Here is a 47269-nt window from a genome sequence, read left to right as displayed (position 1 = left end):
AGGGTGGGTGGCGAAGAGCCGGGTCGCAGGCGAGCCGGAATGATTTGCTCCAGTTTACGACAAGCGGCGGCGGCTGGCTGTAAGGGTTGGCCCCCGGTTGTGCTCTGCCGGCATGTCAATGCGCATGGCACTTGAGTCCATGCCTGTGCCGGGGGTAATCTCGCGGCTGGTTTCAATCAGGCGGGAAGACGGGCAGCATGCGCGGGATCAGCTTAATGGGTGGGGCTTTATTGTGTCTGGCGTGCAGCCTGGTGCTGGCAGCACCGCAACCCATTCGCATTGGTGTGCCTGGAGCCTTTACCGGTGGTTCTGCGCCAATGGGCCTGAGCATGCGCAATGGCATCCGGCTGGCGGCGGCGGAACTCAACCGCAGCGGCGGGCTACTGGGCCGGCCCATCGAGCTGGTGGAGCGTGACGATGCGGGCCTGCCGGCGCGTGGCCTGAAAGTGGCGCAGCAACTGCTGACCCAGGACCGGGTGGTGGCGGTGGTAGGGTTCGTCAACACCGGGGTGGCATTGGCTGCCAGCAAGAATTATCAGGATGCGCGGGTTCCGGTTATGCTGGCGGTGGCAACGGCGGCTATCCTGACCCGCCAGTTTCCGCTACATGGCAATAGTGACAATTTCATTTTCCGGGTGGCGGCTGCCGATGACTTGCAAGCACCACTGATCGTGCGCGAGGCGGTACAGCGTTCTGGCTATCGCAAGCTGGCCATTTTTGCCGACAATACCAATTACGGCTATCAGGGGCTGATGGAGCTGGAGCGCGCATTGGGGCAGAACGGCCTCAAGCCCAGCTATGTGGCGCGCTTCAATCTGCAGGAGCGGGACATGGCCAATTTCCTGCTGCAGGCACGCAATGCCGGCAGCCAGGCCATTCTGACTTATGCCATTGGCCCGGAGCTGGCCGAGCTGGCCAATACCATGGCGCGCATGGACTGGAAAGTGCCCATCATCGGCAGCTGGACGCTGTCGATGTCCAATTTCATCGACAATGCCGGCCCCAACGGCGAGGGCGCGCGCATGGTGCAAAGCTATATCCCGGACGAGGATGACACTCCGCGCCGGCGCGATTTTCTCGATGGCTACCAGTGGCTGTTTCACACTCGGCGCATCCCATCACCCCCTTCGGCAGCACAAGGCTATGACGGCATGAAACTGATGGCGGAAGCCATCCGCCAGGCTGGCTCGCTGGATGGGGCGGCTATTGTACGGGCGCTGGAAAACCTCAAGCAGCCGGTGGCCGGGGTAATCACCACGTACAAGCAGCCTTTCAGCCAGACCGATCATGAAGCCCTGGAACTGAGCGTGCCGGTGATCGGCAAGGTGGAGCGTGGCCGGGTGGTGTATGCCTACCCGGCCGACAAGCCACGGCGCTAGCGCCGGTTTGCGATCTGCGCTACTCGGGTGATGCTGCGCCGTGCTGTTCAGTACGCCATGCCGCCCGGCCTGCCCCTGCGTTCGCTAGATTGTGAACAGGCTCTTGAACATGGTACTTGGTGCTCAGGTGTTGACGCCGCGTTCGCTGGCGATTTGCTGGATGGCTGTCACTACGGAATCTGCCCCGCTACGGATCTGGGTGATGATGTCGCCGACCTTGCCGACATTGTCTACGCTGGAGCGTGCCTTGACGCCAATCACGCTCATGCTGTCCACCGCAGCCCCGGTGCTGGTCTGGATGGATGACACCATCTGCGAAATTTCTGCGGTGGACGCACTGGTGCGTTCCGCCAGCTTGCGCACTTCATCGGCCACCACGGCAAAGCCACGGCCCATTTCGCCCGCACGAGCAGCTTCGATGGCGGCGTTCAGGGCCAGCAGATTGGTCTGATCGGCGATGTCCTTGATGGTTTGCACAATACTGCCGATGCGCTCGGAGTTTGTGCCCAGCTGCTGGACGTTATCGCCGGCCTTGCCAATATCCACGGCCATATCCTCGATTTCGTGCACAGCTTGCTGCACGCTGCTGACCCCCTCGTCAGCCCAGTGGCGGGTCTGTTGCGAGGTGTTGAACGCGAAGACAGCGCTATCTCGCTCCTGCTGCTGCCGTTTCATTGCCTCAGTGACATCGGTGGCGAACTTGATGATAGAGATGACCTTGCCTTCGTTGTCGAACACCGGATTGTAAGTGGCCTCCAGCCAGCGTTCGCTACCATCGCGGGCGATACGGACGATGCGGCCGGCAAAGAACTGTCCGCCACGCAGATTGTTCCACAAGCGCTGGTAGCTTTCGCTTTGCACCAGTTCGTTTGAACACAGTTGACGGTGATTGCGTCCGATCAGCTCTTCCTTGCCATAGCCCATGGTGCTGAGGAAATTGGCGTTGGCGCTGATAATGGTGCCATCGGGCTGGAATTCGATGACCGCCATCGAGCGGTCGATGGCATTGAGTGCCGCCTGGTTTTTCTGTGCGGCGACCACCTTGTCGGTCACGTCGCTGGCGAATTTGATGAAGCCGATCAGCTTGCCGGCGCTATCGCGTATCGGGTTGTAACTGGCTTCCAGCCACACCGGCGTGCCATCCTTCTTCAGCCGCTTGATCTGGCCGGTGAAAGCCTGCCCGCGCTGCAGGCTGTCCCAAAAGCTGCTGTACTCGCGGGAGCCAGCATAGGCCGCATCGCAAAAGCTGCGGTGATGCAGGCCCTGTAGTTCTGCCGCGCTGGCATAGCCCATGGTGCGGGCAAAATTTTCATTGGCATGGACTACCTTGCAGTCCAGATCGAAGCGAATGATGGCGGTGGAGGCGCTGACCGCATCCAGCAAGCCTTGCAGCTCCTGATTGATTGTGGCCTGAGCTTCCAGCTGTGCATGCAGCTTGCGGTTGAACATGGTCTTCTCCGTCAGATAATCCTGCTGGCAGCCGGTTGACGCCGCAAATGGCGTCTCTTGTGTCTGTGGCTGAGGTTTCGTGGAAATACTTAAATTTGTTAAGGAAATATCTTCCATGATCCAAGAAAATTCAACCATAAGTGGTTTGGTGTTTTCAGCGCAGGGCGGGTGCTGCGGCATGCCAGCCACACTGTCAGGTGGTATCAGCGACGTGGTGGCAAGGGGATGAACTCGGTTTCACCGGGAACGGCGGCAAAGCGACCCTGTTGCCAGTCGTCCCTTGCCTGGCGGATGCGCTCCATGCGGCTGGAAACGAAATTCCAATCCAGGATGCGGTGGGCGTCTGACGTGGGGCCGGCCAGCAAGGCCAGTCGGCTGGCTTGTTCGGCGCGGATGAGGACCTCCCGTGACTCTTCCGCCAGCAGTCCCAGTTCTCCGGCTTGCAGCGACTCGCCGCCCAGGCTGATGCGGCCACTGGCCAGATAGATGCCACGTTCGGCAAAACCGGCGGGAATGGCCAGCTCTGCTCCGGCGGCCATCTCGATCACCGCATACAGGGCCTCGCCGGGGAAGGCGACCGGTGAGCTGTATCCCCAGGCCTGGCCCAATACCAGTTGTACCTGGCTGCCATCCTGTTGCCAGAGTGGCAGCTCAGTGCTGGCATAGTGCATGAACGCGGGCTCGCACTCTTCCAGAGCCAGCGGCAGCGCCAGCCAGAGTTGCAGCCCTTCCACCGCCTGGCCGCTGCTGCGGATGTCGTCCGGAATCCGTTCCGAGTGCACGATGCCGCGCCCGGCCACCATCAGGTTGGCTGCGCCAGGCTCGATGCGCTGCACGCTACCCAGGCTGTCACGGTGCAGCATGGCACCGCTGAACAAATAGGTGAGGGTGGCCAGACCGATATGCGGGTGTGGCCGCACGTCATTGCCGCGCTCGGTCAGGTTGAAATGGGCGGGCCCCATGTGGTCGAGAAAAATGAAGGGTCCGATGTGGCGGGCCTGCCCACTGGGTAGCAGGCGGCGTACCGGAAAGCCGATATCACTGGTTTTGGCGCTGATGTGCGCGCTCCATGTAGTCATCTGTCTACCCTCTGTAATTCATCAAAAAACGGGCCAGCTGGCTGGCCCGTGGCAGAGCCTGCAGCACCGCATACTCGGGTGAGCAGGCCCTGTTTGCTGCCTTAAAAGCGACCATTGCGGAAGTCGTCGGCAGCGGCTTCCAGTTCCGCACGGGTATTCATCACGAAAGGTCCCCACTGCGCAATCGGCTCGTTCAGCGGCTTGCCGGCCAGCAGCAGGAAGCGGGCTGGCTGTAAGCTGCTAACCCGGATGCCGCTGGCGGCGCCGTCATTGGCCAGAATGGCCATCTGGCGCTGGCCTACCACTTGTTCATGGCTGCCAGCCTGCACCTCACCCTGATAAACATAGAGGAAGGCATTGTGTCCTGCCGGGATGGCAAAAAATTCACTCTGCCCACCTGCCAGATGCACGTCCAGGTACAGCGGTTCGGTATCCAGGCGCTGGATGGCAGCCGGCTGGCTGTCCACGCAACCGGCAATCAGCCGCAGATGGCTACCAGCAGCGGTGTCGCGCTCGGGAATCTCGGCACTGGGGATGTCGCGATACCAGGGGTCTACCATCTTGTTTTTTGCTGGCAGGTTCACCCACAGCTGAAAACCGTGCATCAGGCCGTCTTGCTGTTCGGGGATTTCCGAGTGCACCAGGCCACGTCCGGCGGTCATCCACTGCACGCCGCCCGGCCCCAGCAGGCCTTCCTGGCCGGTGCTGTCGCGGTGGCGCATGCGGCCATCCAGCATATAGGTGACGGTTTCAAAGCCACGGTGCGGGTGGTCCGGGAAGCCGGCGATATAGTCGTCCGGATTGTCCGAGCGGAATTCGTCCAGCATCAGGAAGGGGTCGAGCCGGCGTTGCAGATCGTGGGTCAGTACCCGCAGCAGGCGGACACCGGCACCATCTGATACTTCCATGCCGTTGACCAGGCCTTCCACTTCACGGCTGATGGCTTGCTTGCTCATTGCGATTCTCCTTGCTCGTGGGCGGACAGAATGTCTGGCCCTGCTTGATGTCTGGCATTATTGCAGTGGAAATTATGATAAAAAAGCGCAAAAATCAGTAGATATTTATCGGAAAATCAAATCAATGAAACAGGCAAAAACCACCTGGGAGCAGTGGCAGGTGTTGCAGAGCATTGTCAGCGAAGGCGGTTTCGCCCAGGCAGCCGCACAGCTGCATCGTAGCCAGTCTTCGGTCAGCTATATGGTGGCACGGTTACAGGAGCAACTGGGCGTAGAGCTGCTCAGCCCGCAGGGGCGGCGCATGCAGCTGACTCCGGCCGGCGAGGTGCTGCTGCGCGATGCGCAAAATGTATTGGCTGCTGCCTTGCGGCTGGAGGACAAAGCACGTGCCTTGCAGCAGGGCTGGGAGGCCGAGGTGCGGCTGGCGGTGGACAGCCTGTTTCCCACCCCCGCATTGCTGCCGGCGCTGGGGCAGTTTGCCACGCATTGCGCCAATACCCGCTTGCAAATGCATGAGGTGGTGATGTCGGGGGCTGATGATGCCCTGCATGGTGGGCAGGTGGAGCTGGCGGTGGCGGGGCGGGTGCCGCAGGGTTTTCTGGGTGACTGGCTGCTGGATGCCGAGTTCGTTGCCTGTGCAGCGCCACATCATCCCTTGCATGCGCTTGGCCGGCAGCTGGGCATGGAAGATCTGCAACAGCAGGTGCAGGTGGTGTTGCGTGATTCTGGCCAGCGTCAGCCGCGCGATGAAGGCTGGCTGGGTGCCTGGCAGCGCTGGACGGTATCACAGCCGGAAACGGCCATTGCAGCAGTGGAGCAGGGCTTTGCCTTTGGCTGGCTGGCCTGGCACCGCATTGCCGACAGCGTGGCGGCGGGCCGGCTCAAGCCCTTGCCGCTGGCGCATGGGGCTTTGCGCAAGGCTGGCTTGTACCTTGTGCTGGCGGACCCGCCGGCGGCCGGGCCAGCCACTTTGCAGTTGGCAAGCTGTCTGCGTGCCGAGGCCGAGCGCTGGCGCGCGCAGTACCAGGCTTATCCCGGAGCGGACGGTACAAAGTAAAACGACCAGCGTGGCTGGTCGTTATCGATATTGCCGCGCGGCCGGTTCAGTGGCCTTGCTGGCCTTGCAGATAATGCTCCAGTGCATGACCTGCCGACAGGATGTGGAAGCGGATGAATTCAGCAGCTTCTTCGGCGGCGCCTTGCTTGCACAACTCCAGCAGCCGGGTGTGCTCCTCGTGGGCGCGCTCCATGGTGCGGGTAAACAGGATCTGCATGCGGGTGTAGCGATCGGTCTTGTTGTGCAGCTGTTCGATCAGGGCCAGGGTATTGGGGCGTTTGGCTGCACGATATAGCGCCAGGTGAAAGCGCGAGTTGAGTTCGCCCCAGTGGCGGACATCGTTTTTTTGCAGGGCCACTTCGAATTCGTGCAGGGTCTGCTCGGCCAGTGTGATGTCGGCCGAGGTCTGACAGGGAATAGAGGCTTTCAGCACCGAGCTTTCCAGCATGGCGCGGATTTCCAGCAGCTCCAGCACGTCGTCCAGCGATAGCTTGGAGACGATGGCACCCTTGTGGTCGATGATCTGGATCAGCCCTTCGGCCTCCAGCTGGCGCAGTGCTTCACGCACCGGCACCCGGCTGACGCCGTATTCATTGGATAGCGCTTCCTGGCGCAATTGTTGGCCGTCGACGAATTCTCCCGAGAGAAGGCGCTGGCGAAGCGATTCGGTTACGGCACTGGTCAGCGTCTGGCGCTTGATCGGCTGCAGGGTAGTCATGGTTTTTAGTGTCTGTCAGTCAATCGGATAAATGCAAATGTATTCGATTATACGGAGCTTGTACTGTCAGACAAGAGGACATTGCGTAGGTTTGTGTCGCAAATGTGCAAGAATTTGCCAAAGACAAAAGAAAAACCCGGCCGGGGCCGGGTTTTTCTTTTCAGACTGGGGTGGATGATGGGGCTCGAACCCACGACAACAGGAATCACAATCCTGGACTCTACCAACTGAGCTACATCCACCGCTGAAGCGGTGCGACACATCAGCACGAGGCTGACTGTCTGAATAAGGTGGGGTGGATGATGGGGCTCGAACCCACGACAACAGGAATCACAATCCTGGACTCTACCAACTGAGCTACATCCACCACAGGGTACTGCATTCTACAACAACTTTAACTTCGGCTACTGGTGCGCCCGACAGGAATCGAACCTGTAACCCCCGGCTTAGAAGGCCGGTGCTCTATCCGGTTGAGCTACGGGCACTCACATATCGGGCTTTGTCTGGTCGGGGCGGCGGGATTCGAACTCGCGACCCCCTGATCCCAAATCAGGTGCGCTACCAGGCTGCGCTACGCCCCGACGACAGAGAACGCAAATATACGGATTGGACTGAAAGCTGTCAACACCGTGTTGCAATTTTTTTTGCAGGGCGGCTGGCTGGCCTTGGCCGGGGGCGCTAGCCGGCTGTCACGGGCTGGCTAGTAACTACATGATATATAGATGCTTATTTTGTGAATTTTGCTTTACGTGAAATTATTCCTAATGTATTTTTGTGGTTTCGTAAAAACCCAAAAAATGAGAAAATTGCCGCCTCTTTTCAAGTTCCATACGGAATCAGGCATGGCAGCGCAACTCATTGATGGTAAGGCAGTAGCAGAACAACTCATCGCCAAGGTTGGCGAAGGGGTGCAGGCTCGTGTGGCAGCAGGCAAGCGGGCACCGGCCCTGGCGGTGATTCTGGTGGGCAGCGATCCTGCTTCCAGCGTGTATGTAGGCAGCAAGAAGCGCTCCTGTGAAAAGGCCGGCATCCGTTCGGTGGCTTATGATCTGCCGGCTGAAACCAGCCAGCAGGAGCTGCTGGACATTATCGATACCCTGAATGCCGATGCCACGGTGGACGGCATTCTGGTGCAGCTGCCGCTGCCCAAGCAGATCGACCCGCAAGCGGTGATCGAGCGTATCGATCCGAAAAAGGATGTCGACGGCTTCCATCCCTATAATATGGGCCGCCTGGCCATCAAGATGCCGCTGCTGCGTCCCTGCACGCCGCGTGGCGTGATGACGCTGCTGGAAGAATATGGCATCGACCCCAAGGGCAAGAAGGCCGTTATCGTAGGCGCATCCAATATCGTGGGCCGCCCGCAGGCGCTGGAAATGCTGATGGCTCGCGCCACGGTAACGGTCTGCCACAGCGCTACCCAGGATCTGGCGCGCGAAGTGGGCGAGGCGGACATCGTGGTGGCTGCCGTGGGCATGCCTGGCTTTATCAAGGGTGAATGGATCAAGCCGGGTGCGGTGGTGATCGATGTGGGTATCAATCGCCTGGACACCGGCAAGCTGGTGGGCGATGTGGAATTCGCCGCTGCGGCCGAACGCGCCAGCTTCATCACCCCGGTACCGGGTGGTGTGGGCCCGATGACCGTGGCAACGCTGTTGCAGAATACGCTGGATTCGGCCAATCTGAACGCCTGATCCCGTTTACCGGCAAGCAGCGCCACAGGCAGCAGGGGCAGTTTCCCTGCGGCGTGTGGCGTTTGTCATTTTGTGCGCAGCGTGGACCAACCGTATTTGCAAGTGGTGGCCAGTTGGCCGCCGTTGATTATGTAAAGAAAAGAGACTGGACAATGAGCAATACCCGACAATCGGCCACGCTGCTGATCAGCGCACCGGACAAGAAGGGCCTGGTAGCGGCCCTGGCCAATTTCCTGATGACTTACAACGCCAACATCATGCATGCCGACCAGCATCAGGATGCGAGCGAAAACCTGTTCCTGATGCGTATCCAGTGGGAACTGGATGGTTTTACCTTGCCGATGGAGGCTTTTGCCGCAGCGTTTCAGCCAATTGCCGCCGAGCACAACATGACCTGGAAGGTGTCGTTGTCCAGTCGCAAGCCGCGCATGGCCATTTTTGTGTCCAAGTACGAGCATTGTCTGGTCGACCTGCTGCACCGCTGGCGCATTGGCGAGCTGAATTGCGATATCCCGCTGGTGATCGCCAATCACGAAGATTGCCGCCGCCTGGTGGAATTCAACGGCATTCCCTTCCACGTTGTCCCGGTAACGCGTGACAACAAGGCTGAGGCCGAGGCCGAGCAGTTCCGCCTGCTGGAAGAGGCGGGTGTCGATTTCATCGTGCTGGCGCGCTATATGCAGGTGTTGTCCGGTGAGTTCGTCAAACGCTATCCGGACCGTGTGATCAACATCCACCACAGCTTTTTGCCGGCATTCGATGGCGCCAAGCCCTATCACCGCGCCTTTGCGCGTGGCGTGAAGCTGATTGGTGCCACCAGTCACTATGTCACCGAGGATCTGGACGAAGGTCCGATCATCGAGCAGGAAGTCACGCGCATCTCGCACCGTGACGATGTGGAAGACCTGATCCAGAAAGGCCGCGATCTGGAAAAAGTGGTGTTGTCACGCGCCGTGCGCTGGCATGTGGACGATCGCATTCTGTCCTACTCAAACAAAACCGTCGTTTTCGACTGAGCCGGCATCATGCATCGTCTGATTGATGATTTCATCGGCCTGTTGCGCTTCCGTGTCGGCCCGCCGGAGCAATACCAGTATCCGCGCTGGTTGCCGGCATTGCTGTTGACTGTACTGGGTTTGGTGGCCAGCGGCGGTACTGGCGAGCTGGGCAATAATATTGCCGGGCGCATGGGCTTCATGCTGCTGTTTACCTGGCTGGAAACGTTGCTGTTCACCCAGTTCATGACGATCTGGCTGCGGCTGGCCAAATGGCAGCCAACGGCTTCGCTGTTCGGGCTGATCGTACTGTGTAACAGCCTGCAGTTTTTCGAGCCGCTCACCAGCTGGCTGCCGGATGATGCTGCGCTGGGGGCTGATCTGGCGCTGTCGCTGCTGACTATTGCCCTGCTGGTCAACAGCCTGGCGGTGGTGTCGGGGGTCCGGCGGGTACGGGTGCTGCTGGGGGTGATGCTGTTTGCACCGGTGGCCATGCTGACGCTGGCCATGTGTTTGCAGCTGTCCAGTTCGCTGGGCTGGGTGAGCATTCCGCAAGACATGCTGAGCTCGGTGAGCGAGGCGACCGCACCGGCCGCTGATGCACCGGCCGAGGGCGGCAAGAGCGATCTGTAAACCCCGGCATTGCCGGATGCGTATCGACAACAAGGGCAGCCCACGGGCTGCCCTTGTTGCGTGGCAAGGCTAGTCGGCCAGCGGCGGGAAGCACTGACGATACAGACCGTGCCGGGCGGCTTGTTCGTGGTTATATGCCACCTGGAAGGCGACTTCATCCTGAAATGGCGGGGCAATGATCTGCATGCCGGTGGGCACGCCATTTGCCGCCAGCCCGGTCGGCACTGACAGTGCCGGGTAGCGGCTGAGCAGATTGAACGGCGGGGTGGCCGCCCAGCCCAGATAGCTGTCCAGCGCCACCCCGTCCACCAGAATGCTGTTTTGCACCGTGGGGTCCAGATCGGCCTCCAATTCGGTGGTGAAACTGGTCGGGCACAGGAAAGCCTGATAGCCCGGTCCCCATACCTTTTGCTGCATGTCCTGATGCAGCCGGCCGGCCAGTTCCGCCGCACGGGAGACCGAGGCGGGCTTGCCACGGAAGTCGCGCCACAGTTGTTGTATATAGCTGCTTAGTTGTGGATAGGCCGTGTCTGGCAGTTCTTGTAAGTACTCGCTGAAAAACAAGCCGAAGATGCCTTCCAGCAAGACCTGCGAAATTTCCAGCATGTCCCAGCAGATGTCTACCTGCTCCACCACTGCACCGCGCCGGCGCAAGCCCGCGACGGCCTGCTCCAGATTGTGCCGCACCTGCGGACACACTGCCGGGCTGCCCAGCGTGGGATGCCAGGCGATTTTCCAGCCGCTGAGGTCGGCATACTGGCTGGGCAAGGGCTGGTAGGGCAGGCTGGCATAGCTGTCCGGGTGTGGGCCGGACAGAATGTTCTGCATCAGTACCAGATCATCGAAGTGGCGTGCCAGCGGCCCTTCGGCGGCGAAGGCAAACAGCTCCTCGCCAGCGGCGCTGGGCAGCCGGCCAAACGGTGGCTTGTAGCCATACAGTCCCTGAAAGGCGGCGGGTAGGCGGGTGGAGCCGGCCATATCGCTGCCGGTGGCCAGCGGGGCCAGGCCCGCGGCCAGCACGGCGGCGCTGCCACCGCTGGAGCCTGAGCAGGTGTAGCGCGGATTCCACGGATTGCGTGTTACTCCCCAGCGCCGGCTCCAGGTCTGGCCCAGGCAGCAGAATTCCGGATTGGTGGTCTGCAGATGCAGAATCGCTCCTGCTTGTAGCAGCTTGTCGATGATGGGGTGGTTGTGGTCGGGGATGTAGTTCTCGATGGCCAGCGAACCCACGGTGTTTTGCCAGCCGGCGACATCGGTTTCTTCTTTTACCGCCACCGGTATGCCCTCCAGCGGCCGTGCAGTGCCCAGGCGGTAACGCTCGGCTGCCTGCTCGGCCTGGCGCATGGCGCTGTCGTGCAGGATGCGGGTGGTGGCGTTGATGGTGTGCTGTTGCCGCGCAGCCCGTTCCAGCAGGGCCTGCATCAGGGTGACCGGCGACAGGCTGCCGTTGCGGAACTGGCGCAGGGCATCGCTGGCCGACAGGTAGTAGAGATCTTGTTTCATGTAGATGGCTCTCGGTGTTAGAAGCTGTAGACAGCCTGGGCACTCAGCACATCGTTGTGCTTGCCGGTGCCGCCGCTGTTGTTATCAAAGGTGGCTTGGCTGGCGATGTCGTGACGGTATTCCAGCTTCAGCTGCAGTTGTTCGCTGGGATAGAACAGCAAGGCGGCGGTAATGTCCTGCCGTTTCGCTCCGCTACAGCCGGCCACACCATTGGCAGCGACACAGGCCGGGTCGCTGCCAAAGCCGTTGGCACCATCATTGCCGCTACTGCCCAGCGCCAGATTGGGGGTGCCGCCGCCGTTTTTGCTGTTGTCCAGGTAGTCGTAGCGCAGTGTCCAGCCCATCTTGCCCAGCCAGGCAGAATCGAAACGGTGATGCCGCAGCAAGGACAGGCCCCACCATTGGGCTCGGCCGCCATTGAGCGCGCTGCCGCCGGCACTGCCGTAATCGAGCTGGGCATTGATGGTGTCGTTGAGATTGCTGCTACTGATATCCAGCTCGGTGTAGAACACGGGCTGAAAGGCTGTCGCCGTGCCGCTGTAATCGGCGGCAGTGCCGCGGCCGATCAGACCGGACCAGCCGATGTCGATGTTATTGGTGTACTGGTAATCCATGCGCCAGCTGAACGATGGTGTGCTATTGCGGCGCTGCCCGACCTGGGCGGTCTCGGTGCGGCCGGCCTCATTGCCCAACATGCCCTTCCATAGCCACTGGCCGGATACCCACTGCGCCCCGCCGCCGACAAAGAAGGCCGGTTCGCTGAAGTCGTATAGCAGGTTGTGGCTGATGGTCAGCGTTTGCGGACTGGTGGCGTATTCATAGCCGGCAAAGGAGGGAATCTGCCCGGCAAATACCTGCCAGTGCTGGTCGAGCGGAATCACCAGCTGGGCGCTGTTGATGATGCTGTCGTTGGCGCTGCTGGCATTCCACGAGGTGGTGACGCCGCTACCGCGATTGGGCTGGATGGTGATTTCGGCATAGGGGGCCATCGGGCCGCTGCCAAAACCTTTCTTGATATCCAGATAGACATCACCCAGGTTGGCAGTGTCATAGGCGTAATGCGCGTCGTGGTTGACGAAGCTGAAGCCGCTGCGGTGTTGCTGGCGATTGAAGACGTAGAGCGGGTCCAGATAGCCGCTGATCGACAGATTGGCCAGCGGGCCGTTGTCGGCGGCATCGCTCAGCTTGTCCAGTTTCATTTCCATATTGTTCAGCTGCTGGCGTGTTTCGCTGGCCATGTCGTCAGCCACTGCCGCAGGCCGGGGTGCCGGGGGCTGCTGCAGTTGTTGTTGTAGTTGCTGTAATTGCTGCTGCATGCTGGCAATGCTGGCTTTCAGCGTGTCCAGTTCATCTGCCTGTGCCAGTAAGGGCAGGCTGCTCAGCAAGCTGGCTCCCAGCCAGCAGGTGGTGATGGTGCGCATGGTATGGTCCCCGATTTCTGCTTAACGGCCGGTCTTGAAGTTGGCCCACAGTCGATTGAGCTGTCGCATCAACTCCGGTGGCAGGCCTTGTACGGCAGTCAGCCGCTGCAGTGTGGCGCTGTCCGGATTGACCGCCGGGTCGTCACGAATCTCCGCCTTGACCAGTGCATTGGCCGGCTTGTTGGCGCTCAGGTAAAAAGTGCTGTTGCTGATGTCGGCGTGGACTTCGGGCTTTTCGATGTAATTCAGCCACTTGTAGGCGGCGTTCAGGTTGGGTGCATCCTTGGGGACGGTCATGACATCGAACCAGATTGCCGAGCCCTCTTTGGGGATGATGTAGTCGATCTGGAAAGGTTTTTTGCTGCTGCGGGCTTGCAGCCTGGCTTGCTGTACGTCGCCGGACCAGCCGACGGCGATACACAGGTCGCCCAGTGCCAGATCACTGACATAGCTGTTGCTGTTGAACTGGGAAATGTAGGGGCGAATACCCTTGAGCAGTTCGAAGGCTTCTTGCAGATCTTTGCTGTTGGCCTTGTTGATATCCTTGTGCAGATAGCGCAGGGCGATGGCGGCGATGTCGGCCGGGGAGTCGAGCATGCCCACGCCGCAGTTTTGCAGCCGTGACAGATATTGCGGATTCAACAGTACGGCCCAGCTGTCCAGCGGTGCGCCCGGCCCCAGCAACTGGCGTGCCTTGCTGTTGATAGCCAGGCCGGTCGTGCCCCAGGTCCACGGAATGGCATACTGGTTGCCCGGGTCGACGCTTTCCAGCTTCTGCATCAGCTGCGGGTCGAGGTTTTTCCAGTTGGGCAAGCGGCTCTTGTCCAGCTTCTGATACAGCCCGGCCTGCAGCTGGTTGCGCAGGAAGCCGGAGGAGGGTACGACGACATCGTAGGCGGAGTGCCCCACCAGCATTTTCGCTTGCAGGGTTTCCTCGCTATCGAAGGGGTCGTAGCGTACTTTGATGCCGGTTTCCCGTTCAAAACCGCTGACGGTATTTTTGCCGGCATAATCCGCCCAGTTGAAGAAATTGAGCGTCTCGGTTGCCCAGGTGCTGCCGGCACTCAGGGTGCAGGCAGCGATGAGTAGTGCGCGTGGCAAGATGGGGTGCGACATGTTGGCTCCATGACAGCTTGATGACGGGCTTACTGTCGCAGAGCGGGCGAGGGCTGGCTGTCCCCACTTGGGGGGACAACAACAACAACAGCGCAGAGGGAGGCAGAATGAGCGGGGAGATGCACATACCGCTGGAGACAGCGGCGGAGCTGGTGGCCAGCTTGGGCGGGGCAGATTTTCCACACAAGCTATGGCAATGGCTGCATGCGCAGATCCCCCTGTGTCATCTGAGCGCGGCCCGCTTCAATCAGCCGGCGGCGGATGCGGTGGTGCAGTCGGTGGACTGGTTGTTTTCCCGCAGCGCGGATGGGGTGCAGGACAGTGAGCCGGCCTTGCTGAGCTATCTGGAAAAGCACTGGCGGCAGGACCCGCTGCTGTCCCACATTACGCCTTTGCAGGACCCGCAGCTGGTGTTGATCCGGCATGAGGACATCGCGGCCCAGGATTATGTCGATGATGTGTTTCGCCGCCATCAGATCAGTGCCGAGTGCAATCTGCTGGGGCGGGCGGCCGATGGCGTGTATGCCCTGGCGCTATACCGGCAGCGTGATCAGCCGCCGTTTGCGCTGGAGGAGCTGGCCTTGTTGCGGCGACTGGTGGCCTTGCTATTACCCTTGCTGGTGCAGCATGCGCGCCTGACGGTGTCGCTGCGCCGCTCTCAGCTGCCATCCTTGCCCCATCTGTTTGACAAGCGGCTGGCCACCACCGGCATTCGCCTGTCTCCGCGTGAGCAGGCAATGTGTCATTGCCTGCTGCAGGGCATGTCGGCACAGGGTGCAGCAGTGCAACTGGGGGTCAAGGAATCCAGCTGCAAAACCTATATTGATCGCGCTTTTCTCAAGTTGGGGGTGAAAAGCAAGGCTCAGCTGTATGGCTGGTGTCTGGCCTGTGTCTAGGGTCAGGGTTCTTCTGCGGCCGGGGTGGCCAGCAGGGCCGCCAGTGTGCGGTCGATAGCCTGCGCTTGCAGCGGGCTGTGCAGTTGGCCGTGATAATGGCCATCCACAAACAGCAATAAAGTGGGCAGGTGGAAGATGTCGTACTGGTGCGCCAGCGCCATGCATTGCTGCACATCGACATAGGCCAGTTGTTGCAGCGCAGCCGGCTGCCACTGGCTCAATGCCTGCCGCCAGCTGCGACAGGCGGCGCAGCCTGGCTGGCCGAACAGTACCAGCGTGTTGCCGGGCAGTGCCGGCAGGCGGTGATGAAAGTCGAATTCGTCCAGCGTCAGCCAGAGCGGAACGCTGGCAGGCATGGTGGTGTTCAGTCTACTTTGGCGATATAGCGTGCCAGCCCCAGAATGGCACGCAGAGCCTGACCCTTGGCGGTTTCCTCGCCACGCAGTCGTGCGTAGCGCCGCAGGATGGCACGGCCTTCGACAAACAGGTCAACATCGGTATCTGGAGAAGATACCAGGGCAATGCGTTCGATTTCCCCTTGCGGCTTGGGCTGACCCTGGGCAATGCACAGGTAAACCTTGTGGGCGTTATGCGGGGTGATGTGGTCAAACAGGTAGAGCATGGAGTTGATGCGCAGGCCGGTTTCCTCGCGGATTTCGCGAATCAGGGCCTGGGAGCGCAGCTCGCCCCGGCTGGCTTTGCCACCTGGCAGGTTGTAGCGACCGCCGCGTGCCGCCGTGACCAGAACGCCATCAGGCAGCTCAATGATGGCGGTAGCGCGTCTTGCCAGATCAGCCGGCAGCCGTTGATCCGGTTTTTTGTCGTCCAAAGTTCTCATTCGTCTCTATTAACAGATACGGGCCGCAAATGGCGGCCCTTTTCTACAATCTATTCTAATTGAAGGAACTGGCAGGAACAAACAGTCAATGCTTCTTTATGTCAGATGGCAGTCAAATAGTCGATATTCATACCAAAGTCTACATTTTCTTTAATTTATTGCGGCAATAGTTTAAATCAAAAAATTCATCAGCCAGTAATGGTCTATCCATTTCGGCAATGATTTTTGCATAAATAGATGGTTATTAAGGTTAGAAGCTGCTGAATGGGAAGGCATTTGCTGCAAACATGGATCACCGGAAAAGCAGAGTCGCAAGTGGCTGTGTGATGTGGACGGGCGGCTGATAAAAATATGGCTGAGCTGTCAGTGCTGTGCATTCATGGCCAGCATTGTGCGATCCAGTCCGGGGTGCTATCGCCAGTCAGTAACGGGCTGCGGTAAGCCGGCGACAGGCGGGCGGCCAGTGCATAGAGATGGCGACTGGTGGCCGGCTGCCAGCTACCGGCGAAACCGGGCAGGCCGGCTTCGCGTCGTACATAGTCGAAGTGGACGCGTGAGTTGCCGAACTCCTGATGTTGCAGTGTGCCCTCGGCATAAGGGCGCAGCCAGTCCAGCGCCTGCTGCAGGCTGCCGCCCTGACGGCCTTTGCGCTCCAGCCATGACTCACCGGCCTGACGGGCGGCAATGGCGGCGCGTACCAGAGGTTCCAGGTCGTAGGTGACATAGTGTAGGGCGTCCCTTTCCTGGAAGTCCCAGGTTTCGCCCTGGGCGCTGATATTGTTGGCGATGTGCTGCAGATAGAGTTCTCCGGCGGTCTTCAGCATGGCCTCATCCTGCAGGGCCACGGCGCTGAGGGTGATCAGCTTGATGCGGTGGCTGTTCCAGTTATCGATGAAAGTGCCGCTGAGCGGTGTTTTGGCCTGGCGGATGCGCTGGATATAGCCCTGGGCCATGCTGCGCAGAAAAGTGGCGGTTTGCTGCTGGGTGGCAGCGGGCAGGCTGCGTGCAGTGATGGCGTAGCTGTCGATCAGCGCGTCGAGGTCGGTTTCGTCGATGGGGTTAAACGAGACCTGGTAGCTTTCCGTCCAGGCATCCAGGTAGCGGGCCAGTGCTTGCAGCAAGCGCGGGTCGGCGCTGGCAGACCAGGCGAGAGCGAAGTCACGCATGCGTAGCCAGTCACGTTTGGCCTTGACGCTCTGGTCGAAGATGCCCTGGTGCGGCAGGCTGCCTTCGGTGTGGATGTGGGCCAGCGGTGACGGTGGGATATCCAGCTGACGGATGGCCCGCTGTTGCAGCGAATTGACAACGGGGAGCCCGGGCGAGAGGCGACACCAGCTGCCCATGTCACGGGCGTGCAGGGTGATGCTCCAGCTCAGGGCCAGTACAAGCAGGAGTAACAGTCTGGCTGGCAGGCGCGGCAGCGTGGTCAACATGGTGCAGATGTCCGGCACGCCAGCAAGAGCAGGCTGGTCAGCGTGGAGGGTGAGCGGAAATGAAGCAGCTTATCTGTTGAGTCTACTTCAAATCAAACCCGTTTGCTGACTTGCTGTTTGCTTGCTAATACCGGACAAAATACGGCTGTTAGTGTGCGTTGTCGGCTTCGTCCTGTGCCAATTCCGCCTCCATGGTGGCGCGGATGGTGGCAAAGAACTGGTGGATTTCCTGCACGGCCGGCGAAATGGCGGCCAGCCATTGTTCGCGCTGGCTGCTGTCTGTGCTGTCGATATAAGGACGCATTTCCGGGTCGGGATGGCGTTCGAAAGCCAGTGCCATGATGGCCGTCAGGGCACCGGCATGCTCGGCATCGTCAAACAGCAGGTTCCAGTCGTCCTGTTGCAGCTGCATGCCCTCGACAAAGCCTTCGGCCCAGTCATTGCCATGCACCACGCCTTGGGCATCGGCATCCAGCCAGGGCTGGAACTCGGCAGCCTGTTGCAGGGTGTGGGCGATGTCCAGCCAGTGGCCCATCAGCAGCGCCACGAATTTTTCCAGATCCTTTTCGCTGCGGAAGGCCTGTTCGTCATCAAAGGCCTCGCCCAGAATCAAGGGCAGGCATTCGGTGGGCTTGATGGCTTCCGGGCCGCACAGCAGGGCGGTGAAGAAGCCATCCAGTTTTTCCAGGTTCATGCACTGCAGGCGCTGGAAGCGTTGCAGGGTAGCGGACAGGCGCTGGTAATCGTTATCCGTCAGCGGTGCGTGTTTCATCGGCGGCATCTTTCAGTGGCAATGGCGCATTATCGCCGATAGGCCATGCGGCTGACCAATCTCAATTCTTTGCGGCTCATTCCTTCCAGCGCATGGGCGGCAAGGCGGCGAAGGCTTCGCGCAAGGCCTGGCCCCAGCCAGTGTGCAATTGCTGGAAGTAGGGGTCCTGCTCGGTGATGCGCTGGTGGATGCCGGGGCCGAAGTCATCCTTGTCGTACACCAGCATGTCGATGGGCAGGCCGACCGACAGATTGCTCTTCATGGTGGAGTCAAAGCTGATCAAGGCACATTTGGCGGCGTCTTCCACCGGGGTGTGGTAGTTGACCACGCGGTCGATGATGGGCTTGCCGTATTTGGCTTCGCCGATCTGGAAGTAGGGCGTGTCCTGGGTGGCTTCGATGAAATTGCCCTGCGGGTAGATATTGAACAGGCGCGGTGCCTCGCCGCGAATCTGTCCGCCCAAGAGGAAGGAACAGCCCACTTCGATCTTGGACTGGCTCAGCGCCGGGCCGTCGCGCTCGGCGATTTCACGCAAGGTGTCGCCCACCAGGCAGGCGGCATCGTACATGGAGGGGACGTTGAGGATGTTCTGCTCGTCCCGCCCGGCACTGGCGCGCTGGCGTAGCAGGCTGACCACGCTTTGGGTGGTGGCCAGGTTGCCGGCGGACAGCAGCACCAAGAGCCGCTCGTCCGGCTGCTGGAAAAACTGCATTTTGCGAAAGGTGGATACATGGTCCACCCCGGCGTTGGTGCGGGAGTCCGAGGCAAACAGCATGCCGGATGCCAGATTCATGGCGACGCAGTAAGTCATGATGCGGCTACTTGTGTGGTGGAGTTAAACGCAATCTAGCTGGCTTGTTACTGTCCGTCCAGCCAGACGCGCGCCTGCGCTGTCATGCTTTCGGTACCGCCGCCAAAGCGTACGCCGCGCACCGGGCAGGCATCCAGGTAGTCCATGCCGATGGCCAGCTTGAGGTGATGCTCGTTGGCCGCCACCGCATTGGCCACATCAAAACTGTGCCAGGCACCATCCACCCAGGCTTCGGCCCAGGCATGGCTGGAGACATGGTCGGCGGCGTGGGCCGGCGAGTAGACATAGCCACTGACATAGCGTGCCGGGATGCCCAGCTGGCGGGCGCAGCTGAGAAAGACGTGGGTATGGTCCTGGCAGACGCCAGCGCCCTTGGCAAAGGCATCGGCCGCCGGGGTGTGGCTCTGGGTTTCGCCGGGCAGGAAGGGCATGTGTTCGCGTATGCCTTCTACCAGGCTTTGCAGCTGGCCCAGGCTGGGGGTGGGCTGGCGATAGCCCGCAGCAAACTGGCGCAGCGCTTCGTCCGGAGTGGTCAGCTCGGTCTGGCGCAGGAAAAACAGCGGCGGCAGGGTGTCGCATACGGGCGCGGTATCTTCGGTTTCCACCGTGCCGCTGACCTTGATGCGGATTTCCTGATGCGGATAGTCCAGCGTCAGCACGTGCAGGATATTGCCGTAGCTGTCGGTACTGCGATGGGCTGACTCCGGCAATTCCAGCTGCCAGTCCAGAATGCGCAGGCCATTGCCCCCCTGGGGGGTCAGGCGCAGATACTGGGTGCTGTGACGCACCGGGCTGTCGTAGCGGTACAGCGTTTCATGACTGATGGCGAGTCTCATGACCATATCCTTTGGCGTTGCCTGTATCAGGCGGTTTCCAGGTAGCTGTGGTGAATCAGCTTGCCCAGCAGATTGATGTCGTCGATCAGGCTGTCCAGGGTTTGCTCCAGTCCATCGGCAAAGATGTCCTCGATGCTGCTGTAGGTGAGCCGGGCCTGGATTTCGCTGGCGCGGCGGCGTGCGGCACGGCCGGCCTGGCCTTCGATGCGCGCCAGCACCTTGTTGATTTCACCAAAGCAGGCACGCAGGCTGCGCGGCATGTCGTTGCGCAGGATCAGCAGCTCGGCCACCCGTTGCGGGGTGATGCTGTCGCGGTAGATGTCGCGGTAGGCTTCAAAGCCGGACACCGAACGCAGCAGCGCGGCCCATTGGTAGTAGTCGAGGATGTTTTCGGCTTCCGGCTCGTTGTCGCTGATCTGCTTGGTTTTCACGTTGAGGATGCGTGCGGTGTTGTCGGCACGCTCCAGAAACGTCCCCAGTCGGGAGAAATGGAAGGTGTCGTTGCGCAGCATGGTGCCGTAGCCGGCACCGCGAAACAGGTGCGAGCGCTCGCGTACCCATTCCAGAAAGGTCGAGGCGCTGCGGGTATCCAGCCCGCGCCGTTGCCACTCGCGCATTTCCAGCCAGGTGCCGTTAACCTGTTCCCACATTTCCGAGGTGATCTTCACCCGCACCACGTGGGCGTTTTCGCGGGCGCTGCGCATGCAGTTGTAGATGCTGCCGGGGTTGTCGCCATCCAGCGCCAGATAGTGCAGCACCGCCTGCGGAGTGGGCGTGTGGTGGCGCTGCAGAAAGTCGGCCGTGCTGCCGGTGACATCCAGCGGCACCAGCAGATCGTCCTGCGACGAGGCGTGCAGCAAGGACATTTGCAGGCTGACATCCAGCAAGCGCGCGGTGTTTTCGGCGCGTTCCATATTGCGTGCCATCCAGTACAGGCACCCTGCCATTCGGCTCAGCATGTGATGTCCTCCTTCAGAATCCAAGTGTCCTTGGTACCGCCGCCTTGTGATGAGTTGACCACCAGCGAGCCTTCGCGCAGGGCAACGCGGGTGAGGCCGCCAGCCACCAGCTGCACTTTCTTGCCGGACAGCACGAAGGGGCGCAGGTCGATATGGCGCGGCGCAATGCCGGCCTCGACAAAAGTGGGGCAGGTGGACAGTGACAGTGTGGGCTGGGCGATGAAATTAGCCGGGTCTTCCAGAATGCGCAGACGGTAGGCGGCGATTTCCTCAGTTGTTGCTGCCGGTCCCACCAGCATGCCGTAGCCGCCGGCACCGTGGACTTCCTTTACCACCAGCTCGGGCAGATGGTCGAGCACGTAGGCCAGATCCTCCGCTTTGCGCAGCTGCCAGGTGGGTACATTGTGCAGGATGGGTTCTTCGCCCAGATAGAAGCGGATCATGTCCGGCACATAGGGGTAGATGGACTTGTCATCCGCCACGCCAGTACCCACCGCATTGCACACGCTGACGCGGCCTTCGCGGTAGACCGACATCAGCCCCGGTACGCCCAGCATGGAGCCGGCATTAAAGGCCAGCGGGTCCAGGTAGGCATCGTCCAGCCGGCGGTAGATCACATCCACCCGCTGCGGGCCGGAAGTGGTACGCATGTAGACATGGCCGTTCTTGACGAACAGATCCTGTCCTTCCACCAGTTCCACCCCCATCTGGCTGGCGAGGAAGGCGTGTTCGAAATAGGCGCTGTTGTACTGGCCGGGGGTGAGCACCACCACGGTGGGGTTGTCCACCTCGGGCGGTGATACCGAACGCAGGGTGTCCAGCAGCATATTGGGGTAATGCTCCACCGGGGTTATGTCGTGGCTGGCAAACAGCTCGGGGAACAGCCGCATCATCATCTTGCGGTTTTCCAGCATATAGCTCACGCCGGACGGGGTGCGCAGATTGTCTTCCAGTACATAGAAGCCGCCATCGCTGTGGCGGATGATGTCCACCCCGGCGATGTGGGCGTACACCTGGCGCGGCAGGTCTATGCCCTGCATGGCCAGCTGGTAGCCGGCATTGGTGAGGATTTGCTCTGCCGGAATGATGCCGGCCTTGAGGATGTCCTGCTCGTGGTAGATGTCATGCAGGAAGCGATTGAGTGCGGTGACGCGCTGGATGCAGCCTGCTTCCAGGGTTTTCCATTCGGCGGCGGAAATGATGCGTGGAATGGTGTCGAAAGGAATCAGCCGTTCGGCTCCGCTTTCGTCGCCGTAAACGGCAAAAGTGATGCCGACGCGGCGAAACAGGGTGTCGGCCTCGGCCTGCTTGTTGCGCAGCCAGTCGGGTGTTGCCTGGTTCAGCCAGCTGGCAAAATGCTGGTAGGACGGACGGACTTCCTGTCCGGCAGCCAGCATCTCGTCGTAGTGGGTGTGGTCTAGCGGTGTGATCTGGTGCATCGCGCATTCCCCCTTGGTGGCTTGTACTGAACACTACGCAATAAGCATGCCCAAGCTACGGCGGTAGGCTGCATTGTGGGCGGGTACGGGGGGAGCGAGGCAGGCTCGGATGCTGCCAGCAGCTGTGCGCGGTGGCGGGCAGGGCTGCTTATTTTATAGAAATCACTTAAGACAGGATTGACGCACTACATAAACTGCAGCGGATGCACCGGATTGAACCGGGCCGGTCCGCGCTGGTGCGTGGCGGGCTTGAGAATGGTGCAGGCCGATTGGCCGCTGGCAGGAGTGTCGGACAGGCGGCGCGTGAGAACCGCCTGCCGTGGTGCATACCGTAAGGGCGCGGCTTACAGGATTTCGGCGATATTGCGCGCGGCGCGCTTGGCATCGAGGAAAATCAGCCCCAGCTTGGCTTCGCGGCGGGCAATCACCGTGAGCACGGCATCGCGGCCGGCATAGCTCATCAGGATGTAGCCGTTGTCGCCCTTCACCATCACCTGTTCCAGTTCGCCGCGTGCCAGTTCCTTGGCGGTGCGTTCGCCCAGCGACAGCATGGCGGCGGCCATGGCACCGACGCGGTCTTCGTCCACATCCTGCGGCAGCAGGGCGGCCATGGTCAGGCCGTCGGATGAAATGATGGCCGACGCTTCGATATCGGCTGATGCGCCATTAAGGTCACTCAGAATGGACTTGAGCATCTGTTCACGCATGGTTTTCTCCAGTGGGTATTCTTGGCCCGCGCGGCGGGCTGCTTCTTGTTCAAGCGTAACGACGACTGAGCAGCTCGATCAGCGTCACGAAATGTTCGTCTTGCAGGCGAGGTGTGCCACCGATCACCAGCACGAAGGATTGCTGCCCGACATGCAGCGGGTAAAACGCCAGCTCGCTGTGGCCGGCCGGATTACTGATGGCCCAGGCTAGGTTGCTGATATTGAGGTTGTTTTTCAGCAGCAGGGCATGGCGGCGATTGAGCGAAATGATGTCGCCGGCCAGGGCGGCGATTTCCTCGGCCGACTCATGATGAAAGCCGGCGGTGGCGTAATACAGGCCATTGTCGTCGGCCAGCAAGGCGCGGCCGTTGCCGGACAGCGCCGCCAGCAGCGTGGGCAGCTGGCTTTCCAGATTGATGGCCAGCGGCGGGCGCGGCTGTTCGGTGCCGTGCACAAACTCCAGCCGCTGCAGCCGGTACAGTGTTTCCAGCCCTTTGCTCAGATCGTTGCCGCTCCATTCTTCCAGCAGGGCCTCGGTCAGCGGTACGGAGTGGCCCAGCCGCAGGATCTGGGTCAGCAGAATGCGCGCGGCGTCTTGTTCCGGACTGGACACGGCATAGTAGGCACCGGCGGGGCTGGCGATGGGGTAGAGCGTGTCCTTGAGCGAAAGGTGGTCTGACATGATCAGCTTTCCAGCCCGGGGTCGATGGAGAACAGCAAGGCCAGTACCAGCTTTTTCACGTCCTCGCGCGAGCGGGCATCGATTTCGAAAATGGGTGGGCGCATGTCGAATTTTTCCAGCAGGGCCGCATAGGTTTCAATGCTGGGCGTGGCGCGCAGATCGGTCTTGGTGACGCCGATCACCAGCGGTGCGGCCTTGAGCATGTCGCGGAAGGCATTGAGGAAAAACTGCAAATCCTTCACCGGATTGGCGCGGGTATTGTCCAGCAACAGGATCAGGCCGATGCCGCCCTGGCTGAGGATGTCCCACATGAAGTCGAAGCGCTCCTGCCCCGGTGTGCCGTACAGGTGCACCTTGGTGCTTTCGTCCAGCATCAGTACGCCGTAGTCCAGTGCCACCGTGGTGGTGTCCTTGCGGTTCAGCGTCATGTCGGAGGCACGGGCATCGGTGATGACCGGTGCGATATCGCTGATGGCACCGATGGCGGTGGTTTTACCGGCGCCAACCGGGCCGGCGAAGATGATCTTGTTATCGTAAGCGCGCATGGGATTCCGTATTCCTGGTTACAGGCCAATGACCTTTTTCAGCAGGCGCGACAGCAATCTGCCGCTGCCCTGCGCCGGCTTGGCCGGACTGGGGGCTGGTGCCGGGCTGCTGCTCTGCGGGCTGCTGGGGGCTGCCACCGTTTCCACTTTGCCGCCGGGGCGTACCGGCTCGGTGGAAATGACCGACAGCTGGGGGCTGCGGCTGGGCAGGTCGAGAATGCCGATGCCGTAGGCCGCTGCCAGATAGTTGAACAGATCTTCCGGCGGCACTTTGAGCAGGCGGGTGATCAGCTTCAGATTGACCGGCGTGCGGGTCAGAAAAGCCGTGATGCGCATCGCCTCCGGGATCGGGGGCAGTCGCGTCAGATTGGGCCAGTAGCGCAGCCGGATCGGGGTGTCGGTGGCGATGCCGCGCATCAAGCGGCCACGGCAGGTCCAGATGGCCAGCTGCCAGGCCAGGGTTTGCGGCCGGATTTCCTGCTGAGCTGCGTTGACCGGACCTTTGGCATAAGGCTGCTGATCCACTTCGTGGCTGGGGGCGCTGCACAGGGCCTGCAGCGTTTCCAGTGGCTGCAACAGCAGCGCCTTGTCCTGTGCCGGCAGCAATACCAGTACGGGTACTTCGCGCACCCGGATCACCGCGGCAGTGCGCTGGCGCAGCAGGCGCGCCACCAGGCCGAACAGGCCGGCGCTGGGGTCGAAGCGTTCGAAGCTGATCTTGCCGCCAGCGCTGGCCGGGGTGCTCTGGTTTTCCGGCAGCATGCTGCGCACCACTTCCACGGTGGCGGTGTCGGCACTGTGCTCGGTCTCGGTAACGGAGTCGGGCAGATCCATCAGTTGCGGCAGGTCGGACGGGGCCGGGCTTTGCTGCTGTTGCTGGGCTGCGGTAGCCGCACGGTGGGCCTGCTGTGACTGGGTAATGACTTCGTCCAGCGTTGCGGCCACGCTGGCCACATAGGCGGCAGCTGCGCTGTGGTCGCTGACCGAGCTGGCCGGCTCCGCCACGGCGGCCGGTGCGGCTGCGGGTGACTGCGCTGCCGGTGTCACTGCTGCCGCTGTCACTGCGGTGCTTAGCCGGACGGCTGGTGTCCGGTCATTGGCCAGTAGTTCGCGCATTTGCGGGAACAGGGTTTCGATGCGCACCGGCTTGCGCAGTACGGCCGCTGGCGCCTCACCCGCACGGGGTGGGGTGGTGGTGACAATCAGCGCTGGCAGATGCGGGTGGCTGGCACGGAAATCATGCCAGGCACTCCAGCCGTCCACGCTGTCGACATCGACAATCGCCAGGTCCGGTGCATGGCCGGGGGCTTCGTCCAGCAGCTGGTACAGCTGGTGTGAATGGTGCATGCGAAAGGCCATGCGGAATACCGATAGCTTGCGCGGGTCCATGCCCACCGGCATGACGGTGATGAGCTGTGGTTGGGGTGCGTTGCTGAGCATCATGATCCGGTTTCTCAGGCCGCAAGCCGGTGCTGGTTGAGGCGTTGTTGCATGGTCTGGACGAAGCGGCCGAGCATGCCGGTGATTTCTTCCGGCGGCGTGGCGAGTCGATCCCGTATTTGTCTGGCCAACCAAGTGAAGCGCGCCAGGTCGCCCAGGTGCTCGTACAGATTGAGCAGGGGCGGATACAGCTGGGCTTCGGCCGGGTTGGCGAGAATGGCGCTTTCCAGGGTCTGGATGGCCATGTCGATCTGGCCGAACTCGATAAACTGTTCGGCCTCGCTCAAGGCGTTGTCCAGCGGGCTGGCCGTGGCCGGGGTGTAGTCGGCTGTCACCAGTTGCCGCCACTGTGGCGGCGTGCTCACTGGCTGGATGTAGGCGAAGCGGCGGCCCAGTTCTTCTAGGGTCAGCCGGTCCGGCTGGCATTCCAGCGCCTGCAGCAGTGGGTGCTGACCCAGTTGGCAGCCCAACTGCAGCAGCTGCTGTTTCAATTGGTGGCCAAAGTTGCCGACGCTGACATGAAACTGCCACAGGTAGCGGCAGAACAGTGGCAGGTTGCGCGTCATATAGCAGGCGCGCAGGGTGTCGATCAGCCGTGACAGTGCGGCGTCCGGTGTGCTGGCCAGCTGCTGCAGGGCGGGCAGGGCAGCGGCGGGCTGATGGCAGGCCAGCAGGATGCGCGCTTGCCGATCAGCTGGCAGCAGGCTGGTCAGCAGGTCGATTTCACGTTTGCTCAGTGGTGCCAGTTCGGCCTGGCCGTCCAGCAGCGCTACCCGCTGCATCTGGCTGGCCAGCTGCACGGCCTCGTCGGCACTCACGGCCGGCTGGCCCGGGGTTTGCATCACCGTGCGCAGCAGCAGGTCTTCGTTGTTTGCTGCTGGCAGTTGATCGCCCAGTTGCCGGTTCACTTCTTCGATGCCCAGCCCCAGCCGGCTTTCGGCCAGTACGCGCAGTGCCAGGTTTTGCGGGTCCTGCTGCAGGCCGGCGAATACCGCCTCGGTCAGTTGCTGGCGGTCCAGCAGGCTGCGCTCGTGCAGGCGCTCCAGCATGTCGCTGTAGTCGTCGATCCAGTGCAGCTGCAGATACAGTTCGGCCAGGCGGCGGATATGGGCCGGTGCATTGCTGGACGGGCCATCGACATAGGTGCGCAGGGCGAGGGCAGCCTGTTCCAGATAACCGAATTCAAGAAACACTTCGATTTCGGCCAGGGCATCCAGGTCGTCCACCTCGTAGGACAGGGTCTGGTCTTCGCTGTCTTCTGCTTCGGCAGGGGTGCTGGCTGCAGGCTCCGGTACGCTGGCCGGGCGTGCCGGCTGGCGGATGACGGCTTCGGGCAGCAGATCCGGGCGGCGTGGCATGGCGCGTGCCGCAGGCTGACGACGCAGCAGGGTGCGCAGTGTCATGCCGATGAGCAGCAGCAACACGGCCACGGCGGCCAGCGCCTCGGGCGAGGCGCTGAGCTGATCAAGCAAGGGGGTGAAACTGTTCATGCGCGGTGCCGCTCAATCCAGGGTGAAGTCGGCGGCGGTGATCAGATCAGTGCCGCACTCCAGGGTTTCAAACCAGTCGAGGAAGCGCTTGACCATGTCCTTGCCTTTGAATGATCCACCGTGCTGCGGCACGATCCACTCCACATCCAGCTGGCGCACCATCTGCACCCACAGTCGGCAGGCCTTGTTATTGGTCATGTAGCGCTTGTGAAAGCCCAGCATGTGGCTGTCGATCAGGTGGGCATCGAAGTCGCTTACCGGTTTGCCGGCTTCGTGGCCATCCATCAGCGAAGCGCCGATGTCGCCGGAAAACAGGATCTTGCTGATGGGGTCGTACACCTGGAAGAAGCCGACGGTATGCAGATAGTGGGCCGGCACTACCTTGAGGGTGGATTCGCCCAGTGTGACATTCATGCCGCGCGGCGGAATGGGAATCAGCCGGCCTTCGGTCACGCCGCGAATGCAGAAGTGCGGCAAAAAGCGCACCCATTCCTGGGCGATGATGATCTGGGCATCGGTGATCAGCAGCCAGCCATTGGCCGAGGCAATGATGTCCGGGTCCTGATGCGAGGCAAAAATATAGCGGGTATGCGAGGGCAGAAAGTAATCAGCCAGTTCGGCGATCAAGTGCTTGTAGGTGAGGTTGCCACCGGGGTCCAGCAGCATGCCATCACCCTTGTCGATGATGGCGAACTGGTTGGACTGGATGCCTTCACCCTGTACCAGTTCGGTAAAGGCGACGCATTTGTGATTGCCATCATCGTAAAGCACCAGAGCCATGGCTGTTCCTTGCGTGAAAATTGCCGGCAGCAGGGAAATCCTGCAGGCAATTCTGCTGACGCGGCCCGACTCAGCTAGAGTCTGCTGTCCGCCGTCATCAATACTTGTGAGAAGGTGTTTATTATTTTCATTTCGATATAAATCGTTTTGATATGAGTCAAGGATGGCCGGAATGCAGGCTGAATATTTAATTGGAATATAAGTTTTGCGTGGCCGAGGGAATGTGCATTGAATATCAGGGACTTCTGGTCTGGTTGCCCAAGGTCGCCAGCAGCGTGGCTTTGCTGCTGGCATAAAGGGCGCTGGCAGCTTGCCGCAGCGGCAGCTGGCTAATGGACTTTCAGCTGGCGCATGGCCTCGGTGATGGCCCGGACGATGGCCGGATCGGACTGCGGATTGGCCGCCAGGTATAGTTCCTCGCCTTGCGGCATGCTCAGTACCGGTTGGAATTGCTCGTCTGGCAGCTTGAGGCGCGCCAGCTGGCTGCGTAGCTGCTCGGGGTCGGCAATCAACAGCTGCGCTGCACCGCTCAGCAACAGTCGCGGGCACTCCTGCTGACTATTGGTGGTGAGGAACTGGCTGTTTTGCACGAAGCCGGCCTTGATCAGGAATTCTTCCTGCACGTCGTGATTGCCGACGCAGACCTTGCAGCAGCTTTTCACCTGCTCCAGCGACTGCGGCGCCACCGTGGTTTCGCTGCTCAGCCGATAGAAAATCCGTTGCATGTGGCCAAGGGGGCCCAGCCAGACAAACTGCTTTTCGCGGGTACTGGTGCGGGCAATGGAGTAAATCAGGGTATTGGGACGGGTCGCGGCCATGCGGTAGGCCCTGGCCCAGGGCAGGACCTGGATATCAGCCTTCAGCCCGGCATGCGCCAGAATGTCTTTGACCAGCTGGGTATTGCGCCCGGCGACATTGCCCTGGGCGTCGATGGTGCTGAGCCAGGACGAGTTTTCGGTCACCACCAGCAGCTTGCCGTCGGCCACGGCTACACCAGACAGGCAGCAAGCCAGTGCCAGCAGCAGCGCGTGGCAGAGCCGGGCAAGGGGTGAGCGGCAGGTGGTCATGGTCGGGCTCTCCGGTGATTGCTCATTTAGAGCGGCTAACAAAATCCCTGGTACGGCATTGCGCCTGATGGCCCTGCCCTTGTACGGTCGGCGTCGGCAGGCTTTGCGCCAAGTGGGGCTGCGCTGTTTTGTTCGCCGCGCTCGGTCTGTAACAAAGTATAAGCGCTGCAAATGACAAAAGCCGCAGGGTATGCCCCCGCGGCTCTATAGCTTGCTGTCAGTCAGCTGTTTACAGCTTGCCTTCCAGCCAGGCCGGCAGGCTGGCCAGTGCGGCGGCCAGGTGTTCCGGCTGAGTGCCACCTGCTTGTGCCATGTCCGGACGACCGCCGCCCTTGCCACCCACTTGCAGGGCCACCTGATTCACCAGCTCACCGGCCTTGACCTTGCCGGTCAGGTCCTTGGAGACGCGGGCAATCAGGCTTACCTTGCCATCGGCCACGCAGGCCAGCAGGGCTACGCCGCTTTCCAGCTTGTCCATCAGCTTGTCGCTCATGTCGCGCAGGGTGGCGGCGTCGATATCCTCGATCTTGCTGATCAGGCAGGACACGCCCTTGATGGCTTGCTGCTGGCTGGCCAGCAACTGGTCGAGCTGACCCAGTGCCAGTTGGCCTTTCAACTGCTGCGCCTGTTTCTGCGCAGCTTTCAGTTCGGCCTGCAGTTTTTCCAGCTTGGACAGCAGTTCGCCCGGCTGAGCCTGGGCAATGGCGGCAGCGGCTTTCAGTTCGCCATCCTGTGCCTGTACCAGGGCTACGGCGCCTTCGCCGGTCACGGCTTCGATACGGCGCACGCCAGCAGCCACGCCGGTTTCGGCGATGATCTTGAACAGGCCGATGTCACCGGTGCGCTTGACGTGGGTACCGCCGCACAGTTCGGTGGAGAAATCGCCCATTTTCAGTACGCGTACGGTGTCGCCATACTTTTCGCCGAACAGGGCAATCGCACCGGCCTTGATGGCGTCGTCGTAGGACATGTGGCCCACGCTGACTTCCACGTTGTGGATGACCACGCGGTTGACTATGCGCTCCACTTCGGCGATTTGCTCGGCGGAAACCGGCTCGTTGTGGGCGAAGTCGAAGCGGGCACGTTCCGGGTTCACCAGCGAACCCTTCTGCGCCACGTGTTCACCCAGTACATGGCGCAGGGCGGCATGCAGCAGGTGGGTGGCCGAGTGGTTGCGTGCGGTGGCTGCGCGCTGGTGCAGGTCGATGGTGGCGGTCACGCTGTCGCCCACTTTCAGGCTGCCACGGGCCAGACGGCCCTTGTGACCGAATACGGCGGCTTGTACTTTCTGGGTGTCGGCCACGTCGAACAGTGCAGCCACGCCGCCCTGGGCGGAGATTTCACCCACATCGCCTACCTGACCACCGCCTTCGGCGTAGAAGGCGGTGTTGTCCAGCACCACGATGCCTTCGTCGCCGGCTTCCAGTTGCTGTACGGCTTCATTGCCCTTGTACAGTGCCAGTACCTTGGCATCCACGCTGGTGGATTCGTAGCCGTTGAATACGGTGTCAGCACCGCTGTAATCGACATTGCCAGCCATCTTGAAGGACGAGGCGGCACGGGCGCGTTCACGCTGGGCTTCCATCGCCTTGTCGAAGCCGTCCTGATCCACTTCCACTTCGCGTTCGCGGCAGATGTCAGCAGTCAGGTCCAGCGGGAAGCCGAAGGTGTCGTACAGTTTGAAGGCGGTTTCACCATCCAGCACCTTGCTGTTGGCGGCCAGTGCGGTTTCCAGCAGCGCCATGCCCTTGTCCAGGGTTTCGGCAAAGCGCAGTTCTTCCTGGCGCAGGCTGTCTTCGATCTCGGCCTGCTTCTGACGCAGTTCCGGATAGGCATCGCCCATTTCGGCGGCCAGATCAGCTACCAGCTTATAGAAGAACAGCCCCTTCTGGCCCAGCTTGTAACCGTGGCGGATGGCGCGGCGGATAATGCGACGCAGCACATAGCCACGGCCGTCGTTGGACGGGATCACGCCATCGGCAATCAGGAAGGAGCAGGCGCGGATGTGGTCGGCAATCACCTTCAGCGAGGGGATGTCCATGCTGAAGGCCACACCTGTTTCGCGGGCAGCGGCTTTCAGCAGGTTCTGGAACAGGTCGATCTCGTAGTTGGCGTGTACGTGTTGCAGCACGGCCGAGATACGCTCCAGACCCATGCCGGTATCAACCGACGGCTTGGGCAGCGGGTGCATGGTGCCCGACTCGTCGCGGTTGAACTGCATGAACACGTTGTTCCAGATTTCGATGAAGCGGTCGCCGTCTTCTTCCGGGCTTCCCGGAGGGCCGCCCCAGATGTGGTCGCCGTGATCATAGAAAATTTCGGTACACGGGCCGCAAGGGCCGGTGTCGCCCATCTGCCAGAAGTTGTCCGAAGCGTAGGGCGCGCCCTTGTTGTCGCCGATGCGGACGATCTTGTCGGCCGGAACGCCGATTTCCTTGTTCCAGATGTCGAAGGCTTCGTCGTCGGTGGCGTATACCGTCACCATCAGCTTGTCCTTCGGCAGTGCCAGCCATTGTTCGCCGGTGAGGAATTCCCAGGCGAAGTGGATGGCGTCGCGCTTGAAGTAGTCGCCGAAGCTGAAGTTGCCCAGCATTTCGAAGAAGGTATGGTGACGTGCGGTGTAGCCGACGTTTTCCAGGTCGTTGTGCTTGCCGCCGGCGCGTACGCATTTCTGGCTGGTGGTGGCGCGGCTGTAGGGGCGCTTGTCAAAGCCGAGGAACACGTCCTTGAACTGGTTCATGCCGGCATTGGTAAACAGCAGGGTGGGGTCTTCCCACGGTACCAGCGAACTGGAAGCTACTACCTGGTGGCCTTTGGAGGCGAAGAAATCCAGGAATTTCTGGCGAATTTCTGAGGTTTTCATGTCGTTTTCGTCGAGATTGAATTCGTTGGCATCGGCGTGGGGGCTGATGCTGAGCATGCTGGATTGTGTCAAGCCGCAACAAGGCTGGCAAGGGCTTCGGCTCCGGCTACGCTCAGTCTGCGTTGTCCGGCGGAAAATCTTCATCCATGGGGCTGCCTGCCATCACCTGGCGGATGATGTCCATGCCAAAGCCGCGCGCGGCCAGAAAACGCATCTGGCGGGCTCTTTCCTGCGGGGTGTCGGCTACGCTGCCGAATTTTGTTTCCCACTGGCTGCGGGCCAGGCTCAGGTCGTCGCGATCTTCCAGTACCTGGGCAATGTCTTCCTTGCCCACGCCGCGCTGGCGCATTTCCTGCTGCAGGCGGCGGCTACCGTATTTCTGGCCCTTGATGTCGGCAAACTGCTGGGCAAAACGGCTATCTGACTGCCAGTTGCGCTCGGCCAGCTCGTCCAGCAGGGTAGCGAGTTGTTCCGGGCTTTCGGCAAACGGCGCGAGCCGCCGCTCCAGTTCCCGCCGGGTGTATTCCCGGCGGGACAGGAGATCGACGGCTCGCGCCTTCAGGCTTTTTCCCATCGACAAGCCGGTGCGTTTCACGCGTCCAGCATGTCGTCGGCCAGCTCTTCGTCGTTCTCGGTAATTTCTACCTTGATGCCGACGGCGTCACGGATCTTGGCTTCGATTTCCTGGGCAATGGCCGGGTTGGACTTCAGCCATTCGCGGGTATTGTCCTTGCCCTGGCCGATTTTCTGGCCGTTGTAGGCATACCAGGCACCGGATTTGTCAACAAAGCCATGCTTGACGCCCAGCTCGATGATTTCGCCTTCGCGGCTGATGCCTTCGCCGTACAGGATGTCGAAATCAGCCTGGCGGAACGGGGGCGATACCTTGTTCTTCACCACCTTGACGCGGGTTTCGTTGCCGATGACTTCGTCACCCTTCTTGATGCCGCCAACGCGACGGATGTCCAGGCGCACCGAGGCGTAGAACTTCAGCGCGTTACCACCGGTGGTGGTTTCCGGGTTGCCGAACATCACGCCGATCTTCATGCGGATCTGGTTGATGAAGATCACCAGAGTGTTGGTGCGCTTGATGTTGGCGGTCAGCTTGCGCAGGGCCTGGCTCATCAGGCGGGCTTGCAGGCCAACGTGGCTGTCGCCCATTTCGCCTTCGATTTCGGCCTTGGGAACCAGTGCGGCCACCGAGTCGATCACGATCACGTCCACGCCGCTGGAACGGACCAGCATGTCGCAGATTTCCAGGGCCTGCTCGCCGGTGTCCGGCTGGGAAATCAGCAGGTCTTCCACTTTTACACCCAGCTTCTGGGCGTAGATCGGGTCCAGTGCGTTTTCTGCGTCGATATAGGCGCAGGTGCCGCCCAGCTTCTGTGCTTCGGCCACGGCCTGCAGACACAGCGTGGTTTTACCGGAAGATTCCGGGCCGTAGATTTCCACGACACGGCCACGCGGCAGACCGCCGATACCCAGCGCCAGGTCCAGGCCCAGCGAGCCGGTGGATACCACCTGCAGGTTTTCATTGATCTGGTTGTCGCTCATCCGCATGATCGACCCCTTGCCGAACTGCTTTTCGATCTGGGCAAGGGCAGCCGCCAATGCGCGGCTCTTGTCTTCTGACGCCATGCTGTCTCCAATTGCGTGTAGTGGGACCAATAGATGGGGGATTATCGCACAAAGCCAAGAGCCGACAAATGCGAATGGCAGCTTGAAATGACGCCAACACGCGCAACATGGTATTGATGGAGAGGCTGGCCGGAATCGCCTGGTCAGGTAAAATGAGAGCATGATGAACGAGCGCGCACAACGTCTGCTGAAAACGCTGATCGAACGCTATATTGCCGATGGTCAGCCGGTGGGATCGAAAACCCTGTCCATGCTGTCCGGCATGGAGCTGTCGTCCGCGTCCATCCGCAACATTCTGGCTGATCTGGAGGGCATGGGGCTGATTGCCTCGCCGCACACTTCGGCCGGACGCATTCCCACGGCCAAGGGCTATCGCCTGTTTGTCGATCACCTGCTCACCATCCAGCCGCTGGAAGAACTGGCCATGCGCGAGCTGCAAAGCAGCCTGCAGCCGGACAGTCCGCAGCGCATTGCCCAGGCGGCGTCTACCTTGCTGTCCGATCTCACCCATTTTGCCGGGGTGGTGGTGACGCCGCAGCGTTCCGACGTGGCCTTCCGCCAGATCGAATTCCTGCGGCTGTCCGAGCGGCGCATCCTGATGATTCTGGTGACGCTGGATGGCGATGTGCAGAACCACCTGCTGTCCACCGAGCGCGACTACAGCCCCAGCGAGCTGATAGAAGCCGGCAACTTCATCAGCCAGCATTATGCCGGCCAGGGCCTTGGCGTGATTGCCAGCCTGGTGGCCAGCGAACTGCGCGAACTGCAGGGCAATATCACCGAACTGATGGCCGCTGCCGTACGCTTTGGTCAGAACTCGCTGGGCAGCCCCAGTGATGCGGTGGTGATTGCCGGCGGCATGAATCTGCTGAATGTGCGCGACCTGTCGGAAGACCTGTCGCGCCTGCGCGAGCTGTTTGCCACTTTCGAGCGCAAGACCGAACTGTTGAAGCTGCTGAACCAGGGCCAGGAAGCCCAGGGCGTGAACATTTTCATTGGTGAGGAGTCTGGTGTAATGACACTGGACGAGTGTTCGGTGGTGACCGCGCCTTATCGCATCAATGGCCTGGTGGTCGGTACACTGGGTGTGGTCGGCCCCACCCGCATGGCCTATGAGAGGGTGATTCCCATCGTGGACATCACCGCCAGACTGGTCTCCAGCGCGCTCTCCTATTAAGCCGCCACGACGGCACCTAACGGAAACCCCTGATGAAACGATTGTTGATGGCCGCCGCCCTTGCCGGCGGCGTGATGTCTTCTCTGGCGCAAGCCGATGCGGCTTTTCTGGCCCGCCCCGATGTACAGCGCTATATCGACGAGCAGGTAGCCAGCGGCGTGTTCAATCGCCCGGAGCTGGAAGCGGTGTTTGCCAATGTGGAAATCAAGCCCAATATCATCGCCATTCTCGATAAGCCTTCCACTTCGCGGCCATGGTACCAGTTCCGTTCCAGCTTTTATAACGAGCGCCTGCTGAAGAGCGGCGTGGCCTTCTGGCAGCAGCATGCCGCCGCCTTGCAGCGCGCCGAGCAGGTGTACGGCGTGCCGCCGGAAATGGTGGTGGCCATTCTGGGCATCGAAACCAATTATGGCCGCAATACCGGCAGCTTCCGCCTGGCCGATGCCCTGTCCACCATTGCCTTCAACTACCCGCGCCGCGCCGAGTATTTCCGCGGCGAGCTGACCGAATTCCTCAAGCTGGCCAAGGAAGAAGGTATCGACCCGCTGTCGCTGAAAGGCTCTTACGCTGGGGCGATGGGCCTGCCGCAATTCATGCCGTCCAGCTTCCGCAAATGGGCGGTGGATTTTGACGGCAGCGGCCATCGCGACATCTGGAACAACGTCGACGATGCCATCGGCAGCGTGGCGCATTACTTCCAGCTGCAAGGCTGGCGCCATGGCGACGACATCATCATTCCGGCGGCAGTGCAGCCGGGGGTGGATGTCAGCGGGCTGGTGGCCGACAAATTCAATCTGCACCTGACCGTGGGCGAACTCAAGGCACGTGGCGTGTTGCCGCAGGCTCAGGTGGCCGACCATGTGCAGGCGGTGCTGGTGCCGCTGGAAACTGCGCCGGGTGTCACCGAATACTGGCTGGGGCTGAACAACTTCTACGTCATCACCCGCTATAACAAGAGCACCCTGTATGCCAAGGTGGCACAGGAACTGGCCGCCGAATTGCGCCTGCGTTATCTCAATGCCCAGGCGCTGCAAGCGGCCCAGCCGGCTGCCACGCCAGCAGAGCCGACCCCGGCCCAGTAAGGCCGGGCCAGCCGGCAGGCGGCTCCAGCCAAAAGGAGTCGCCTTGCCGGCCAATTGCCATTAAAATCCGCCCCCATGAGCTATCAAGTCCTTGCCCGCAAGTGGCGCCCCAAACGCTTTGCCGATCTGGTCGGTCAGGAGCACGTGGTGCGCGCCCTCTCCAATGCCCTGAATGAAGAGCGGCTGCACCACGCCTATCTGCTGACCGGCACGCGCGGGGTGGGCAAGACCACCATCGCACGCATTCTGGCCAAGAGCCTCAACTGCGAAACCGGCACCACCGCCGAGCCTTGCGGCGAGTGTTCGGCCTGTCGCCAGATCGACGCCGGGCGCTTTGTCGACTTGCTGGAAATCGACGCCGCCTCCAATACCGGCATCGACAATATCCGCGAGGTGCTGGAAAACGCCCAGTACGCGCCCACCTCCGGCCGCTTCAAGGTCTACATCATCGACGAAGTGCACATGCTGTCCAAGAGTGCCTTCAACGCCATGCTGAAGACGCTGGAAGAGCCGCCGGCCCACGTCAAGTTCATCCTGGCCACCACCGATCCGCAAAAAGTGCCGGTCACGGTATTGTCGCGCTGCCTGCAGTTCTCCCTGCGCAACATGACGCCGCAGCAGGTGGCTGGCCATCTGGCGCATGTGCTGGAAGTGGAACAGCAAAGCTTCGAACCGGCGGCATTGGCCTTGCTGGGACGCGCCGCTGCCGGCTCGATGCGCGATGCGCTGTCGCTGCTGGACCAGGCCATTGCCTATGGCATGGGCGAGGTACGGGAAGAGGGCGTGCGTGCCATGCTGGGTGCGGTGGATCGCCGCTATCTGTTCGTGCTGCTGGACGCGCTGGCGGCCGCAGATGGCCCGCGCCTGATGGCCGAGGCGGAACAGCTGGCACAGCGCGGTATCGGTTTTGACAGCGTATTGGCCGAAATGGCCGTGCTGCTGCAGCAACTGGCCATGGCACAGACCGTGCCTGCGGCCATTGCCGATGACGAGCCGGAGCGCGAAGCGCTATTTGCACTGGCCAGCCTGATCGCACCGCAAGATGTGCAGTTGTACTACCAGATCGCCATTCATGGCCGCAAGGATCTGGCGCTGGCACCCGATGAGCATGCTGGCTTCAACATGACCTTGCTGCGCATGCTGGCCTTTCATCCGGCCCATGCCCAGCCCGACAGCGTAGCCGCGCCGCGCAGTAATACTGCTGCGGCGGCCACTCGGCCAGCGCCAGTGGCGATGCCGGCACAGCCCGATGCCGGGGTGGATGGTTCGGCTGCCGCCCGCGCCTTGTTGGCTGGCCTGGGGAATCGCAAGCCAGCCAGCCGACCAGCTGCGCAAGAGCCTGGCACGGCGGCTGACGCCGAACCCGAACCTGCTGCACCCGCGCCGCTAGCCGCTCCTGCGCCAGCGCAGCCTGTCACGCCTGCTGTATCTGCTGTAGCTGTTGCGCCAGCCGAGCCAGTGGTGACTGCGCCAGCTCCGGCAGTCATTGCACAGGCTGCCCCGTCTGTCGCCGCAGATGACGACGAGCGCGACGACGAGGATGAGACCGAGCTCGACAATACCGCTCCGTGGGATGAGACCGAGGCAGAAGAAGCCATGCCGGCCTACGCCATGGCCGAAGAATCGGTCACGGTGGACGCATCGCCTTATCAGTTTGATGGTGACTGGGGCGGGCTGGTCACGCAGCTGGGCACCCGTCTGGGGGCCTCGCGTATGCTGGCGCACAATGCCGTGCTCAAGGGCTGGAGCCAGTCGCGGCTGGAACTGGCGGTGCCGGATAGCTTCCGCCACATGGCTACCCGCGATTATCAGGAAAAACTCAAGGCTGCGCTGACCGAGCAGTTTGGTCAGCCAGTAGAACTGGTGGTGACGATAGAAGAACTGGGGCTGGAAACACCGGCCATGCAGGGCGCTCGCCACCGCCAGGAACAATTGGCCCAGGCCCGGATTTGCCTGGAAAACGATCCGGTGATTCAGCAACTGGTGCGCGATATGGGCGCTACGCTGATCGCTGAAACGATTCAACCTGTTCAGGAGTTGTGAAATGTTCGGTAAAAATGGTATCGCTGGTCTGATGAAGCAAGCCCAGCAAATGCAGGAAAACATGAAGAAGGCCCAGGAAGAGCTGGCCACTGTGGAAGTGGAAGGCCAATCCGGTGCCGGCCTGGTGAAAATCGTCATGACCTGCGGCCACGATGTAAAGCGCGTGTCCATCGACGACAGCCTGCTGGACGATGCCAAGGAAGACAAGGAAATGCTGGAAGACCTGATCGCCGCCGCCGTCAACGACGCGGTACGCAAGGTAGAAGCCACTTCCCAGGAAAAGATGTCCGGTTTCACCAATGGCCTGAATCTGCCGGCCGGTATGAAGCTGCCCTTCTAATCCAGCCCGCACGACCAGCCGCATTGCGGCCCGGTCGTGACCCATGGCGGGGCTTGATGGCCCTGCTGCAGCCAGGGAGCCGTGATGGAACAGGTATTGCATGGCCATTGCCTGTGTGGCGCGGTACGGTACCAGTGCCAGGGCCGGCCTCTTGGCGTGTCTTACTGCTATTGCAAGACCTGCCAGCTGGCAGCCGGTGCACCGGTTTATCTGGGGGCGTTGTTTGCCCGCCACGCCGTCAGCTGGCAAGGTGCGACCACAGCCTATCGCTCGTCACCGCTGGGGTTGCGGCATTTCTGCCCGGCCTGTGGCAGCACGCTGTTTTATGAATGCACCGATGGCAGCCAGCGGCTGGAAATAACCGTCGCCACGCTGGAGCAGCCGGAGTCGCTGCCGCCTGATTGCCACGAATGGACCGACAGCGCCATTCCCTGGTTTCACCTTGACGATGCCTTGCCGCGTTATCCGCAGGGCGGGCCGGACTGAAGCCGGCTTACCTTTCCTTATCCTTTCCTGCCTGTTTGCCGATGAAAAACCCACCCGCGCTCGACCAGTTGATTGCCGCCCTCAAGGTATTACCCGGTGTCGGCCCCAAAACCGCCCAGCGCATGGCCTTCCATTTGCTGCAACGGGACAAGAGCGGTGCCGACAAGCTGGCGCGCGCGCTGGACCGGGCCCTGACCCGGCTGACCCATTGTGAGCGTTGCAATACCTTTAGCGAAACCCCGCTGTGCAGCATCTGTGCCGATCCCGAGCGTAGGCCGGATCAGCTGTGCGTGGTGGAAATGCCGGCCGACCTGATGACGCTGGAGCAGGCCAAATGCTATCAGGGCCTGTATTTCGTGCTGATGGGCCGTATCTCGCCGCTGGACAATATCGGTCCCAAGGATGTCAATCTGGACAAGCTGATGGTGCGGGCACTGGACGACGTGGTGGAGGAGGTGGTGATTGCCACCAACTTTACCGCCGAGGGTGAGGTTACCGCCCATATGATTGCCGAACTGCTGAAAGAGCGCGGCCCCAAGGTGTCGCGCATCGCCCGTGGCATGCCGGTGGGTGGCGAGCTGGAATATGTCGACCTGAGTACGCTGGCGCAGGCGGTATACGAACGCAAGTCGCTGACTCCGCCGGCTGATCCGTCTGCCCAGCCGGGCTGAGCGGTTTATTCCTGTGCCTGGCGCAGCAGTGCGCCCAGCAGCGCCACGCCCTCGCGCTGATGCAGTGGATCGAAAAAGCTGAAGTTCAGCCGCAGCGCATTGCTTGGTCCGTGTTGCGGGTAGAACAGTGTCGATGGCGCGTAGTGAATGCCTTGCTCAATGGCCATGGGCAGGAGCGCCGCACAATCCAGCCCCTCGGGCAGGATCACCCACTGAAAGTAACCACCCTCCGGCTGCAATAGCCGGCTGCCGGCTGGAAAACTCTCCTTTATCTGCTCCTGCATGGCATCGCGTCGGCTGCGCAGGCTGGCGCGCAGCCGCTGCAGCATGTCGCCGTGCTGGCCGGAAGCCAGCAGCCGCGCCAGTGCCATCTGGCTGGGCAGCGGCGTGCCCAGCGAGCTGCACAGTTTCAGGCCGCGCACGGTATTGCTCAGCCGCCCGGCGGCGATCCAGCCCACCCGGTAGCCCGGTGCCAGCGATTTGCTGAAGGATGAGCAGTGCAGCACCGTGCCGCTGCGATCATGGGCCTTGAGCGGGCTGGCCCCCTGCGTGCCGAAATACAACTCGCGGTAGGTGTCGTCCTCGATGATGCACACGCGATGGCGCTCGGCCAGTGCCACCAGGGCGCGCTTTTGCGCTTCTGGCAGCAGCAGCCCGGTAGGGTGCTGGAAATTGGCCATCAGCACGATGCCGGCCGGGCGTTGCTCTTGCAGCAGCTTATCCAGCGCCTCCAGATCCAGGCAGCCCTGCTCGGACAGCGCCAGTGGCAGCATGCTGATGCCCAGGTGGCGTAGCTGGTCCAGCGCCGCCGGGAAGGCAGGAGTCACCACCACCATGCTGTGGCTGCCAGAGGCGCTGACCGCTGCGCGCATGGCCAGTGTCAGCGCCTCCATGCCGCCGCAGGTAATCAGCAGTTCGTCCCCCGCCAGGGTAATGCCCTGGCTCAGATAATGCAGGCCCAGTTCGCGGCGCAAGCCCTCGAAGCCTTCTATCGGGGTGCTGGACAGCGCGGCGCGGTAGTCTTGCAGCGCCCGGCTGAGGGCACGGTTCATCTGGGTGGTGTTGATCAGTGCCGGGTTGATGAAGGGGCAGCCCCAGGGCATGGGCAGGGCGGTGGTCAGGTGCTCCATGCGCAGCACGCCGTCGCTGGCCGGTTCGGCCGGGCGCAAGGAGGCCGCCGGTGTACAGACGCGAAAACCGGAGCGGGGCAGGGCTTGCAGCAAGCCCTGTCTTTCCAGTTCGGCATAGGCGCGCTGGGCGGTGGTGAGGCTGACGCCATGATCCTGGCACAGCCGGCGCAGCGAGGGCAGGCGGTCGCCGGCGCGCAGCTGGCCCTGTTCGATGGCATGGCGGAACAATTGTGCCAGCTGCAGGGTTTTGCTCATGAATGAAGGACTCGCATGGTGTGGGGCTCAGTCGCCGATAAAGCTGCTTTTTTCCTGCAGCACATGGCCGGGCTGGTCGAGCGAGCGGATGACAAAACGGATGTCATGCGCGCCCTTGGCAGCGTACTGCGGCTCCACCTGTACTCGCAAGCCTATGGTTTCGGTGGCGGTAGCCGCCAGTGCCACCGGCCGGTTGGCAGTCGCCAGGCGGATGCCCGGCAGGCCTTCCACGCTGATGACGAAGCGTTGCGGCAGCTCGCTGCTGTTGATCAGCCGCACACTGTAACTGTTTTCCAGCCAGCCATCGTCGGTTTCCCGCACCAGGGTGGCGCGGTCGCGCAGGATGTCGGCCTTGAACGGAATGCGGTTGAGAAAGCTCACCACCGACAGCACGCTGATGCCCAGCAGCAGACCGCTGTAAAACAGCACGCGTGGACGCCGCCAGGCCGGCTTGATGTCAGTCTGGCCTTCCAGTGCCGCAGCGCTGGTGTAGCGGATCAGCCCGCGCGGGGCATGCAACTGGTCCATCACCTGATCGCAGGCATCGATGCAGGCGGCGCAGCCAATGCATTCGTATTGCAGGCCATTGCGAATGTCGATGCCAGTGGGGCAAACCTGTACGCAGATGCCGCAGTCGATGCAGCCACCGGCGGACTTGTCCGCCTGCTTGCCGCGCGGTTCGCCACGCTGGCCGTCGTAGGAGATGATCAGCGTGTCGCGGTCGAACATCGCACCCTGGAAGCGGGCATACGGACACATATGTGTGCACACTTTTTCCCGTAGTTGCCCGGCCAGCAAATAGGTAAACGCGGCGTAGAACAAGATCCAGAAGCTTTCCCACGGCCCCAGCGCCCCCTGCCACAGGCTGCCTGCCAGCTGGTTGGCTGGGGTGAAGTAGGCCACCAGGGAAAAGCCGGTCCACAGCGAAAACAGCAGCATCAGGCCGTGGGCCAGCCCTTTTTTCGTGAGTTTGCCGGCGCTGTTGGGGGCGGCGTCCAGCTTGCGCCTGGCCTTGTGATCGCCCAAGACCAGCCGCTCTATCCACAGCATGATCTGGGTGTAGACCGTTTGCGGACAGGAATAACCACACCACAATCGCCCGGCTAGCGTAGTCCACCAGAACAGCCCCAGCGCGCACAGCACCAGCAAGGCTGCCAGATATACGAAATCCTGTGGCCAGAAGCTGGCACCGAAGATGAAAAACTGGTGGCGATCCAGATCAAACAGCACGGCCTGGCGCTCATTCCAGCGCAGCCAGGGCAGGCCGAGGAAAACCAGTTGGGTCAGGACAACCAGTGCCACGCGGATAGTGTTGAAGCGGCCACTGGTCAGGCGCGGATAAATCTTGATGGGGACGGGCTGGGTCATGGTGCGAGGTCCGGAAAGATAACCCGCACTTTGTAGGCGCTGTCACCATGACAGACAATGCACAGTTGTTAGCCTATTTGTATGTACAGATGCCAGATATTCTTTATATATCAATAATTTGATCTGTTATGTCAAAGGCTGATCATGGCCGGCTGATAACAGATTCGATACAGATGGTTTGCGCCAGATCAAGCCGGCCAAGGGCCGGGATCTGGCGGATGGTTTAGAGCCGCTAACAAAAAACCTGCTGCTGCGTTGCGCCTCCTTGCCGTACTTTGTGTACTGTCTGCGTCGGCGCGCCTTGCCCCAGGGACGCTACGCTATTTTGTTAGCCGCTCTTAGCGCGACAGCTGCGGAAACAGCCGGTACAGGCCATCGACAATGATCTCCACCGATACCGCAGCCAGCAGCATACCCATCACCCGGTTGACGATATTGATGCCGGTCTGACCCAGCAGGCGGCTGATGGGCGAGGCCAGCACCAGTGCGCCATAGCAGGTCACCGCTACCAGCAGACTGCTGATCAGCAGATACACCACCTGCACCCAGGAATGGGCGGTGGAGGCGTAAATGATGACAGTGGAAATGGTGCCAGGGCCGGTCAACAGAGGAATGGCCAGTGGCACGACCGCGATATTGGTCTTGGCTTCCGCTTCTGATCGTTCTTCTTGGGTGGTTTTGGTGGGTGCTGGCTGGGCGTTCATCAGGGCGATGGCAATCAGCATCACCAGCAAACCGCCACCTACCTGGAAAGAACCAATGCTGATGCCCAGAAAATGCAGCAGGGTTTCGCCCACCACGGCAAACAGGCAGAGCACGACCGCCACGGCCAGCGTGGTGGTTTTGGCAATGCGCTTGCGCTCCAGCTGGCTGGCGTTGGGCGTCAGACTGATGAAGATAGGAATGGCCCCCAGCGGATTAACCAGCACCAGCAGGGCGATAAAGATTTTGGCGATTTCGAGTTCCATGGTGGCCTTATGGTAAGTCAGCGGCAGCCGCTTGGCATTCATGCCGGGGACGCAAAGCTGCAGGCTTGCGCCAGTAGCATGGCATGCAGTCTGGCTTTACGAGGTGCTAGGTGGGGTGACCAGTGCTGGTAGCCGGTCCTGAAAGCGCAGCAGCCGTCCGGCATTGGCCATCACCAGCAGGCTGCTCAGGTTATGCAGCAGTGCAGCCAGCAATACCCCGGCTGAACCCAGCAGGCCCAGCGCCGCCAGCAGGGTGAGCAGGGCGGTCCAGCCCAGGCCGAGTGCCACATTGAGCGACAGGGTGCGGCGACACTGCCGGCTCAGGCGAATGGCAGTGGCCAGCCGGCGCAGATCCTTGCTGATCAACACTACGTCGGCTGCAGCCACGGCAATATCGGCCGCCTGCGCGCCCATGGCAATGCCGACGGCACCGGCCTTGAGCGCCAGCGAGTCATTGATGCCATCGCCCACCACCAGCGGGCGGTAGCCGGCGCTGATTTCTGCCTGTACCGCGGCCAGCTTGCCGGCCGGCAATACCTGGGCGACTACGCGTTCTATACCCAGCGCTTGCGCCAGCGGTTCGGCCGCTGCGGCATGGTCGCCGGTCAGCAAGAGCTGGCGCTGCAGGCCCAGCTGCCTTAGCTGCTGCATGGCCTCTGCCGCTTCCGGGCGCGGGGTGTCCGCCAGATGAAACCAGGCCAGCAAGCGGCCATCGAGCGCCAGCCCGACCAGCGAAGCCGCGCCACGCGCCGGTGGCAGATGGCTGATACCCATCTGCTGCAGCAGGGCCGGCCGGCCCAGCACGGCCGGTCCCCATGCAGTGTTGGCTTGCAAGCCCATGCCGGCCATCTCCTGCACGGCAGTCAGTGGCAGCAGCGGCTGTGTGCCGGCCAGCGTGGCCAGCGCCCGGCTGACCGGGTGGCTGCTGCTGGCTCCTAGGCTGGCCGCCAGCAGCTGGATGTCCGGCCCCGGGCCGGCGTCGAGCACTTCCACCCGCTGCAGGCTGAGCTGGCCGCTGGTGAGGGTGCCGGTTTTGTCGATGACCAGCGCGGAGACATCGGCCAGTTCTTCCAGAAAAGCCGTGCCACGAATCAGGATGCCATGGCGCGCCGCCACCGCCACGCCGGCGACCGCTGCTGCCGGTGTGGCCAGCACCAGCGCACAGGGGCAGGCGGCCACCAGCACTGCCAGCATGGCCTGGGTATCACGGCTGATAAACCAGCAGAGTGCTGCCAAGGCGAGTACCAAGCCCAGATACGCACCGGCATGGCCTTCCACCAGCCGGGTAATCGGTGGCTTGGCCATTTCGGCCTCGCGCATCAGGGCCGTGATGCGGCCCAGGGCCGACTGCTCACCCACCTGGCTGATTTCCACCTGCAGCAGCCCTTGCAGATTGACTGCCCCGGCATACACCTGACTGCCGCTGGTCACATCTTGCGGCAGGGATTCGCCGGTGATGGCCGATGTGTCCAGGCTGGAGTGGCCCTGGCGTACCATGCCGTCGGCCGGAATACGGTCGCCGGGGCGGACTTCCACACAGTCGCCGCTACGCAGCTGGCTGTTGTCGATGTCCTCGTAGCTGCCATCGGCCAGCAGGCGGCGGCTGCGGCTGCGGGTGAGCGTGGACAGCGCCTGGATGGCCTCTTGCGAACCCAGCAGACTGCGTTCTTCCAGGACATGACCCAGCACCATCAGGATGGGCAGCAGGGCGGCGCTGAGCAGGTCGCCACTGGCCCAGGCGCCGATGATGGCCAGCGCTACCAGCAGGTCGGTCATGCCATGCAGGTCGGGGTGCTGCAGGCTGTGCCAGGCCGCACGCAAGGCCGGCCCGGCCATCAGCAGGGCGGCGGCGGCGGTCAGCCATTGCGCCAGGGCACTGCCATTGTCTACGGCAAACTGCCAGTACGCCGCCAGCAGCAACAGGCCGACGGCGCAGATGGCCAGCAGTAGTTGCCGGCGCAGTCCGCGTTGTTCGGCCGGGCTGAGCAGGCCATTGCCACCGGGGGTGCAGCACAAGCTCATGGTCGTACTCCGGGCAGGATCAGCCGGCTACTGCTGTCCGGCGCGATGGTACTGAGCTGGCCAGCCTTGGCCAGCACGCTCTGCATGCGGTTACGGTAGAGCTGGCGCAGCAGCTCCGGGCCGTCGCTCTGTTGCATGTGCGGGGCAAGTGCGCTGATTTCTGTGGTTTCGCTGCGTGCCTGCGCCAGCCTTTCATTGGCGTGGGCGCGGGCATTATTGAGAAGGGTGCTGACGGCGGCGCTGGCGTATTGTTGCTGCTGGGCGGCCGCGGTACGTGCCAGTGCCAGTTGCCGTTCCACGGTCTGGTCGGCAGTCAGCACCGCATCAAAGGCAGCCTGGGCCTGGTGTGGCAGGCTGGATAGCAAGTCGATGCGCACGATGCGGATACCCAGCGCCACGCCTCGTTGGCGTAGTGCTTGCAGGCGCTGGTTGGCGGCCGCCACCAGTTCGGCGCGCAGTCGTTCGCGTTGTATGGCCAGTTGGCCAGAGGCAGTACTGCCACGGCTGACCAGGATGCTGTCCAGATCACGTCCGGCACTCAGTTGCAGGGCGGCGGCACTGACCAGCCTGTCCAGCGCCGGCAGTGCCTGCTCGCCCTGCACGGCATAGGCCATGGCATCGTCAATCTGGTAGTAGACGGTGGCGTTCAGCTGTACCACGCCCAGGTCGCCGCTTAGCAGATAACCCGAACCCGCCAGCTCGTCGCCCATCTGGCGCAGCGCGGTGCCGGCACCATCCAGTGCCAGCGCATGCGCGTTGCGGGCCAGCCCGGTGATCTGGCGCTGCTGCAGCCGCTCGCCAGCGGGCAGCAGCAGGACTTCCTCGATCGGGCTGGGCCAGGCCAGCAACAGCCCGGCATGCTGAACCCGCTCGACCGCGCCAAAGCGCAGGACGACGGCCTGGCTGTCGGCCGGTATCGGTCGCACATGGCCAAACAGCCAGGCCAGGCCGGCCAGCAGCGTCACGCCCAGAAGCAGGCGGTAGCTCAGGCGGAGTGATTGTTCCAGCGGGCTGGCGGTGTGCTCGGCGCTCGGCATCAGTGGCTCTTTGTACTCTTGGGTGCTGTCAGTCCTGGCGGGCCATCCACCAGCGCACGGAAAGGAGCAGCATCGGTGCGTAATACCAGCTGGGTCGAGCTGTTGACCACGCTGTTCAGGGTATCCAGTGAGCGCAGTGTCTTGTATAGCTCCGGTGCGCGCTGGTAGGCCTCGGCGTAGATGCGGGCTGCTTCCACCCGTGAACCGGCTTCGATCTGCGCTGCCGCCACACTGGCATCGGCCTGGCGGATACGGGCATCGCGTGCCGCATTGGCGCGGATGGCGGCGGCCTCTTCATTGCCGCTGGCCGTGCGTTCCGCTGCGATGGTGTCGCGCTCGGCGCGCATGCGCGCCACGGTGGCATCCAGCGTGACGGCTGGCAGCGTCAGCCGCTCCAGTCCGACATCCACCACCCGCACACCATAACTGGTCAGCAGCTGCGGGGCCAGTTGCTGGCGCAGCCGCTGCTCGAGCTGGCTGATGCGCAGCTGGCTGGCATCGGTATTCACCAGGCTGGACAGGGCAAAACTGCTGCTGCCGGTTTCCATGGCTGAGCCGGCAAAGGTGGCAATCTGGCGCGAGGCTTCTTCCGGCTGGTTTTGTACTGCCCGCAAGAAGCGGGTGATGTGGGTGGCATCGGCTGGTACTTGCCAGGCCACATAGCTTTGCATGATGACGCGCAAACCATCGCGGGTGCCGACATCTTGCAGGCCGCTGGACGTGGTGCGCAGGCGCAGGTCAACCGTGATGGCGCTTTCCAGCGGTGGCGGCAGTCGCCATGCCAGGCCCGGTTGCAGCAGTACGCGTACCGGGTCGCCAAAACGGGTAATGACCACGGCTTCGCCGGAGTGAACTTGCAGCAGGCAGCAGGCGAGGGCAGCCAGCAACAGCACGGCCACGGCAGCCAGCTGTCGCGATAGCAGGCTGCGGCGTGGTAGGGGTGGCGTGCTTGTGTGGTGATGGTGAGCGGAATGGTCCAACACGGACTCCTCAGGGGCGCGGCACCGCCGCACGGGCGGCAGGCTCGGTAGCAATGGGCGGCGGCTTGACTTCGACGCCGGGCAGCGTCGGCGTACTGCCGGGCGGCCGCAGATCGATGGTGGGTAGCTGGGCGGCCTGGATGCGGTGGTCGATGATCAGCGGTCGGGTGTGGCTCAGCCCGTGTGCCAGTGCATGCAGATAGCGTTCCAGCAAAAAGGTCTGGCCTGCCAGCTGGTAAGCCTGCTGGTCGGCCTGGAAGGTAATGGCGTCGGCGCGGCTGGTGGCCAGTTGCTCGGCAGCGGCTGCACTGGCAGCAGCGCTCTGGTGCAGGGCGGCCTGCACGGCGGCACTGTGGCTGCGCACCGCCTGGGCCCGCTCGGCCGCCACATTGGCTTGGGCCAGAATCTGCGCGGCCTGCACGCCATGATAGGCATTGGCGGCGGCGGCCGGTGGGTGAATGGCCTGAATGACCACGGCCAGCAGCTCGATGCCGGCGGCGGAGCGGTCCAGCTG

At 61.9% G+C, this 47269-nt stretch carries 44 protein-coding genes and 4 tRNA genes (1 of these 48 running past the window's edge); 12 read left to right on the top strand and 36 right to left on the bottom strand.

Features of this window, described 5'->3' with window-relative positions; genetic code table 11:
• Positions 1-197 precede the first annotated feature (197 nt).
• A complete protein-coding gene (locus H2Z84_RS17325) occupies positions 198-1379 on the top strand; it encodes an ABC transporter substrate-binding protein (RefSeq protein ID WP_220272895.1) in 1182 nt (393 codons plus the stop codon).
• A 123-nt stretch (positions 1380-1502) separates the two neighbouring features.
• Here H2Z84_RS17325 and H2Z84_RS21490 read toward each other — a convergent pair whose 3' ends face one another.
• The 3 genes from H2Z84_RS21490 to H2Z84_RS17310 all read right to left on the bottom strand — a co-directional run bounded on the left by H2Z84_RS21490 (position 1503) and on the right by H2Z84_RS17310 (position 4863).
• On the bottom strand, positions 1503-2828 hold the full coding sequence (locus tag H2Z84_RS21490; RefSeq protein WP_220272894.1) for a methyl-accepting chemotaxis protein: 1326 nt from the start codon (positions 2826-2828) through the stop codon (positions 1503-1505).
• Positions 2829-3031: 203 nt separating this feature from the next.
• Positions 3032-3907, bottom strand: a complete 876-nt coding sequence (locus H2Z84_RS17315) for a pirin family protein (protein ID WP_181837052.1) — start codon at positions 3905-3907, stop codon at positions 3032-3034.
• A 101-nt stretch (positions 3908-4008) separates the two neighbouring features.
• On the bottom strand, positions 4009-4863 hold the full coding sequence (locus H2Z84_RS17310; protein WP_181837051.1) for a pirin family protein: 855 nt from the start codon (positions 4861-4863) through the stop codon (positions 4009-4011).
• A 124-nt stretch (positions 4864-4987) separates the two neighbouring features.
• Between H2Z84_RS17310 and H2Z84_RS17305 the strand changes: the two genes are divergently transcribed.
• Entirely contained in the window at positions 4988-5920 is a 933-nt protein-coding gene (locus H2Z84_RS17305) for a LysR family transcriptional regulator (protein ID WP_181837050.1), read from the top strand.
• A 46-nt stretch (positions 5921-5966) separates the two neighbouring features.
• Here H2Z84_RS17305 and H2Z84_RS17300 read toward each other — a convergent pair whose 3' ends face one another.
• The 5 genes from H2Z84_RS17300 to H2Z84_RS17280 form a co-directional block, all read right to left on the bottom strand.
• Positions 5967-6638 carry a GntR family transcriptional regulator gene (locus tag H2Z84_RS17300; protein WP_124643599.1) on the bottom strand — a complete coding sequence of 224 codons (672 nt, stop codon included), beginning with the start codon at positions 6636-6638 and terminating at the stop codon, positions 5967-5969.
• 166 nt (positions 6639-6804) lie between these two features.
• Positions 6805-6880 (bottom strand) — tRNA-His (locus H2Z84_RS17295).
• A gap of 49 nt (positions 6881-6929) precedes the next feature.
• Positions 6930-7005 (bottom strand) — tRNA-His (locus H2Z84_RS17290).
• 41 nt (positions 7006-7046) lie between these two features.
• Positions 7047-7123 (bottom strand) — tRNA-Arg (locus tag H2Z84_RS17285).
• 19 nt (positions 7124-7142) lie between these two features.
• Positions 7143-7219 (bottom strand) — tRNA-Pro (locus tag H2Z84_RS17280).
• A 261-nt stretch (positions 7220-7480) separates the two neighbouring features.
• On the opposite strand from H2Z84_RS17280, the gene folD reads away from it, so the two are divergent.
• The 3 genes from folD (at position 7481) to H2Z84_RS17265 (ending at position 9960) form a co-directional block, all read left to right on the top strand.
• Positions 7481-8332 carry a bifunctional methylenetetrahydrofolate dehydrogenase/methenyltetrahydrofolate cyclohydrolase FolD gene (folD, locus tag H2Z84_RS17275; RefSeq protein ID WP_181837049.1) on the top strand — a complete coding sequence of 284 codons (852 nt, stop codon included), beginning with the start codon at positions 7481-7483 and terminating at the stop codon, positions 8330-8332.
• Between the two features lie 152 nt (positions 8333-8484).
• Complete coding sequence (gene purU, locus H2Z84_RS17270) at positions 8485-9348, top strand: formyltetrahydrofolate deformylase (protein ID WP_124643601.1); 864 nt, start codon at positions 8485-8487, stop codon at positions 9346-9348.
• Between the two features lie 9 nt (positions 9349-9357).
• Positions 9358-9960 (top strand): hypothetical protein, encoded by a 603-nt coding sequence (locus tag H2Z84_RS17265; protein ID WP_181837048.1) that lies wholly within the window; start codon positions 9358-9360, stop codon positions 9958-9960.
• Between the two features lie 69 nt (positions 9961-10029).
• On the opposite strand, the gene H2Z84_RS17260 is transcribed toward H2Z84_RS17265, so the two are convergent.
• From H2Z84_RS17260 to H2Z84_RS17250, 3 genes are read right to left on the bottom strand one after another with little or no spacing between them, the layout of a single operon-like run.
• Entirely contained in the window at positions 10030-11463 is a 1434-nt protein-coding gene (locus H2Z84_RS17260) for an amidase (RefSeq protein WP_181837047.1), read from the bottom strand.
• Between the two features lie 17 nt (positions 11464-11480).
• Complete coding sequence (locus H2Z84_RS17255) at positions 11481-12884, bottom strand: DUF3138 family protein (protein WP_181837046.1); 1404 nt, start codon at positions 12882-12884, stop codon at positions 11481-11483.
• 21 nt (positions 12885-12905) lie between these two features.
• Positions 12906-14000 carry a polyamine ABC transporter substrate-binding protein gene (locus tag H2Z84_RS17250; RefSeq protein WP_181837045.1) on the bottom strand — a complete coding sequence of 365 codons (1095 nt, stop codon included), beginning with the start codon at positions 13998-14000 and terminating at the stop codon, positions 12906-12908.
• A 119-nt stretch (positions 14001-14119) separates the two neighbouring features.
• Between H2Z84_RS17250 and H2Z84_RS17245 the strand changes: the two genes are divergently transcribed.
• Entirely contained in the window at positions 14120-14896 is a 777-nt protein-coding gene (locus H2Z84_RS17245) for a helix-turn-helix transcriptional regulator (RefSeq protein ID WP_220272893.1), read from the top strand.
• Between the two features lie 2 nt (positions 14897-14898).
• Here H2Z84_RS17245 and H2Z84_RS17240 read toward each other — a convergent pair whose 3' ends face one another.
• The 18 genes from H2Z84_RS17240 to recA form a co-directional block, all read right to left on the bottom strand.
• Positions 14899-15252, bottom strand: coding sequence for a thioredoxin family protein (locus H2Z84_RS17240; RefSeq protein ID WP_181837043.1), 354 nt, complete (start codon positions 15250-15252; stop codon positions 14899-14901).
• An 8-nt stretch (positions 15253-15260) separates the two neighbouring features.
• On the bottom strand, positions 15261-15734 hold the full coding sequence (locus H2Z84_RS17235) for an NUDIX hydrolase (RefSeq protein ID WP_059284509.1): 474 nt from the start codon (positions 15732-15734) through the stop codon (positions 15261-15263).
• 377 nt (positions 15735-16111) lie between these two features.
• Complete coding sequence (locus H2Z84_RS17230) at positions 16112-17167, bottom strand: alginate lyase family protein (protein WP_181837042.1); 1056 nt, start codon at positions 17165-17167, stop codon at positions 16112-16114.
• Positions 17168-17315: 148 nt separating this feature from the next.
• On the bottom strand, positions 17316-17939 hold the full coding sequence (locus H2Z84_RS17225; RefSeq protein WP_181837041.1) for a YecA/YgfB family protein: 624 nt from the start codon (positions 17937-17939) through the stop codon (positions 17316-17318).
• Between the two features lie 76 nt (positions 17940-18015).
• Positions 18016-18750, bottom strand: coding sequence for a proteasome-type protease (locus tag H2Z84_RS17220; protein ID WP_103523430.1), 735 nt, complete (start codon positions 18748-18750; stop codon positions 18016-18018).
• Positions 18751-18797: 47 nt separating this feature from the next.
• Positions 18798-19586: a transglutaminase family protein gene (locus tag H2Z84_RS17215; RefSeq protein WP_181837040.1), complete on the bottom strand. Its 789-nt coding sequence runs from the start codon at positions 19584-19586 to the stop codon at positions 18798-18800.
• A gap of 26 nt (positions 19587-19612) precedes the next feature.
• Positions 19613-20545, bottom strand: a complete 933-nt coding sequence (locus tag H2Z84_RS17210) for an alpha-E domain-containing protein (protein WP_103523432.1) — start codon at positions 20543-20545, stop codon at positions 19613-19615.
• Positions 20539-21984: a circularly permuted type 2 ATP-grasp protein gene (locus H2Z84_RS17205; protein ID WP_181837039.1), complete on the bottom strand. Its 1446-nt coding sequence runs from the start codon at positions 21982-21984 to the stop codon at positions 20539-20541. Before H2Z84_RS17205 ends, H2Z84_RS17210 begins: the two co-directional genes overlap by 7 nt.
• A 344-nt stretch (positions 21985-22328) precedes the next feature.
• A complete protein-coding gene (locus tag H2Z84_RS17200) occupies positions 22329-22691 on the bottom strand; it encodes a roadblock/LC7 domain-containing protein (protein ID WP_059284502.1) in 363 nt (120 codons plus the stop codon).
• 49 nt (positions 22692-22740) lie between these two features.
• Positions 22741-23373: a roadblock/LC7 domain-containing protein gene (locus H2Z84_RS17195; protein WP_181837038.1), complete on the bottom strand. Its 633-nt coding sequence runs from the start codon at positions 23371-23373 to the stop codon at positions 22741-22743.
• A 2-nt stretch (positions 23374-23375) separates the two neighbouring features.
• On the bottom strand, positions 23376-23918 hold the full coding sequence (locus H2Z84_RS17190; protein WP_181837037.1) for a GTP-binding protein: 543 nt from the start codon (positions 23916-23918) through the stop codon (positions 23376-23378).
• A gap of 18 nt (positions 23919-23936) precedes the next feature.
• Positions 23937-25361 (bottom strand): hypothetical protein, encoded by a 1425-nt coding sequence (locus tag H2Z84_RS17185; protein ID WP_181837036.1) that lies wholly within the window; start codon positions 25359-25361, stop codon positions 23937-23939.
• An 11-nt stretch (positions 25362-25372) separates the two neighbouring features.
• Entirely contained in the window at positions 25373-26848 is a 1476-nt protein-coding gene (locus H2Z84_RS17180) for a type IV pilus assembly protein FimV (RefSeq protein ID WP_181837035.1), read from the bottom strand.
• A gap of 12 nt (positions 26849-26860) precedes the next feature.
• The gene (locus H2Z84_RS17175; protein WP_103523438.1) at positions 26861-27628 is read right to left on the bottom strand and encodes an oxygen-binding di-iron domain-containing protein; all 768 of its coding nucleotides are present in this window, start codon (positions 27626-27628) and stop codon (positions 26861-26863) included.
• A gap of 329 nt (positions 27629-27957) precedes the next feature.
• The gene (locus tag H2Z84_RS17170) at positions 27958-28695 is read right to left on the bottom strand and encodes a substrate-binding periplasmic protein (protein WP_181837034.1); all 738 of its coding nucleotides are present in this window, start codon (positions 28693-28695) and stop codon (positions 27958-27960) included.
• 229 nt (positions 28696-28924) lie between these two features.
• A complete protein-coding gene (gene alaS, locus H2Z84_RS17165; protein WP_181837056.1) occupies positions 28925-31558 on the bottom strand; it encodes an alanine--tRNA ligase in 2634 nt (877 codons plus the stop codon).
• 112 nt (positions 31559-31670) lie between these two features.
• Positions 31671-32132, bottom strand: a complete 462-nt coding sequence (gene recX, locus H2Z84_RS17160; RefSeq protein ID WP_181837033.1) for a recombination regulator RecX — start codon at positions 32130-32132, stop codon at positions 31671-31673.
• A gap of 17 nt (positions 32133-32149) precedes the next feature.
• The gene (gene recA, locus H2Z84_RS17155) at positions 32150-33196 is read right to left on the bottom strand and encodes a recombinase RecA (protein ID WP_103523440.1); all 1047 of its coding nucleotides are present in this window, start codon (positions 33194-33196) and stop codon (positions 32150-32152) included.
• A gap of 160 nt (positions 33197-33356) precedes the next feature.
• Here recA and hrcA point away from each other — a divergent pair, with 160 nt between their 5' ends.
• From hrcA to recR, 6 genes are all read left to right on the top strand, one after another.
• Positions 33357-34373: a heat-inducible transcriptional repressor HrcA gene (gene hrcA, locus H2Z84_RS17150; RefSeq protein WP_181837032.1), complete on the top strand. Its 1017-nt coding sequence runs from the start codon at positions 33357-33359 to the stop codon at positions 34371-34373.
• Positions 34374-34405: 32 nt separating this feature from the next.
• The gene (mltB, locus tag H2Z84_RS17145) at positions 34406-35455 is read left to right on the top strand and encodes a lytic murein transglycosylase B (protein ID WP_181837031.1); all 1050 of its coding nucleotides are present in this window, start codon (positions 34406-34408) and stop codon (positions 35453-35455) included.
• Between the two features lie 75 nt (positions 35456-35530).
• Positions 35531-37498: a DNA polymerase III subunit gamma/tau gene (gene dnaX / locus H2Z84_RS17140; RefSeq protein WP_181837030.1), complete on the top strand. Its 1968-nt coding sequence runs from the start codon at positions 35531-35533 to the stop codon at positions 37496-37498.
• Position 37499: 1 nt separating this feature from the next.
• The gene (locus H2Z84_RS17135; protein WP_103523444.1) at positions 37500-37838 is read left to right on the top strand and encodes a YbaB/EbfC family nucleoid-associated protein; all 339 of its coding nucleotides are present in this window, start codon (positions 37500-37502) and stop codon (positions 37836-37838) included.
• 84 nt (positions 37839-37922) lie between these two features.
• Positions 37923-38324 (top strand): GFA family protein, encoded by a 402-nt coding sequence (locus H2Z84_RS17130; protein WP_181837029.1) that lies wholly within the window; start codon positions 37923-37925, stop codon positions 38322-38324.
• A gap of 41 nt (positions 38325-38365) precedes the next feature.
• On the top strand, positions 38366-38995 hold the full coding sequence (gene recR, locus H2Z84_RS17125; RefSeq protein WP_181837028.1) for a recombination mediator RecR: 630 nt from the start codon (positions 38366-38368) through the stop codon (positions 38993-38995).
• 5 nt (positions 38996-39000) lie between these two features.
• Here the strand turns inward: recR and H2Z84_RS17120 are convergent, their stop codons facing one another.
• The 7 genes from H2Z84_RS17120 to H2Z84_RS17090 all read right to left on the bottom strand — a co-directional run.
• Positions 39001-40380 carry an aminotransferase-like domain-containing protein gene (locus H2Z84_RS17120; protein WP_181837027.1) on the bottom strand — a complete coding sequence of 460 codons (1380 nt, stop codon included), beginning with the start codon at positions 40378-40380 and terminating at the stop codon, positions 39001-39003.
• 27 nt (positions 40381-40407) lie between these two features.
• Positions 40408-41748, bottom strand: a complete 1341-nt coding sequence (gene ccoG, locus H2Z84_RS17115) for a cytochrome c oxidase accessory protein CcoG (protein WP_181837026.1) — start codon at positions 41746-41748, stop codon at positions 40408-40410.
• Between the two features lie 338 nt (positions 41749-42086).
• The gene (locus tag H2Z84_RS17110) at positions 42087-42716 is read right to left on the bottom strand and encodes a MarC family protein (RefSeq protein WP_124643626.1); all 630 of its coding nucleotides are present in this window, start codon (positions 42714-42716) and stop codon (positions 42087-42089) included.
• 96 nt (positions 42717-42812) lie between these two features.
• A complete protein-coding gene (locus H2Z84_RS17105) occupies positions 42813-44738 on the bottom strand; it encodes a heavy metal translocating P-type ATPase (protein WP_181837025.1) in 1926 nt (641 codons plus the stop codon).
• Entirely contained in the window at positions 44735-45775 is a 1041-nt protein-coding gene (locus H2Z84_RS17100; protein ID WP_181837024.1) for an SPFH domain-containing protein, read from the bottom strand. Before H2Z84_RS17100 ends, H2Z84_RS17105 begins: the two co-directional genes overlap by 4 nt.
• On the bottom strand, positions 45775-46755 hold the full coding sequence (locus tag H2Z84_RS17095; protein ID WP_220272892.1) for an SPFH domain-containing protein: 981 nt from the start codon (positions 46753-46755) through the stop codon (positions 45775-45777). The genes H2Z84_RS17100 and H2Z84_RS17095 overlap by 1 nt, the downstream gene beginning before the upstream one ends.
• A 10-nt stretch (positions 46756-46765) precedes the next feature.
• A protein-coding gene (locus H2Z84_RS17090) for an SPFH domain-containing protein (RefSeq protein ID WP_181837022.1) crosses the window boundary here: on the bottom strand, positions 46766-47269 show its final stretch. The gene runs 1476 nt beyond the window's last position; 504 of the gene's 1980 nt are visible here — the last part of the coding sequence; its start codon lies beyond the right edge, outside the window; its stop codon occupies positions 46766-46768.

The organism is Aquitalea aquatica (genome assembly GCF_013911085.1).
GTDB lineage: Bacteria > Pseudomonadota > Gammaproteobacteria > Burkholderiales > Chromobacteriaceae > Aquitalea > Aquitalea aquatica.
This window is presented reverse-complemented; position numbering and strand designations above follow the sequence as displayed.

Bases quoted from the DNA above. Each gene is read 5' to 3' on its own strand.
- folD (WP_181837049.1), top strand. From the start codon at position 7,481: ATGGCAGCGCAACTCATTGATGGTAAGGCAGTAGCAGAACAACTCATC.
- H2Z84_RS17265 (WP_181837048.1), top strand. From the start codon at position 9,358: ATGCATCGTCTGATTGATGATTTCATCGGCCTGTTGCGCTTCCGTGTC.
- purU (WP_124643601.1), top strand. From the start codon at position 8,485: ATGAGCAATACCCGACAATCGGCCACGCTGCTGATCAGCGCACCGGAC.
- H2Z84_RS17120 (WP_181837027.1), bottom strand. From the start codon at position 40,380: ATGAGCAAAACCCTGCAGCTGGCACAATTGTTCCGCCATGCCATCGAA.
- H2Z84_RS17180 (WP_181837035.1), bottom strand. From the start codon at position 26,848: ATGAACAGTTTCACCCCCTTGCTTGATCAGCTCAGCGCCTCGCCCGAG.
- mltB (WP_181837031.1), top strand. From the start codon at position 34,406: ATGAAACGATTGTTGATGGCCGCCGCCCTTGCCGGCGGCGTGATGTCT.
- alaS (WP_181837056.1), bottom strand. From the start codon at position 31,558: ATGAAAACCTCAGAAATTCGCCAGAAATTCCTGGATTTCTTCGCCTCC.
- recR (WP_181837028.1), top strand. From the start codon at position 38,366: ATGAAAAACCCACCCGCGCTCGACCAGTTGATTGCCGCCCTCAAGGTA.
- H2Z84_RS17220 (WP_103523430.1), bottom strand. From the start codon at position 18,750: ATGACTTACTGCGTCGCCATGAATCTGGCATCCGGCATGCTGTTTGCC.
- H2Z84_RS17305 (WP_181837050.1), top strand. From the start codon at position 4,988: ATGAAACAGGCAAAAACCACCTGGGAGCAGTGGCAGGTGTTGCAGAGC.
- recA (WP_103523440.1), bottom strand. From the start codon at position 33,196: ATGGCGTCAGAAGACAAGAGCCGCGCATTGGCGGCTGCCCTTGCCCAG.
- H2Z84_RS17255 (WP_181837046.1), bottom strand. From the start codon at position 12,884: ATGCGCACCATCACCACCTGCTGGCTGGGAGCCAGCTTGCTGAGCAGC.
- H2Z84_RS17135 (WP_103523444.1), top strand. From the start codon at position 37,500: ATGTTCGGTAAAAATGGTATCGCTGGTCTGATGAAGCAAGCCCAGCAA.
- ccoG (WP_181837026.1), bottom strand. From the start codon at position 41,748: ATGACCCAGCCCGTCCCCATCAAGATTTATCCGCGCCTGACCAGTGGC.
- H2Z84_RS17200 (WP_059284502.1), bottom strand. From the start codon at position 22,691: ATGCGTGAACAGATGCTCAAGTCCATTCTGAGTGACCTTAATGGCGCA.
- H2Z84_RS17100 (WP_181837024.1), bottom strand. From the start codon at position 45,775: ATGCCGAGCGCCGAGCACACCGCCAGCCCGCTGGAACAATCACTCCGC.
- H2Z84_RS17230 (WP_181837042.1), bottom strand. From the start codon at position 17,167: ATGTTGACCACGCTGCCGCGCCTGCCAGCCAGACTGTTACTCCTGCTT.
- recX (WP_181837033.1), bottom strand. From the start codon at position 32,132: ATGGGAAAAAGCCTGAAGGCGCGAGCCGTCGATCTCCTGTCCCGCCGG.
- H2Z84_RS17245 (WP_220272893.1), top strand. From the start codon at position 14,120: ATGCACATACCGCTGGAGACAGCGGCGGAGCTGGTGGCCAGCTTGGGC.
- H2Z84_RS17325 (WP_220272895.1), top strand. From the start codon at position 198: ATGCGCGGGATCAGCTTAATGGGTGGGGCTTTATTGTGTCTGGCGTGC.
- hrcA (WP_181837032.1), top strand. From the start codon at position 33,357: ATGATGAACGAGCGCGCACAACGTCTGCTGAAAACGCTGATCGAACGC.
- H2Z84_RS17210 (WP_103523432.1), bottom strand. From the start codon at position 20,545: ATGCTGAGCCGAATGGCAGGGTGCCTGTACTGGATGGCACGCAATATG.
- H2Z84_RS17130 (WP_181837029.1), top strand. From the start codon at position 37,923: ATGGAACAGGTATTGCATGGCCATTGCCTGTGTGGCGCGGTACGGTAC.
- H2Z84_RS17250 (WP_181837045.1), bottom strand. From the start codon at position 14,000: ATGTCGCACCCCATCTTGCCACGCGCACTACTCATCGCTGCCTGCACC.
- H2Z84_RS17190 (WP_181837037.1), bottom strand. From the start codon at position 23,918: ATGCGCGCTTACGATAACAAGATCATCTTCGCCGGCCCGGTTGGCGCC.
- H2Z84_RS17170 (WP_181837034.1), bottom strand. From the start codon at position 28,695: ATGACCACCTGCCGCTCACCCCTTGCCCGGCTCTGCCACGCGCTGCTG.
- H2Z84_RS17205 (WP_181837039.1), bottom strand. From the start codon at position 21,984: ATGCACCAGATCACACCGCTAGACCACACCCACTACGACGAGATGCTG.
- H2Z84_RS17235 (WP_059284509.1), bottom strand. From the start codon at position 15,734: ATGAGAACTTTGGACGACAAAAAACCGGATCAACGGCTGCCGGCTGAT.
- H2Z84_RS17215 (WP_181837040.1), bottom strand. From the start codon at position 19,586: ATGAGACTCGCCATCAGTCATGAAACGCTGTACCGCTACGACAGCCCG.
- H2Z84_RS17175 (WP_103523438.1), bottom strand. From the start codon at position 27,628: ATGGCTCTGGTGCTTTACGATGATGGCAATCACAAATGCGTCGCCTTT.
- H2Z84_RS17185 (WP_181837036.1), bottom strand. From the start codon at position 25,361: ATGATGCTCAGCAACGCACCCCAACCACAGCTCATCACCGTCATGCCG.
- dnaX (WP_181837030.1), top strand. From the start codon at position 35,531: ATGAGCTATCAAGTCCTTGCCCGCAAGTGGCGCCCCAAACGCTTTGCC.
- H2Z84_RS17315 (WP_181837052.1), bottom strand. From the start codon at position 3,907: ATGACTACATGGAGCGCGCACATCAGCGCCAAAACCAGTGATATCGGC.
- H2Z84_RS17110 (WP_124643626.1), bottom strand. From the start codon at position 42,716: ATGGAACTCGAAATCGCCAAAATCTTTATCGCCCTGCTGGTGCTGGTT.
- H2Z84_RS17240 (WP_181837043.1), bottom strand. From the start codon at position 15,252: ATGCCTGCCAGCGTTCCGCTCTGGCTGACGCTGGACGAATTCGACTTT.
- H2Z84_RS17195 (WP_181837038.1), bottom strand. From the start codon at position 23,373: ATGTCAGACCACCTTTCGCTCAAGGACACGCTCTACCCCATCGCCAGC.
- H2Z84_RS17260 (WP_181837047.1), bottom strand. From the start codon at position 11,463: ATGAAACAAGATCTCTACTACCTGTCGGCCAGCGATGCCCTGCGCCAG.
- H2Z84_RS17225 (WP_181837041.1), bottom strand. From the start codon at position 17,939: ATGAAACACGCACCGCTGACGGATAACGATTACCAGCGCCTGTCCGCT.
- H2Z84_RS17310 (WP_181837051.1), bottom strand. From the start codon at position 4,863: ATGAGCAAGCAAGCCATCAGCCGTGAAGTGGAAGGCCTGGTCAACGGC.
- H2Z84_RS21490 (WP_220272894.1), bottom strand. From the start codon at position 2,828: ATGTTCAACCGCAAGCTGCATGCACAGCTGGAAGCTCAGGCCACAATC.
- H2Z84_RS17300 (WP_124643599.1), bottom strand. From the start codon at position 6,638: ATGACTACCCTGCAGCCGATCAAGCGCCAGACGCTGACCAGTGCCGTA.
- H2Z84_RS17105 (WP_181837025.1), bottom strand. From the start codon at position 44,738: ATGAGCTTGTGCTGCACCCCCGGTGGCAATGGCCTGCTCAGCCCGGCC.